The following is a 57,671-nucleotide window of genomic DNA, read 5'->3' as shown; positions in this document are numbered from 1 at the left end:
CTGAGAGCCGCCAGGACTTCGTTGCCATCCATCTCCAGGCCCAGCCAGCCGGAATCGGCGACGCGATGATCGAGGGCAAAGAAAATGTACAGCTGGGTGGACTGCGCCGATTGTTCGGTCAGCCACTGACCTTCCTCGCCGAGCGTCATCCGGGGTTCCCGCGTCGACAGGTGCTCCAGTACCGACGCCGGAACGGCGGCTGCCTGCGGGTTGGCGCTGTACAGACGCTCGACCCGAGGTCGAGGGCCTGCACTGATGTACAGCAGATTCAGTTGATTGCGCTTGAGGTGTTCGCGCATGCGTTCGGTGAGCCAGATACTCCACCGCTCGCCATCGGCATTGCCCAGTTGCAGCCTGATCTGGTCTTCAGCCGCTGGAGGCAGTTGCGCCTGTTCCGCCGTCTGGCGCACCGCCGACAGGCTGAGGCTTTCGAGCAGGGTTTCACGGGTGGTGAAGAAGGTTTGCGCCTGGGCGATGGCGCCGCTCATGTAGCTGTGACGCCGGGACAGGTTGTCGTTCAGGGTCGAACGCACAAAGTTATAGACGCCGATCAGGATGCCTGCGAGCAGCAGCAACGCAAAAAGCCGAAGCAAGCGGAGAACGGCTTCAGGCCGGGAAAAGAGTGGATTTATCTGATGCAGGCAGCTTTTTAGTCTCATGCGCCAACTGTAAAGCTGAGACACACTGCCCAGGCATCAGACGAATCTTAAATACATCGGTGTCAGAACTCTGCTAATCGTCAGTCTTTTCTGAGCAGCGTCCAGAAAGCGCCGATTCGGGCTCAAATCATCGCCAGGCGTCGCTTGCGTGTGGGGCCGGCGAAGGCGCTATCGATGGCGGCCAGGTCCTCGGCCTCCAGTTGCAGGCTGGCAGCGGCGGCGTTGAGTCGCAGGTGTTCCGGATGCACCGCCTTGGGAATCGCGATTACCCCCTCCTGGCGCAATACCCAGGCCAGGGAAACCTGGGCCGTGGTCACCTGGTGGCGCTGGGCAATCTGTTCCAGCAGCGGATGGGCGAGCAGGGCGCCGGCCTGGGCAATCGGGCAGTACGCCATGATCGGCAGGCGCTGCTGCTGGCTCCAGGGCAGGAGGTCGAACTCGATACCGCGCTCTTCGATGTTGTACAGCACCTGGTTGGTGGCACAGGCCGGTGCCGCCAGCTCCTGCAAGTCGTCCAGGTCGAAGTTGGACACGCCCCAGCGCCCGATCTTGCCGTCGGCCCGCAGGCGTTCAAAGGCCTCGACGGTTTCTTCCAAGGGGTACTGGCCGCGCCAGTGCAGCAGGTACAGATCGATATAGTCAGTGCCCAGCCGTTTCAGGCTGCGCTCGCAAGCCTGGGGGATACCCTGGCGGCCGGCATTGTGCGGGTAGACCTTGCTCACCAGAAATACCTGCTCGCGCCGCCCGGCAATCGCTTCGCCGACCACCGTCTCGGCGCCGCCCTCGGCGTACATTTCAGCGCTGTCGATCAGGCTCATGCCCAGATCGATACCGGTACGCAACGCGTTCACTTCCCGGGTCCGTTGATGACGGTCCTCGCCCATGTGCCAGGTGCCTTGTCCTATCACCGGGACGCTGACGCCCGCCAGTTCGAGCCTGCGCATACATAACCTCCTGAAACAGCCTGATCGGCTGTGGGGCCCCAGAAAAACAAAGGTGCCGCGTGGGGTCAAGCCGACCGGCTTGGCGGGGAGGGGTTCAATATATCTAAAAAGAATAAAATACTAATTATTTATTCCTTTAAAACAGTTCGCCAAGGGTGCACTTTAGCCCTCAGCCACCCGGCGAATTTGCCGGGCCTCACACAGGAAGACCGAGCATGACCATTAAAGCGATCAACGTACGCAATCAGTTCAAGGGCGTGATCAAGGAGATCCACGAAGGCCAGGTGGTTTCGGAAATCGACGTGCAGACCGCGTCGGGCATCGTCACCTCGGTGATCACCACCCGTTCGGTGCGCGACCTGGAATTGAAGATCGGCAGCGAAGTCATTGCCTTCGTCAAATCCACCGAAGTGTCGATCGCCAAGCTCTGAGCCCGTTTTGAGCGCAAGGGTTGCGCGCAGGGGTTACGGCGCGCATCGGACTTTTTCAATTCACAGGGGAGTGAAGCATGTCGCACTCGCTGGATATCACCGCGCTGCCTTCGCTGGACCTGGCGCTGCTGGACGGTAGCCCCGCGCAGCGCCAGGGGTTTCTTGAGCAACTGCGCCATGCGGCGCGGGATGTGGGGTTTTTCTACCTGACCGGACACGGCATCGACAGCCAATTGCTGAAACAGGTGCAGCAGCAGGCGCGGCAGTTCTTTGCCTTGCCCGAGGCGCAGAAACTGGCGGTGGGGATGATCAATTCCGCGCATTTTCGCGGCTATAACCGCGCGGCCTCCGAGATCACCCGTGGCCAGCCGGACTTGCGCGAGCAGTTCGATGTCGGGGCCGAGCGCCAGGCGCTGGCACTGGACGCCCACAGCCCGGCCTGGGCACGCCTGCAAGGGCCCAACCAATGGCCCGAAGCCTTGCCCCAACTCAAACCCTTGCTGCTGAAATGGCAACAAGCGATGACCGCCATGTCCCTGCGCCTGCTGCGCGCTTTCGCCCTGGCGCTGTCACTGCCGGAGCAGGCCTTCGATCAGTTGTACGGCGACAAGCCCAATGAACACATCAAGTTGATCCGCTACCCCGGTCGCGTCCCCGGCGAAAGCCAGCAGGGCGTCGGCGCGCACAAGGATTCCGGGTTCCTGAGTTTTCTCTTGCAGGACCAACAGGCCGGGCTGCAGGTGGAGGTCGAGGAAGGCCGCTGGATCGATGCCCTGCCACGGGAGAACTCGCTGGTGGTGAACATCGGCGAGCTGCTGGAGCTGGCGAGCAATGGCTACCTGCGGGCCACCGTGCACCGGGTGCATTCGCCGCCGCCGGACCGCGATCGCCTGTCCATTGCGTTCTTCCTTGGCGCCCGGCTGGACGCAGTGGTGCCGCTGTATCCGCTGCCCGCCGAGCTGCAACGCGAAGCCCGTGGCCCGGCCAGCGACCCGGCCAACCCGCTGCTGCGCGATGTCGGCTGGAATTACCTCAAGGGGCGTCTGCGCTCCCATCCGGATGTGGCGCAGCGCTTCTATGGCGACGCCTTGCTGCCCGCGGCACTGAGTGCCTGACCTCTTTATTCGTTATCCGATCAAGGACTGCCCCATGTTGAAGAAAAGCGCATTGACCCTGGCGTTGTTGAGTGGACTGTCCGCCGCATTTGCCGTGCAGGCCGTGGAACCCCTGCGGGTCGCCGCCGACCCGGTGCCCCACGCGCAGATCCTGGCCTACGTGCAGAAGATCGACCCGCAGTTGCAGCTCAAGATCATCGAGATCCCAAACGGCGTGAATTCCAACGAGTTGCTGGCCCACGGTGATGTCGACGCCAACTATTTCCAGCACCTGCCGTACCTGCAATCCCAGGAGCAGGCCCTGGGCCAGAAGTTCGCAGTGGCCGCCACGGTGCACATCGAGCCCCTGGGGATTTACTCCCACCGCCACAAGAGCTTCGACCAGGTGCCCGTCAAAGGCACAGTGGCGGTGCCCAATAACGTCACCAACCTGAGTCGCGCCCTGTACCTGCTGCAAGACAATGGCCTGATCAAGCTCAAGCCCGGTTTCGACGACCCGGCCCGCGACCAGGCGACCCCCAAGGACATCGCGCAGAACCCCAAGCAACTGAAGATTATCGAGATCGAATCGCCGCAGATCCCCCGGGCCCTGGACGATGTCGACCTGGCGGTGATCAACGGCAACTACGCCCTGGAAGCCGGGCTGGTACCGGCCAAGGATGCCCTGGGCCTGGAGAAGGCCGCGCACAACCCTTACGCCAACATCCTGGTCACCACCCCCAAGCTGGTGGATGACCCGCGGATCAAGCAATTGGCCAAGGACCTGAATTCGCCGCAAGTGGCCAAGTTCATCACTGAAAACTACTCGGGGTCGGTGATCCCGGTAGCGGTCGCGGGCAGCCAGCCATGATTGAAGTCGAGCAGTTGAGCAAAAGCTACGGGGCCGGGCAGGCACCGGCGCTGGACCGGGTGTCGTTGAGCATCCCCGATGGCGCGGTGTACGGCATTCTCGGGCGCAGCGGGGCGGGCAAGTCGACCCTGTTGCGTTGCCTCAATCTGCTCGAACGCCCCAGTTCCGGGCGCATCATCATGGACGGGCAAGACCTGACCACCCTGGGCGACAAGCCATTGCGCCAGCAGCGCCAGCGCATCGGCATGATCTTCCAGGGCTTCAACCTGCTGCATGCGCGCACGGTCAGGGACAACATCGCGGTGCCCCTGGAAATCGCCGGCATGCCCAAGGCCCAGCGCCTGGCGCGGGTCGGCGAGCTGCTGGACCTGGTGGGCCTGGGCGACAAGGCCGAGGCCTTTCCCTCACAACTGTCGGGTGGACAGAAGCAGCGCGTGGGCATTGCCCGGGCACTGGCTGCGCGCCCGGCGTATTTGCTCTCGGATGAAGCCACCAGCGCCCTTGACCCGGAAACCACGGCGTCGATCCTGGAGCTGTTGCGCGATATCAATCGCCAGTTGGGGGTAACCATTGTCCTGATCACCCACGAGCTGGAGGTGGTCAAGTCGATCTGCGACCATGCCGCCTCTCTGGCCCAGGGGCGCCTGGTGGAGGCCGGGCCGATTCGCCAGTTGCTGGCGGACCCGGGTTCAAGCCTTGGGCGCTCACTGTTACCCGGTTACCAGAGGGCGCTGGGTGCCGAAGACGACACCCGCCAGGCGCTGGAACTGACGTTTTTCGATTCCCTGCTGGCGACCCCGATTCTGCAGGAACTGGCCCAGCAGCAAGGGGTGGATGTGAGCTTGCTGGCCAGTGGCGTGGAGTCGATCGGCGGGCAGCGGGTAGGACGCCTGCGTGTCGCGTTTCGCCAACCCCACGATGCGCTGAAGCTGGCGCCGGTGGTGGACTTTCTCAAGCAGCGCGGGGTCAGGGCTGAATCCTCATGAACAAAACCACTGACTGGAATGAAATCGCCCAACTGCTGTTCAACGCCACCGGGGAAACCCTGTACATGGTGTTGCTGGCCGGGCTCTTTACCCTGCTGATCGGCCTGCCGCTGGGGGTGTTGCTGTTTGTCAGCCGTGCCCGCGGCCTGTATCCGCTGCCCAGGCTCAACAACGCCCTAGGGGCGCTGGTCAACCTGGGGCGCTCGCTGCCGTTCGTGGTGATGCTGATCGCCTTGATTCCCCTGACCCGGCTGGTGGTGGGCACCACCCTGGGCAGCACGGCGGCGGTGGTGCCGATCACCATTGGCGCCTTTCCTTTTTTTGCGCGAATCGTCGAGAACGCCCTGGATGAAGTCGACAAGGGGCGCATTGAAGCGATCCTGGCCATGGGCGGTGACATTCGCCATGTGATCTTCAAGGTGCTGCTGCCCGAAGCGCTGCCGGCACTGTTGGCGGGGATCACCCTGACCCTGGTGATGCTGATCGGTTTCTCCTCGATGGCCGGGGTGATTGGCGGTGGTGGCCTGGGCGACCTGGCGATTCGCTACGGCTACCAGCGTTTCAACAACCAGATCATGGTCGCCACCGTGGTGGTCCTGGTGATTCTGGTGCAGGGCGTGCAGAGCCTGGGGGATCGCCTGGTGCGCTCGCTGGCTCACCGGCGCTGAAACCGTCACGCAGCACAGCAAGCCCGGTGCGAAGGGTCGCGCCGGGCTTTTTCGTGGGTGCCTGGATCTGCAGACTGGCTGCTGCAGTCGCTTCAATCAGCCCCCTGCGGGGCAGTGAAAAGCGCCGTAACAATCAACGGGCTTTGCAGGGCGGCTGATTGGAACTATGCTTTTTCGACATTTTAGTGACTGTTTTTCATGTGCGGGCCAAATGAAAATTGATGATATCGATGCCTTTGTCGAAGTGATTCGTTGCCAATCGATCAGCCATGCGGCCGAGTCGCTGCAACTGACTCAACCGGCGATTACCCGGCGTGTACAGAACTTCGAGCAGGCCCTGGGGGTGGAGCTGTTCGACCGCAATACCAAACCCTTGAAACCCACCGTGATCGGCACCCGGGTCTATGAGCAGTGCCGTTCGATCCTGCGGGAAATGGACGCCCTGCGTGAACTGGTAGCCAGCGACACGCCGCCTACCGGGCTGTTTCGCCTGGGCGTGCCGCAAACCATTGGCGATGTGGTGCTGCTCGATGCGCTCAAGCACCTGCGCAGCGAATACCCCGACCTGCGGGCCCAGGTTGCCACCGGCTGGGGCGGCCAGTTGGTGGGCAAGATCGAAAGTGCCGAACTCGATGCGGTGGTGGCCTTGTTCCCGGCGGGCAAGGTGTTCCCGGAAAACATCATTGGGCAATCCATCGGCAAGATCGAACTGGTAGTGGTCTGTGCCCGCGACCTGGTGCCCAAGCGCCCCTGCAAGCTTGCCGACTGCTACCACAACGGCTGGGTGCTCAATCCCGATGGCTGCGGTTTTCGCGCCGGCCTGCAACGTACCCTGTCGGACCAGGGCCTGGCCTTGCGCGTCAACCTCGAAACCTTCGGCACCGAGTTGCAACTGGGCCTGGTGGCCGACGGCCTGGGGCTGGGCCTGGTGCCGCGACCGTTGCTGGAGCGCAGCGTCCACCGCGAACAGTTGGCCGTGGTGCCGCTCAAGGACTTCAAACCGGTGATGGACCTGTGGCTGGTGTACCCGCACTTCCTGGGCAATCTGCAGGGGCCGGTGGAGTCCTTTGGCCGGCTGGTGGCCGCGTCATTGAAGAAGATCGGCGACGCAGCCTGAAGCTCGCCGCAGAGGCCGGGGCAGGGTGCCTGCCAGCGGCGAGTGGGCAGGGCCGGTCGAGGGCGCAGAGGAATAAACCTGAGCCTAAGCTAATTCCTAAATGATATTGGATTGTAGTTTTTAAGATCGTTTAGCTTTATGTCGCAAGGGCCGGGGCCTGCGCACCAGCGCAGACCCCGGCCTTTGCGTCAGGCGTCCGTCTACAGGACTTGGCCTGATGTTCAGTCCATTTTTCCAGCCCCGGCGCCCAGGCTCACATGAGCGGCGCCGCCGGGGCCGCTTGGCGGAGCTGTCGTGTCAATCATTCAAACTTCTGTGGCGCAATCGCGGCTCGCTTCCGGGCTGCCGATCTCCCTCGACGATCCCGCCGGGGCGACCGACGTGGTGCTCGAACTGCGTGATATCACCAAGGCTTACGGGCGTGATCACGCAGGGTCGAAAGCGCCGGCGGTGAGCAACGTCAGCCTCAAGGTGCGGCGCGGTGAAGTGCTGTGCCTGATGGGCACCTCCGGCAGCGGCAAGTCCACCTTGCTGCGCCATATCAACCGCTTGATCGAGCCCAGCAGCGGCGAGGTGCTGATCGACGGCCAGGCCATCAGCGGCCTGAGCCCCCAGGGCCTGCGTGAGCTGCGCTCGCGGCGTATCGGCATGGTGTTCCAGCACTTCGGCCTGCTGCCCCATCGCAGCGTGCTCGATAACGTGGCCTTGCCCCTGGAGTTGCGCGGCGAACCCGAGGCCTTGCGTCACGCCGCAGCGGCCGTGCAGTTGCGGGCCGTGGGCCTGGAAGGCTGGGGCGAGCATTACCCCCATGAGTTGTCGGGCGGCATGCAGCAACGGGTCGGCCTGGCACGGGCGCTGGTCAGCGAGCCGGACATCCTGCTGATGGACGAACCCTTCAGCGCCCTGGACCCGACCATCCGGCGCGACCTGCAAAGCCATTTCCTGTCCCTGGTGCGCGAGCGCGGTATCAGCACCTTGCTGGTCACCCACGACCCGGTCGAAGCGGTGCGCCTGGCGGACCGGATCGCCGTGTTGCGCCATGGCCAACTGGTGCAGGTCGGCACCCCGCAGCAGTTGCTCGAACAACCGGCAGATGCCGAAGTGGCGGACTTTTTTCGTGATTGCGGCCCGTCGCCAGTGGCCGCGCCTCAGGCCGCCGAGCCCCCTCGGCCGGTGGCCAACAGCGCCGGCGCAGTGGCCTATACCCAGGGGCTGCCCGGCTGGCAAGCCTTGCTCCTGGGGCCCGCAGCCCTGGCCGCCCGTGGCCGTGGCGGGCTGTTCTGGTTGACCTTCGGCGCTGAACTGGCGGCCCTTGCGACCCTGGCCCGCGGGGTGCTGCAGGGCGCCTGGCTGCCGGCGCTGGTGGCCGTCGCGGTATTGGCCGCCAGCCGTTTTATTGCCATCAGCCAGAGTGCCAAGCCGCTGCGTCGGGCCCAGGCCGGCTGGGGCCTGGCCCTGCTGGTGCTGCTGATCAGCCAGGCGCTGGTGGTCTGGCGGGTGGTGACGCCGGACGCCAGCGGTGCGCTGTTGCAGTTCCCGGCCAACCGCCAGGCGCTGCTGCTGACCGCCGACAGCATCGATCAATTCATCAGTTGGTCCCAGGTCAACTTCGAAAGCGCCTTTGTCGGGGTGATAGTCGCCGTGCGCACCGTGATCGAGGGCGTGGAAAACGTCCTTGGCTGGCTGCCCTGGCCGGTTGCGGCCCTGGCCCTGGTGTTGCTGGCATGGCGTTCGGCGGGCACCGCCCTGGCCCTGACCAGCACCGTGGCCCTGCTCTATATCGGCCTGTTCGGTTTCTGGGAGCGCACCATCGCCACCCTGGCCTTGGTCGGCTCCTCGGTGCTGATTGCCCTGGCCATCGGCGTGCCCACCGGGATCATCCTGGCCAAGCGCCCCCTGGCCCGGCGCCTGATCACGCCCTTGCTGGATGTGATGCAGACCCTGCCGACCTTTGTGTACCTGATTCCGGCCGTGGCGTTTTTCTCGGTGGGCAAGACCCCGGCCGTGATCGCCACGGTGATTTTCGCCCTGGCGCCGATGATCCGCCTGACCTCCCTGGGCATCCAGGAAGTGCCCAAGGACGCGGTGGAAGCCGCCGTCGCCCACGGCGCCAGCCCCTGGCAGACCCTGCTCAAGGTGCAACTGCCCCTGGCTCGTCGCTCGCTGCTGCTGGGGGTCAACCAGACCATCGTCATGAGCCTGTCGATGGTGGTGGTCGCGGCGCTGATTGGCGCCGGAGGCCTGGGCTACGACGTGATGACCGCGTTGCGCAACATCAAGGGCGGCGAAGGCATGTTGGCCGGTGCGGCGATTGTGCTGTGCGCGCTGATCCCGGACCGAATCATTCAGTCGAGCCTGCGCAAGCAAGGCTCCACCTCTAACCAAAAGTGAGACATACCGTGAAGACACGCCTTTCGCGCACCCTGGGTGCCGCTGCATTACTGGCTACCCTGAGCCTGCCGGCCACCGTGCTGGCCAAGGACAAAATCGTCATCGGCGAACAGAACTGGACCGGCGCCATCGCCATCCAGCACATCCTCGGCGAGGTGATCAAGACCCGCCTCGACGGTGATGTGTCCTACCTGGCCGGCGACGTTGCGGTGCTGCTCAGCGCCGCCGCCAAGGGCGACGGTTCGGTGGATGTGCTGACCGATATCTGGCTGCCCAATCAGTCGGCCGCCTGGGCCAAATACGTGACCGGCGACAAGCATTCGCTGGTGCCCAACAAGCAGCCCTATGCCGGCGAACAGGGCTTCTACATCCCGGGTTACCTGCAAGACAAATACGGGGTCAAGAGCGTCTACGACCTGAAGAAACCGGAAGTGGCCAAGCTCTTCGAACCCCTGGGCGGCGGTGAAGCCCAGCTGCTGGTGGGCCCGGCAGGTTGGGAGTCGACTTACATCGGCCAGGTCAAGGCCAAGGATTACGGGTTTGCCGACAAGTTCGAAGCAGTGTCCACCGAAGCGTCGGTGACCTACGCCAAGCTCTCGGCGGCCTACAAGGCCGGGCGCGGCGTGGTGTTTTATGCCTACACCCCGGACTGGATCTTCTCCGCCTTCGACCTGCGCCGCCTGGAAGAGCCGGCATTCGACGGCTATGCCCAGGACAACAAGAAGGGTGACCCGTTGTACAAGGCCGATGGTTGCTGGAAGTTCATCAGCCCGACGGTGGACCCGGACTGGCTGAACAAAAGCAAAATCACCTGCGCCTTCCCGGATGCCAAGGTCTACGTCCTGGCCTCTGCCACCTTGCAGCAACGCGCGCCACGCATCGCCAGCTTCCTGCATAACGTGGCCCTCGACCCGGCCGTGCTCAATGGCCTGATCCTGCAGATCGAAAAAGAAAAGCAACCGGCTGACGTCGCGGCCAAGGCCTGGGTCGATGCCAACCGGGCAACGGTCGACAAATGGCTGGCCGAGCCGCAGCAGACCGTAGGGGCGATTCAATGACCAGCGCCAGCCTGCGTCTGCTCGATGGCGGCATGGGTCGCGAGCTGCAGCGCATCGGCGCGCCATTTCGCCAGCCGGAATGGTCGGCCCTGGCGCTGATCGAAGCCCCCGAGTTCGTGCTCCGGGCCCACCGCGCCTTTATCGAGGCTGGGGCACGGGTGATCACCAGCAACAGCTACGCCCTGGTGCCTTTTCATATCGGCGAACAACGCTTTAACCAACAGGGCCGGGCCCTGGCCGAGCGTGCCGGGCAGGTGGCGCGCCAGGCCGCTGCCGACAGTGGGGAAGCGGTGATCGTTGCCGGTTCGTTGCCGCCGGCCCTGGGCTCCTATCGCCCGGACCTGTTCGATCACTCGCGTTCGGTGGCCATCCACCGGGTACTGATCGACGGCCTGAGTGCCCACGTCGACCTGTGGCTGGCGGAAACCCAAAGCTCGATCGCGGAAGTCCGTGCCGTGGCCGAAGCCCTGGGCAGCGACAACAAGCCGTTGTGGCTGTCATTCACCTTGCTCGACGTGCCGGGCGCCGATGGCGTGGCGCGCCTGCGTTCCGGCGAAGCGGTGGCCGAGGCGGTGCAGGTGGCGGCGCAACTGGGGGCCAGGGCAGTGCTGTTCAATTGCAGCCAGCCCGAGGTCATGGCTCAGGCGCTGCACGATGGGCGGCAGGTGCTCGAAGCCCTGGGCCTGGACCTGGAGTTGGGGGTGTATGCCAACGCGTTCCCGGTGGTCAGCAGCGATGCCAAAGCCAACAGCACCTTGTTGCAGATCCGCGATGACCTGGGCCCCGAGTCGTACCTGCACTGGGCGCGCACCTGGGTTGAGGCCGGGGCGAGCATTGTCGGCGGTTGCTGCGGCATCGGCCCGGAACACATCGCCGCGCTGCACCGCCACTGGTTCGCGGCAGAGGTGCAGCAGGCGACCTTTGGCGCCGGTTGTTTCTGGGGCGCCGAAGCGGCCTTCCGGCAATTGCCCGGGGTGCTCGACAGCCGTGTCGGCTTTGCCCGGCCTGCCAGTGGCGAGGTGCTGTCGATAGAAGTCGTGCAGGTTGATTTCGACCCCCGGCAGATTGCCTACAGCCGCCTGATCGAGGCGTTCTGGACCCTGCACGACCCGACCTCGGTCGACCGTCAGGGGGCGGATGTCGGGGTCAAATACCGCTCGGCGTTGTTCGTCAATGGCCCCGAACAGGCCGCCAGTGCCGAGGCTGCCCGCGAGCAACTTGAAGCCAGCGGACGCCTGGCCAAACCGGTGGCGACCGTGGTGCTGCCCCTGGGCGAGTTCGAACTGGCCGCCGAAGAACACCAGCGTTACCTGGAAAAACACGGCGCCAGCGCTTGCTCGCTCTGAACCTTGAACCGGTCGCGGCCCGCGTGCCGCGCCCGGCTTTCCCTTGATGATTGTTGTGAGGTCTGCATGAAATTCTCCCGACACCTGCGCGTGCTGCTGGCCGGCGCCATACTCGCCGCGCCCCTGGCGCACGCGGCCGACAAGCCGGTGCTGCATATCGGCGATCAGAACTACTACAACATCCGCGCCTCGGTCGAAGCTTCCGGGGTGCTGGAAGGCGCGCCCTATACCGTGGACTGGAAACACTTCCAGGCCGCCGCGCCCCTGGCCGAAGCCCTGAATACCGGGGCCCTGGACCTGGGCTTTCTCGGGGATTCCGGGTTCCTGTTCCTGGCGGCCAAGCAGGCGCCGGTGAAACTGATCGGCGTTTCCCGGCAAAATCCCGACACCATCGCCTTGCTGGTGGGCAAAGACTCCACTGCCAAGAGCATCACCGACCTCAAGGGCAAGAAAGTCGCCTACTGGCCCGGCGCCTGGAGCCAGCAACTGACCTTGCGCGCCCTGGAGCAGGCCGGGCTGCCGGAAGATTACGTGCAGTGGGTCAAACTGATGCCGATTGACGCCGCGGCGGCCTTGCCCCAGGGCAGCATCGACGCGTTTCCGGTGTGGGAACCCTATATCTCCCAGCAGATCCTGTTTTCCGGCGCGCGTCCGATTGTCAGTGCCAAAGGCCTGATGCCTGGCCTCAGCGCAATTGCCGCCTCCACGCCGTCCATCGACAGCAAGCGTGAAGCCATTGCCGACTTCCTCCAGCGCCTGAAAAAAGCCCGGGCCTGGGTCGATACCCACACGGACGAGTACGCCGACCTCTGGGCGAAAAAAGCCAACCTCGACCAGGGCGTATCGCGCCACTGGTTGCGCCAGGCGCATCTGACCCTGGGGCCGGTGGATGCCCAGGCCGCCGCTGACCTGCAAGGCACGGCGGACTTTCTGTTCAAGGTCAAGACCCTGCAGGCGCCCTTGAACACCGCGCCGATCATCGATCAGTCGTTCCAGAAGGCCTTGGCCGACTGAACCCTCGCGCACGGCGCGGTCAAGCAACGGCAGACAAGGAAAGGTCCCGATGCAACAGCTCAGCCCGGATCCCGGCGCCCGTCAGCGCTGGGCAGCCCTGACCCGGATCAACCTGTTGTCGGTGCTGTCGCAGATCGTGCAGATCGGCACCGTCACGCCGTTGCTGTCGTTGTCCCTGGAGCAGCGCGGCGTCGGCGCGACCGGGATCGGCCTGATCGTCAGCGCGGCCTGGCTGGCGATCCTGCTGCTGTACAAGCAGGTGCCGAGGATCCTGGCCCGGCTCGGGCTGGTCCGGACCAACCTGCTGAGTGCCTTGCTCAGCGTGCTGGCACTGTTGGGCATGGCCTTCAGCGAGCACCTGGTGCTGCTGTTTCTGTTGAATTTCCTGTTGGGTATCGGCCTGATCCTGCGCTGGATCGCTTGCGACACCTGGATTGTCGCGGTGGCCAGCCGCAGCGAACGCGGCCGGGCGATTGGCGTGCACGAAACCCTGATGGGCCTGGGCATCGCCGCCGGGCCTTTGCTGCTGGTGGCGCTGGGGGTTGAGGGGCGGCTGCCGTACCTGGCCTGCGCCGCGATCATTGCCCTCAGCGCTGGCCTGGCCCTGAGCCTGCTGGCCCATGACTGTCGCCCGCAAACGCCCCTGGCCAAACACCATTCGCGGTTGTTTACGCTGATCCCCCTGGCCTTGTGCGGGGCCTTCGTCGCCGGCTTCTGCGAAACCTCGTCGGTGGCTTTTCTGGCCGGCTACAGCGTGTCCGCCGGTTATCTGCTGACCGCCGCCACCTTGTTTATTGCCTTGTTCGGTGCCGGCGGCACTCTGTTGCAACTGCCCCTGGGCTGGCTCGCCGACCGCACTTGCAGCCGCAGCGCACAACGGACCTGCGCACTGCTGGTGCTGGCGGGCACCCTGGCCATCCCCTTGAGCCAGCCGTGGCCGTGGCTGGCGTCGTTGCTGGTGTTTGTCTGGGGCGGGGCCATCGGCGGCCTGAATACCCTGGCGGTGATGGAAGCCGGCGAGCGGGTGGCTGAGCATCAGGTGTCGACTGCCATGACCGCGATCGCGCTGTTCTACACCCTGGGCAGTGTCCTCGGACCGATTGCCACGGGGTTGGCGGTGTCCCATATCAGCGCCAGTGGCTTGATGCTCACGGTGGGGGCGGTGGCGCTGCTGTTTCTCGTCCTCCTGGCCTGGCACCGAGCGCCGCGCCCCTAAACCCTCGGCCTGTCATGGACGGCTGGGATCAATGCCCCACCAACTCTTCGAGCAATTGCTCCTTGTAGCCTTGCAGCACGCTTGAGGAACGGTCCCGCGGGTGCGGCAGGTCGACCTCGATCTGGTGCTTGATCCGGCCCGGGTGGGCGTCCATCACGATCACCCGGTCGCCGAGGTACAGCGCTTCCTCGATGTCGTGGGTGACCATGATCACCGTGCAGCGCTGCTGGACCCAGATGCGTTGCAGCTCGTGTTGCAGGTGGACCCGGGTCAGGGCGTCGAGGGCGCCCAGGGGTTCGTCCAGCAGCAGCACCTTGGGTTTGTTGATCAGCGCCCGGGCGATGGCCGCGCGTTGCGCCATGCCGCCGGACAACTGATGGGGGTAGGCATTTTCAAAGCCCTGGAGATTGACCAGGGCAATGTGCTCGGCCACCAGCCGGTCTTTTTCCGCCTGGGGCAGGGGATGGTTCTTCAGCGCCAGGGCGATGTTCTTGCTCAGGGTCATCCACGGGAACAGGCGATGGTCCTGGAACACGATGCCCCGTTCCAGGCTGGTGCCGGAAATGACCTGGTCGTCGAGCAGGATCTGGCCCTGGTACTCGGCTTCAAGCCCGACAATCAGCCGCAGCAGGGTGGATTTACCGCAACCGCTGGCGCCCAGGATGCTCACGAACTCCCCGGGGCGGACCTTCAGGTTGATCTCTTGCAGCACCGGCAGGGGTTTGCCTTCGATCTTGTAGGCCTTGCTCAGGCCACGTATCTCAAGGGCGCCGCTCGCCAGTTGCGGGCTGCGGGACGGGGCGTGTTGGGCAATTGCGTTCATGGGGTGGCCTTTCAACGAATGGAGCGCCAGCGCAACAGGTGGCGGCTCAACAGGGTAAACAGCAGGTTCATCAGGTAGCCGCAAAGGCCGATGCACAGCACGCTGAGCACAATGACCTCCATCCGCGAGCCGGCTTCGGCGTTCATCATCAGGTTGCCCAGGCCAGCCCCGGAAGACAGGAACAATTCACTGCCCACCGCCGTGACCCAGGCGAATGCCAGGGCGTGCAACACACCGGTGGCGATGCTCGGCACAGCGGCCGGCAGCAGCACATGACAGAACTGCTGCCAACGGCTGAGCACCAGCACCTGGCCGACCTCGCGGTAGCGCTGCTCGACGTGACTGAAGCCCTGGTAGGTGTTGAGCACCATCGGGTAAAAGGCGGCGAGGCTGACGATCAGCACCTTGGAGAACTCGCCATTGCCGAACCACATGGCGATCAGCGGGATCCAGCCCAGCATCGGCACCTGGCGGATCGAGTGAAACAGCGGGCCGATCAGGCGGTTGGCCAGGCTCGACAGCGCCATCAGCACCCCCAGCAGCACGCCGAACACAATGCCCAGGGCCAGGCCGCTGCTGGTGCGCGCCAGGCTTGCCAGCAGGTTGACCAGCAACTCGCCGTTGCCCAGCAGTTCGAGCAGGGCGCTGCCGATGGTCGACAGCGGCACAAAGGCATAGGCGCCGGCGGCGTCCTGGCGCGACAGGTACTCCCAGGCGCCGATCAACAGCAGCGGCAGCAACAGGCCACGGGTTTTTCTCAGCCAGTGCAACATGGGCGGCTCCTAGCGGGTCTGCCAGCGGAACAGGTGCTGTTCCAGGCGGCGAAAGGTGAAGTCCAGGGCAAAGCCGATGACCCCGGTAACCAGGACCCCGACCATGACCACGTCGATGCGCAGCATTTGCCGGCCCATTTCAATCATCTGCCCCAGGCCGCTGTCGGCTGCCAGCAACTCGGTGGCCACCAGCACCACCCAGGCCCGGGTCAGGCTGATACGAAAACCGGTGATGATCGGCGGCGCGGCGGCGGGCAGGGCGATTTCGCGGACCAGGGTCGGCCAGCGCAGGCGGTAGACGTCAGCCACCTCGAAGTAGCTGCGGGGGATGGCCTTGACCCCTTCGCTGGCGGCCAGGGCCACGGGGAAAAAGGCGGTCTTGGCGACGATGATGATCTTGAAGGTTTCGTCGATGCCGAACAGCAGCACGAACATCGGAATCAGGGCGATGCTGGGGATCTGGCGCAGGGTATGGAACAGCGGGCCGCAATACACCTCGACCTGCCTGGACAAGGCCATCAACACGCCAAAGGCCAGGCCGCTCAGGGAACCGATGGCAAACCCCAGGCCCAGCCGCGACAGGCTGTTGCCCAAGTGCTCGTACAGTTCGCCACTCGCCAGCAGCCCGGCAAACGCCTGCACCACCTGGGCCGGCGGAATCAGCAAATTACGCGGGAAAATCCCGGCCGCGGCCACCAACGCCCATACCGCCAACAGCGCGATGGGCGAGATGAGCCAGGTCAGGGCAGTCAACACAGAACGGGTACGAAAGGCCATGGCGAGTCTTAATTCAGCGAAGTACCCCAGTGCCTTCGCAAGACCTGTGCCACTCCGGATCCGTAGCTGCGCCGAAGGCTGCGTTAGGCCTGGAGAGGGCCGTGTTTTTTCTGGGAGATCACGGCGTCAGGGCTGGCCAGCGCCGCCTTCGGCAGCGGCTACAAGGGCCTGTCGTGGACCTGTAGCCGCTACCGCCAGGCTGCGCTGTCCCTGGAAGGCACCGTAGTTTTTGGACGTGTCGGGAAGGGGTGGTGCCTGGCCAGCAGCGACTGCTGCCTGGGCAACACCCCGTCAGCAGTCAGAACTCGTAGCTGACGCTGGTGTAGTAGAACGCGCCCTGTGCGCCTTCGGGGCTGGTGGTGGAATATTTGGGAACGCCGTACAGCTGCACGCCGTCGGACTTGTCCGGGTGGCTGTCGAACAGGTTGATCGCACCCACCGATACTTTCAGTGCCTTGTCGAAGGTGTAGGACAGGTCGAGGTCAGTGACCCACTGCGGGCTGTAGGTCTGGTCCAGGGTCGGGTTGGTCGCGTTCAGGCTCTTCCACTCGCCATAACGCCGCTGGGCCACCGTCAGGCCCCAATTGTCATACAGCCAATTGGCGCTGAGGATCAGCTTGTTTTTCGGCGTACCGTCTTCGATCAGGCCCTGGGTCGTGCGGCCGATGATCTGCGAGCCCTGGATATTGCCGACATCGCGCAAGGCGGTGATTTTGGTGTTGTTCTGGCTGATCCCGCTGCTCAGGTTCAAGCGCCCCCATTGCGCCAGGTCCAGTTGATAGTTGCCGGTCAGCTCGACGCCATCGGTGCGGGTATCGGCCACGTTGGTGTAAAAAGCCGCGCTCTGGATATTGGCGTAGGGCGTGCCGGCAAAGATCGGCGACACCACCGAGGCCGGCAGCTGGTCGGAGAGGGTTATGCGGTTGTCGATGTTGATCCGGTACGCGTCCAGGGTCACCGACGCGTTGGGCAGTGGCCGCCAGACCAGGCCCAGGGAGTAGTTGGTGGACTCCTCGGGCTTGAGCGCCTTGCCCCCGAGCAGCGCGGCTTCCGGGCTGTTGGCGCGCAGGGTGCGTTGCTGCACCTCGACATAGTTGCCGCTGCCTGGCGGTTGTTCGACCACCTGCACGCTGAACGAGGACATGCCGCTCTGCACCAGCGACGGCGCCCGGTAGCCGGTACTGGCGGTGGCGCGGGCGGCGATCTGCGGGGTGAAGTCATAGCGCAGCGACAGCTTGCCGTTGGTGGTGTCGCCAAAGTCCGAATAATGCTCGGTGCGCACCGCGACACCGGCCTGGAACTTCTCGGTGACCTGGCCTTCGACGTCGATGTAGGCCCCCAGCACCTTGCGGTCCAGGGACGCGGCGTCGACCTGGGTGATTCCCGAGTAGTAGCCCGGAATCCGTCGGCCGGTGATCGGGTCGATGCTGTTGAACAGCGGGCCGTTCTGCCAGCCCGCGGCTTCACCGGCGCTCAGCTCGTAGTTCTCTTTGCGCCAGGCCAGGCCGGCGGACAGGGTCAGCGGCTTGAACAGCAGGTCGGTGGGGAAGTCGCGTACCCAGTCCAGGGTGATGTTGGTCTGATCGGCCTCGCGTTCGCCGGTGTAGATCTTCTCCGGGCTGCTGACCCCCCAGCTCGGGTTGATCGCATTGCGGTCGGTGGATTTGACGCTGTTGTCACCGTGGTTCAGCGCCAGGTCGAACTTGCCCAGTTGCTCGGTTTCATAGCGCAGGCCACCGGTGACCGCGTAGTCCTCCAGGGTGTAGCGGGTGATGGGCACGCGGCCGTCGGGGAAGCGCGCCAGGGCGACGCTGCCGTAGTTGTTGCGCAGGCTGGTGGGCGGGTCGAAGAAGTTCTCGGCGTCGCTGTTCTTGTGGGAGTAGGTGGCAAAACCGTAGGCGGTCAGCCCTTCGCCCACGCCGATTTCGCTGTTGGCGGTGACGTTGTACTGGTCCGAGATATTCGCCGCCCCCCAGCGCCAGGTGCGGTTCGGGTTGTTCTGCTCGCGCGGGGTGTTGATGCTGGTGGAGCCGGGGTAAAAGATCCGGTTGTCGGGGTTGGTGTCACTGGCCGGGTCCTGGCTGCCGGCGTCGAAACTCAAGGTCAGGAAGCCGTCGTTGGGCAGGGCGAAGCCTTTCCAGCCGCTGAGCTTGCGCTGGATGCCGTCGCCCTTGTCATAGCCGCCAAAGCGATAGCCGAGGTTGCCGCCGTCGTCCTTTTCCTTGAGCACGATGTTGATCACCCCGGCAATCGCGTCGGAGCCGTACTGGGCGGCTGCACCGTCCCGCAGGATCTCTACCCGCTGGATGGCGCTGATGGGGATCAGGCTGAGGTCGACTGCCGCGGCGCCCCGGCCGTTGACCAGGCTTTGCCGGGTAACGTTGGCACTGGTGTGGCGGCGCTTGCCGTTGACCAGCACCAGCACCTGGTCGGAGGCCAGGCCGCGCAGCGAGGCGCCCTGGGCGATAGACCCGGCGAAGGCACCCTGGGGCGACTGCGGGAAGCTGAAGGACGGCGACAGTGCAGTCAGCGCTCCGGACAGATCGCTGGCCCCGGTCTGCTGCAGTTGTTCGCCGGACAGCACGTCCACCGGCGCTGCGCTTTGCAGGGCAGTGAGGTCGCTGCGGCGGGTGCCCAGCACCACCACCGTGTCCAGGTGGTCGCCGCTGGCGGCGGGTTTGCTTGAGGTTTCGGCAGCGAAAGCAGGCACGGCAAGGCTGCCGATGACCAGCGCCACGGCGCCGGCCAACGGATTGCGATGGAACATGGAAAAATTCCTTTTTGCTGAGAACGGGCGTGTGCAGGAACCGGCCGTCGGTAGCGGCCTTGCGAGCGGCATCCCGCCCGGCTGCTCCTGCAGGGTTATGTGGATGCCGGTGGCCCGGAAATCGCGGTGTGCTGCCGGAGCGGGCAGGCCTTCAAGCCGATGCGCGACGTGAGGGCCCGCTCCAGCGGGGTGTATCGCCGCCGGATCAGAAGCGGCTGGTGACGCTCAGGCCGACGGTGCGTGGGTCGCCGTAGGTGATGACGTATTGGCCCAGGGTGCCGTTCGGCCGGCCATGCACCTGGTAGCGGCGGTCGGTGAGGTTGTTCACAAACCCGGTGACGCTGAGTTTTTCATCCGGGCTGTACCAGGTCAGGCGACTGTTGGCCAAGGTGTAGTGGGGCTGGCTCAGGGTCTTGTCGGCGCTGCTCTGGCGATCGGCGAGGAAGTACTCCTTGTCGCGGAAACTCACGTCGCCACCGGCCACCAGCTTGCCGCCGATTTCCAGGGGGAAGGTGTAGTCCGCGCCCAGGGACACCACGTTGCGCGGCGAGCGCACGAAGCTGTTGCCGCTGTAGTCGCCGGTGACCGCGCCGGTGGTGGGGTTGGTGTTCTTGAAGTCGGTGTATTCGGTGTCGAGGAACGACACCGCCGCCCGCAGGTGCAGGTAATCGGTCGGCTGGCCTTCGAGTTCCAGCTCGGCGCCCTTGACCTTGCCCGAGGCACCGTTGGTCAGGGCCGTGGTCAGCACCCCGTTGTTGACGGTCAGCAGATTGACCTGGATATCCGAGTAGTCGTAGTAGAAAACGTTGGCGTTGGCGGTCAGGCGGTGGTTGAACCACTCCGACTTGAGGCCGATTTCATAGGCGTCCAGTTGTTCCGGATCGACCGTGGTCAACTGCGCCAGGCTGGTGGAAAGGCCCGTGTTGAAGCCGCCCGAGCGGAAGCCATGGGCATAACGGAAGAACACCCGCACATTGTCATTGATCCGGTATTCCGGGGTCAGGTCGTAGGTCCAGGCTTCCCAGGTCTTGTCTTCCTGGCGGTTGCCGTTGGTGCCGCTGCCGCCCAGGGCAATCAGCGGGCCGTTGGCCGTGGCGCGTGTCAGTTGGGTCAGATCGAGGTCGATGTTTTTCTTTTCCTGGGTCCAGCGCAGGCCACCGGTGACGGTGAAGTTGTCGGTGAAGTCGTAGGTCAGGTTGCCGAACAGCGCGTAGCTGTCGGTCTTGTGGTCGTAGTTGAGGTCACGCAAATCAGTGACGCCGCCAGTCTGGTTCGAGCCGGTGCCATTGGGTGTCGGGCCCGGGGTGATGATGCGCTGGGCCGAGCTGTCGAGGTCTTCGTGGAAGTAATGCGCACCGAGCAACCAGCGCAGGGTTTCCTGCTGGGGCGAGGCCAGGCGCAGTTCCTGGGAGTACTGGGTGTACTTGTTGTCGGAAATCGCCGCGCCGTTGACCTCGTAGGGCGTGTAGTCGGCGTCGCTGGTGGAGCGCCCGCGAATGTAGTCATAGGCGCTGATCGAGGTCAGGGTGTAGTCGCCCAGGTGCCAGTTCAGGGTCAGGGACGTGCCGTCATGATCGAGCTTGGCATCTTCGTTGGTATTGAGCGCGATATTGCGCCCGTTCGGCCGCTGATAGCCGACGTTGTAGTAACGCCCGACCGGCAGCGAACCGTTGCTGCCATCGCCCTTGAACTCACGGCTGTGGATCTTCAGCAAGGCGTCGAGGTCTGGGTTGAGCTGGGCCAGGAACTGCAGGCGCACGGCTTTCTTGTTGACGTCGCCATAGGTGTGATCGTCGGTGAGGTTTTTCTGGAAACCGTCACGTTCCTCGGAGTACAGCGAGATCCGCGCCGCCAGTTTTTCGTCCACCAGGGCACCGCCCAGGGCGCCGCTGAGGATGCGTTCGTTCTTGCTGCCAAAGCCGATGGTGCCGAAGCCGTCAGTGTCGAAAGTCGGTTTCTTGGAAATCACGTTTACCGCGCCTGCGGTGGTGTTCTTGCCATACAGCGTGCCCTGGGGCCCGCGCAGGATCTCGATACGCTCCAGGTCGAACAACGGGCCGCCACCGGCAATCGGCGCGTTCAAATACACGTCGTCGGCATAGATCCCCACCGGGAATACGGTGGCGGCGCCGGTATCGCCGGTACCCAGACCACGGATGTACCAGCGCGGACGGCCGTCGCCGTCGGGATTCTTGGCCGAGGCGTTGGGAATAAAGGTGGTGATGTCGCCCATGGCGCGCACGCCGTCGGCGGTGATGCTGGTGCCCTGGACCGCCGAGACCGCCACCGGAACCTCTTGCAGGGTTTCTTCCCGGTGCTGGGCGGTGACGGTCACGGTCTTCAGCGCAGGTTCGCTGCTGTTCTTGCCGTCGGCCTCGGTGCTCTCGGCCGCCAACGCCAACTCGCTGACAGCGCCGCCTGCGAGCCATAACGCAAGCCCGATGCTCTTGGTAAGCGGATGAAGTTTATGCATGTGAATCTCCCCCGGAAAAGTTGTGCTACAGGGGCTAGAGCAGAGATCGTGCCAAGAGATTTTTCAGGCTGGTTAGATTTAATAAGCTATTGATAATAAAGGGAATAAATATTTGGTTCGGGCACTTTAAAGCCGTTTTTCAATAACCGGATTAGTGGGGTCCAGCCTGACTGAAATAGCGTGCCGATTAATCAGCAGAAGTTGCGTGGAGGCTGCTGCTGGAGCAGCAGCAACAGCGGTCGAGAATGCTGCTCCAGCAACAGGCTGAAGAAGAAAGGGGAGCCTAGCGATCTTCCCGGGTATGCCACAAGCGAAGGAGGTAAATCGTGGAGTCGACGAGTTCGTAGCGCATTTCATAGTGGCCGACCTGGATTCGTCGAACATCACGTGGTTCAAACTCCTCCAGCCGTTCACCCATTCGTGGGTTGGCCAGCAGTGAGGTCGGCGCCGCGGAAAGTTGTTGCACCGTGCGTGCCGCAGCGGGCTGATTAACCGTCGCTAGAAACTCATACAACCGTGCAATGTCAGTCAGCGCCTTGTGTGTCCATTTCAGCTCCATCAGCGCGGTACCGGCAACGGAGTATCGGTGCTCAGGCTGTCTGCCCAGGCCTGGACTGCTTGATGATCAATCACGCGCCCGGCATCAACATCGCTCAAGGCCTCGCGGGTCAGGCGGCTGCGTTCTTCTTCCTGGTCTATCCAGGCAGTCAGGGCCTGCTTGACGATCCAGTTTCTCGAGCGTTCCAGGCGTTCAGCCATCATGTCGACTTTTTCCGCCAGTTGAATGGGGACGTGTGCGGTGACAGAGCGGGTTTTTACGGTGGTTGCCATGACGGAATGTCTCCTGATCGGTTGGCGGCAAAAACGGAACATACTGTGCTGGCCTGCAACCATCGCAGCGCTTCGTCTAAACGACTATGAATTATTATGATTGATCATTAATCGTAATGAATCGGAATTCATCGGTAAGCGCCTGATCATGGACTTCGAGTCCGTAAATCTCAAGCCTCGGAGGGTTATCGGCAGACAACCGGAGCGCCTTGCGCGCACTCCGGCATGAGGGGAGGGGGTCAGACGGCGACGCGGGAGGTGGAGCCTATGACTTTTTCCAGGACGCTGAAGTCGATCCAGTCGCGGACGTCGAAGCGGCGCGGGATGAAATCCCAGCGGTGGAGGAAGTCGGTGAAGTCTTGCAGCGCTTCGATCGAACGTGCATCCAGGGTGGTGCGTAGGCGCCGGTGTGCATCTTCGCCGTAGGCTGCGGCCACCCAGTATTCGCTGGTGTTCAGTTCGCGAGCGAGAAAACGCCGGGTTTCCTCGGGGTTGGCCCAGGCCCATTGCTCGGTGCGCAGCACGGTGTCGACGATTTTCACGCTGGCGTCGAAATGTTCCTGCAACAGGTTGATGTCCACGGTCAGGGTCCGTGGCGTGCCGTTGTTGCTGCGGATCAGCGGGTCCGGGTGGGAGCCGGTGTCGACCACCACGTGCAAGCCGAACTCGTTGGCCAGGTGCACGGCATGGGCGCCCTTGAGGAAGATCGCGTCGATATCGCCGCGCAGCAGGCCGATCAGTTCGTTGTTGCGACGGCTGAAGCGGCTGACCCCGAGGCTGACTTCCGAGCCATACACATGCTGCTTCTGTTCATCGCTGTAGGTGCCGCCGTAGGGGTAATCCACCAGCTCGACGTCGGACACATTCAGGCCTTCGAGCTTGAGCGCATTCTCCAGGCCGCGCAGGGCCTGGGCGCGGGTGAAGTCGATCTGCACGTTGGCCCATTTCGGCAGGCCGAAGCGGCGGTTCTTCAGGTCGCGGATGCTTTTGACCCCGCTTTCGGCGGTGGTCAGGATCAGCTGCACCTCGTCGCTCCAGGACAGCCCCAGGACCCGGGTCTGCACGCCGCTGGCGTAGGCCCAGATCGCCGGGATGTTGCCGCCGTGGCGCACCGAGTTCTGCAAGTGGTGGTCGTAGTGCGCTTCGCGAACTTCCCGTTCGCTGGATTCGCGCAACGACTGGATATTGGTGCCGAACGGCAGGAACGCTTCCGCCAGGCGGCCGGACTGCACCGCGATGCCAAGCCCGGTGGGGACCGGGCTGTGGGTGTACCAGAGGGTATCGAGTGGTTTGCTCATAAGGGTCTTCAGTTCGAATCCATGAAACCCGGCGGGTTAGCCCGCCAGTGCGGTAGGGGTGGCCAGCAGCGCTTCCAGCGGCCGACGGTCGATCCAGTCGCGAACATCGAAGCTGTGCGGGATAAAGCGCCAGCGATGCAGGAACTGGGTGAAGTCCTGCAACGCGTCGATGGCCTGTTCATCGAGGGCGGTGCGCAGGCGCAAATGGGCGTCTTCGCCGTAGGCGGCATTCACCCAGTACTCGCTGCTGTTGGTTTCCCGGGCCAGGTAGCGCCGGGTCTCTTCGCCGTGGGTGTGGGCCCACTGCTCGGCGCGCAGCACCGAATCGAGAATCCCGCTGGCCACGTCGAAATGCTCGTCGAGCAGGGCCAGGTCCACCGCCAGGGTGCGCGGCGTGCCGTTGTTGCTGCGGATCAGCGGGTCCGGGTGGGAGCCGGTATCGATCACCGTGTGCAGGCCGAAATCATGGGCGTGCTGGGCGGCGCTGGCGCCCTTGAGGAAGATCGCATCAACCTCGCCGCGCAGCAGCCCCACCAGTTCCAGGTTGCGCCCGTTGCCCGGCTGGGCACCGACCGGGGTGCCGCTGACGGTGCGCACCGGGGCGTCGCTGAAGGTGCCGCCGTAGCGGAAGTTCACCAACTGCAGGTCGCCGACTTGCAAGCCTTCGAGCTTGAGCGCGTTCTCCAGGCCGCGCAGGGCCTGGGCCCGGGTGAAGTCGATCTGCGCGCCGGCCCAGTCCGGCAGGCCGAAACGCCGCCCCTTGAGGTCCTTGACGGTTTTGATGCCGCTGTCATGGCGGGTCAGGATCAATTGCACTTCATCGGCCCAGGACAGGCCGATCACCCGGGTCTCGCGACCTTGGGCCCGGGCCCAGATCGCCGGGATGTTGCCGCCATGGCGCACCGAATGGCGCAGGCTGTGATCGAAATGTGATTCACGTACCGCCTGGTCGCTGGACTCGCGCAGCGACTGGACCTGGGTCCCGAGGGCGCCGAGGGTGTCTTGCAGCCAGCCTTTCTGCACGGCGATGCCCAGTCCGGTGGGGACCGGGCAGCGGGTGTACCAGAGCGTATCGAGGGGTTGGGTCATTGCGGGCTCTCCGGTGGCGCTCAGGCGCTGGCTTTAAGGTGGGGGGCGGGCACGGGTTGCGCGACCGGGCGCTGGTGCACCAGGGGCAGGACTTCCTGGCCGATGCGCAGGGCTTCTTCCAGGTGCGGGTTGCCGGCCAGGATAAAGGTCGAGAACCCGGCATCGCGGTACTCCACCAGGCGTTCGGCGATGTTCTGGTGGCTGCCCACCAGGCCCACAGTCGGCCCCGGCTTGGCCTTGGCGAAACCGGCCCAGAGGTTGGGGCCGATGATCAGGTCGTCGAAGCGGTCGATGTTCTGGTGGTAGGCGGTCTGGCGCGCGGCGCCCACCGAGTCGGAACCGCTGGTGAACCCTTTGGCTACTACGCTGCTCTTGCCTTCGAGCTTGTCGAACTGGCGGCGCAGGTCGGCCCAGGCCTGTTCTTCGGTTTCCCGGGCGAACAGGTCGACTCGCAGGCCGAAGCGCACGCTGCGTCCCTGCTTGTCCGCCAGCTCGCGCACGCGCTCGATGTGCGGCTTGAGCTTGTCCACCGGCTCGGCCCAGTTCAGGTACACATCGGCGTGCCTGGCGGCCACGTCCAGCGCAGCGTCGGAGAACCCGGAGAAGTACACCCCCGGTTTGCGTTCATGTTGCAGGCCCGGGGGCAGGGCGCCGTTTTCCAGCTGGAAGATATCGCCGTCATAGGAGAAGCGTTCGTTCTCCCACAGGCCCTGGATGATGTCGAGGAACTCGCCGGTGCGCTTGTAGCGCAGGTCATGTTCGAGGAAGTCGCCATTGGCGCGCTGGCTCGCCGGGTTGCCGCCGGTGATGATGTTCCACTCCAGGCGCCCGCGGCTGAGGTTTTGCAGGATCGCCGCTTGCTGCGCGGCGTAGGCCGGCAGGGTCCAGGTGGCCTGGAACGCGATCAGGAACTTGATGCGCCGGGTCTCACGGGCCAGGGCTGCGGCCACCACCCAGGGCTCGGGGCCAGTGGGCAGCAGGGCGCCTTCGAAGCCGGCCAGTTCAGCGGCCTTGGCCACCTGGGCGATGTAGTCGATGTAGGTGAAGTCGTCGGGCTCGCCATTGGGCAAACGGCCCGGGGCAATGTTGCCGGGGCGATGCTGCGCGCTGCCCCGGTTGTGTTTGTCGGTGCTCAGCTGTGGACCGTCGGTGCCCAGCGGCAGGCGCCAGAAAAATTCAGTGCTCATGGATGCTCCTGATTCAGTAACGCGTTGCGCCGCGCGGGTGCGAGGTCGCCGTGCCAGGGTGAGTGCAACGGCCATGCCATGGGCTGCCCTAAGCGGTTTCGGCCAGCAGGGCCGCAGGTTTTAGCGCAGTACTCGCAGCGCTCGCCGGCCGGGGTGCGTCTGTAGCAACACCCCGTCAGCAATCGCTGCTGGGCGTGCAACAGCCTGATTAATCCCCGACACGGGCCCGAACAGCGCAGCCTGCGGCAGCGACTACAGCTGTAGCCGCTGCCGAGCCCGCGAGGCTGAGCTGGCCCGGACAGGCGCCTTGCATCTAGCTGATGAATCACCGACACAGGCCTGGACAGCGCAGCTTCTGGCAGCGGCTACAGGGCTTTTAGGCGGTGGTGGCGCTGATTTCGTCGATGCTGGCCCCGGTTTCGGCGCTGCGCAGGTAGGTCTGGTACAGCGCCGCATAGGCGCCGCCCTGGTCGATCAACTGGTGGTGGGGGCCTTGTTCCACCAGGCGCCCATGGCGGATCACGGCGATGCGGTCGGCGTCGCGGATGGTCGCCAGGCGATGGGCAATGATGATGGCGGTGCGGCCCTGGCACAGGCGGCGAAAGGCCCGCTGGATGCGGCGTTCGGTGTGGATGTCGACCGCCGAGGTGGCCTCGTCCAGCACCAGCACCGCCGGGTCCGCGAGGTAGGCGCGCACCAGGCACACCAGTTGCCGCTGGCCATGGCTCAGGTGGCTGCCCAGCGGCCCGACTTCGGTCTGGTACTGATGGGGCAGGCGCTCCAGCACCTCGTCGGCGCCCAGTTCCCGGGCCGCGGCAATCAGCGCGGCATCGTCGGCATGGGGCGCGGCCAGGCGCAGGTTGTCGAGGATGCTGCCGCTGAACAGCACGTTGTCCTGCAACACCACCCCAACGCTGCGCCGCAGCTCGTGCTGGGCCAGGTCGCGAATGTCGATGCCATCGAGCTTCACCGCCCCCGACTGGACCTCGTAAAAGCGCGTCAGCAACTGCACCAGGGTGCTCTTGCCATGGCCCGAGGGGCCGACAATCGCCAGCACTTCGCCGGCCGCAATCTCCAGGTCCAGGTCATTGATCACCGGGGTCTTGGCCGCGGGGTCATAAGCGAAGCGCACACGCTCGAAACGCACCGCGCCCCGGGCCCGGCCCAGGCTGCGCGGCTCCGGGATGTCGTTGATCTGCGGCTTGGTGTCCAGCAGCAGGAAGATGCGCTGGGCCGAGGCCGAACCGGTGGCGTAGCGTTCGAACAGGTCCGACAGTTCCTGCAATGGCCCCAGAAACAGGAACACGTAGAACAGGCTTTCCGCCACCTGACCCACCGTCACGTCCGCCTGCGCCAGGCCGTAGCCGCCCACCAGCAACAGCACAGCCATGCCCGCCGAGCTGAGCAGCGCGGTAAACGGCGCGAACCAACTGGAGCGCAGGCTGCCGCGAATCAGCGCCTGATTGAAGTCGTCCAGCAGACCGCGGTAGCGCCGCAGGTTCGGTGTTTCCTGGGCGCACTGTTGCAACATGCGCGCGCCGCTGACGCTTTCCACCAAGTGCGCGGTAAAGCGGCTGCGGTTTTCCGCGACCTTGGCCCAGTTGCGCTGGGAAATGCGCTTGAAACTCCAGGTTGCCAGCACCAGCAAGGGCACGGTGGCCGCCAGGCTGAGAAAGAACCGGGGCTCGATGCGCCACAGCATGACCGAGGCCAGGCCGCAGCGCAGCAGGGCCCCCAGCAGCTCCGGCGGGCCCTGGATCAGCAGCGGTTCGAGGCTGTCGACATCGCGGTCGGCGCGGGAAATGATGCGCCCGGCCTTGGTTCGGTCGAAATAGCTGACACTCAGTGACTGCACATGGGCAAACACCCTGACCCGCAGGTCGTTGAGCACGCGAATCGCCGCGCTGCCGGCCACAAACTGCGACAGCCCGGCCAGCAGGAAGCGCCCGAGCCAACTGGCCGCCAGTCCCAGGCCGAGCCACAGCACCAGACGTTCATCCAGCAACCAGTGCTGTTCGTGCAGCACCAGCCCACGGTCCAGCAGTTCGCGCACGAACCACGGCCGCAGAAACACCGTGAGCACCAGCAGCACTTCGATGCCGATCACACTGAAGATCTGCCCCCGGATCGGCCCCAGCAATGGCAGCAGCCGGCTGAACATGCTGCGGTCCAGGGCTTTCCTGGCCAGCAGTTCTTCGATTTCGATATCGCTCAGGGCCTTGCCGGCGATTGGATTAGCCATGGTCGATCCCCAACAGGTCGCGGTAGTCCGGATTGCTGTGCAGCAGTTCGGCGTGGGTGCCGCTGGCGGCGATTTTTCCGTGTTGCAGCATCAGCACCCGGTCGGCCAGGAGAATGGTCGACAGCTTGCTGGAGATCACCAGCAGGGTGGTGGCGCGCCCCTGGTCGCGGCGCAACTGACGGATATTGTTCAGCACCTGGCGCTCGCTGATGGCATCCAGGGCACTGGTGGCGTCGTCAAGGCAGAGAATGTCCGGGGTGCCGAGCAGGGCCCGGGCCAGGCTCAGGCGCTGACGCTGTCCGCCGGACAGGGTCACCCCGCGATCGCCCAGGGGCGTGGCCAGGCCCTGGGGCAGGCGTTCCAGCACATCTTCGGCCGCAGCCAGGCGCAGGCCATGGCGCAACTGCTCGTCGCTGGCCTGGGGCGCGCAGAGGCGCAGGTTGGCAGCCAGGGTGTCGGAAAACAGAAAGCTTTCCTGGGGCACCACGTGCACCCGCCGGCGCAGCTCACTCAGGTCGAGCTGGCGGATGTCGTGCCAGCCGGCACTGTCGGAACCCAGCAGCAGGCGCCCGGCGCTGATGTCGCTGAGGCGCGGCAACAGGCTGGCGAGCAGGCTCTTGCCAGTGCCGGTGGCGCCGACCAGGGCCACGATCTCTCCCGGCTGCAAGGTCAGGCTGCACTGGTCGAGGATGTTCAGCCCGCCACCCGGGGCGCTGACGCTGACCTGTTCCAGCTTCAGGCCCAGGGCGCTGTCGGGCAGGCGGGCGCTGCCGCTGCGGATGGCCGGTGGCTCGTCCAGCAGTTGCCAGATGCGTTCGGCGCTTGCGCGGGCGTCGGCGAAGGTCTGCATCACCCGGCCGATGCCTTCGATGCGAAACACCAGGGTGGTGGCGATCAGCAGCGAGGTCACCAGCTCGCCGATCCCCAGTTGCCCGGCGGCCACCAGGTGCGCGCCGTACACCAGGATCTAGACATGGCCCAGGGCGACCACTGCCTGGGGCAGGGGAATGCGCGAACTGGAGTAGGCCAGGGCCTGGCGCGCATGCCCGGCAAACAGCGCCACCTGGCCGGCGAAGCGCTGTACGCGGCTGTGCTCGAGGCCGAACGACTTGATCACCCGCACCCCGCCGATGCCTTCGCTGAGGTCCTGGTTGACCCGGTCGTAAGCGGCGCCCACCGCTCGGTCCAGGCTGACCAGGCGCTCGGTCTGCAACACAAAAATGCCCAGGCCGAACACCGTCAGCAACAGCGGCACCAGCCCCAGCAACGGGTTGTACCAACTCAGCAGGCCGACCGTGGCCAGCACCACCAGTGGGGTTTCCACCACCTGGCGCCAGAAGCTGATCAGGGCATCGCGCACCTTGTCGGCGTCGCGGGTAGTGCGGGTGATCATCTCGCCCATGCCGTGCTGCCAGTGATAACCCAGGTGCAGGCCCTGGACCTGAGCCAGGATCCGCTCGCGCAGGCGGGTCAGCAGTTCCTGGCTGAGCACCAGGGACAACACGCTGGCGGCGTATTGCAGCACGCCACGGCCCAGGGCCACCGCCAGCATCAGCCACAGCCAGTACCAGCCGAGGCTGGCGTCCAGGCTGCCATCGGCCTGGCGCAGCACCGCACGTCCGGCGCTGACGTCATTCACGGCATGGCCGATCAGCCATTGCTGCCAGACCAGCCCCAGGTTGACGGCGATGTACAGCGCGGCCACCAGGGCAAAGCGCCAGGGCATTTCCCGGTAGATCGCCAGGCTGCGCAAAAGAGGGTGTTTTTCGATCATGAAAGGCTCGTTGCAAGGAGGAGGGGCTAAATCGGTGGCCAGGCGTGACGCGGGCCGGATCCCGCGCCACACAGCGTCGGCAGGTCAGCTGCGGGTGGCGCCCTGTTTTTCCTTGGCATTGAGGATCGCGGTGTATTCGCCAGGGTCGACGCCGTTGAGGTAGTAGTTGCCCACGTGGTGCAGGCGCCAGCGGATCGGGTCGTGGGTGGTGTGGACCCGGGCGTTGCGCCAGAAGCGGTCGAGGTTCCATTTGCTCAGTGAGGAACTGGCCCCCAGCAGCGAGAAGATGTCGCTGGAGATCTTCAGCGAGGCGCTGTCGGAATGGGCGCGGGCGGTGGCCACCGAGAGAATCAGCTCGTCTTGCAGCTCTTTGTTTTCCGGGTCCAGCTCATGCTGGTCGAAAACCCGCGCCGCATCGCGCAGCAAGGATTCGGCACCACGCAGCGCCACGGCGTATTCACCGATCTGCTTGATGATGTGCGGCTCTTCATTGGCGAAATCCACACCGCTCTCGACCCAGGGCCGGGCGTGGTGCTTCAGGTACTCCACCGCTGCACCCAGGGCGCCGGCGGCGATCCCGGTGTCGATGGCCGCGTGCAGGATCTGCGGGAAGGTCAGCCCGGTGCGTTTCATCGGCCCCTTGCGCTGTGAAACGAAGCGCTCGTCCAGCTCGATGTTGTCGAAAATCACAGTGCCGCTGACCGAGTTTTTCTGGCCGAAGGCGTCCCAGTCGTCGACCAGGGTCAGGCCCGGGGTATTGCGGTTGAGCAGCACCCCGGCGGCGCCGTCTTCGCTGGCGGCGGTGAGGGAGATCCACTCGGCCAGGTACGAGCCGGTGGAGTAGAACTTGCTGCCATTGAGGATCAGCTTGCCGTCCGCGCGGCGCTCGACCCGGGTCTTGAGCGCAAACTTGTTCTTGCCGCCGATTTCCGCGAGAGCGTTGCCGAAGCGCTTGCCGGCCAACACATCGCTGATCAGGCGGTCTCGGACCTCATCCGGGTAGCCATTGAAGATCCCGCGCAGCATCACGTTATGGATCTGCAGCAACTGGCCGACACCGCCGTCGGCCACGGAAATCAGGCGCACGGTTTCAACAATGGTCTGCACCGAGGCGCCCAGACCGCCAAAGGCCTTGGGCACGCCGATGGCGGTCAGGCCACTTTCCGATAACAACTGTGCCTGGCGCCGTGGCAACTGGCCGTTGGCCTGGCTGTCGGCGGCAATCTCGGCAATTTCCCTGGCTATCTCCCGGGCTACGGCAATGGCCTCGGCCTCGCTGTGCAGGAGGCGCACGGGGGCCTGTTCTTGCAACGGTTGCGTGGCGGGGTTGGGTTCGACGGTGCTCATTGCATTACCTCTGTTAAGGGATCTGATGCCGCCCTGCAGGCGCTTGATGCCTGCGCCTACCCAGGGCGGCTGGGTGAAACAGCCTTGAGCAAGTTCTGCGCCAGGGCGTTTTTCAAACCCCGAAAAACCCCTGCAAGCCACAGCCGGCGGGGCCTTGACCCTGGGTGCAGGGCGTCTGTCAGGCCTCGATTGCTGCTGGAGCAGCAGTGCCCGGCAGGCTGCTGCTCCGGCAGCAGCAGTCGGCGTGCAAAGCTGCTGGCAGGCCAGCAATCGGCCGCAGGGAATTGTCAGGGGGACGGCGCCAGACCTTGTAAACCGGGGCTTTGCGCTCTTGGCACGGGCGCTGCAATAGCCAGGCAAGCCATCCACCTTGGCCAGCAGTCACCGCGACTGCCTTGACCCGCCACAGGAGCTCGCCATGACGCTTGCCGCCACACTCGCCGAACCCGTTGCCCAGGCCGCCCTGGAACAGATCTGGTTCACCCGTTGCCCGGTGCCGACCGCCTCCGGGATCGCCTACAAACTGGGCTGGCTCAGCGAAGAATTCGCCGCCGACGGCCTGCCGGTCTCAACCCTGCAGGAGGCCCGCCAGCTGGGCCATCACCACTACGATCATCAGTTGCCCGGGCTGTTTCGCGAAGGCGGCAATGTCCCGGCCCTGGCCGCGCGTGCCGCCGGTTCACCGAGCCGGCTGATCGGCCTGACCTGGATCGAGGAGTGGCAGACCATCCTCGTGCGCCCCGACTCCGGGATCCGCAGCGCCCAGGACTTGAAGGGCAAGCGCCTGGCCCTGCCGGCGTGGGGCGACAGTCGTCCGGGCAGCATCGCCCGGGCCATGAGCCTGCACGGTTACAAAGGTGCCTTGAGCCTGGCCGGCCTGAGTTTCGACGACGTCGATCTGGTGGAAGTGGCATTGCAGAACCAGGAGCAGGCCGCCAACCCCCAGGAAGGTTTGCAGCGCCTGTGGTCAGGCCTGGACTACCTGGTGCGCGGTGAAGTCGACGCGGTGTACGTCAAGGGTGCGTCGGCCGCCGACGCCGCGCGGCGCCTGGGGCTGGTGGTGGGCATCGACCTGGACCTGATCGCCGACCCGCGTTACCGCATCAACAACGGCACGCCACGGCCGATCACCGTGCACCAGAGCCTGCTGGACAACCATTTCGAGCTGGTGGTGCGCTTTCTCGCGCAGACCCTGAATGCCGCCGACTGGGCCGCCAACAACCGTGAGGCGCTGAACGCGATTCTCGAAGAAGAAACCCGCGCCGGCAGTGCCGGAGTGGCCGAAGCCTATCGCGGCGCCTTCCACACCACCCTGGCCCCGGACCTGTCGCCCCAGCGCCTGGAGTTTCTCGGGGTGCAAAAAGACTTCCTGTACCTGCACGGCTTCCTCGAACGCGATTTCGCCATCGCTGACTGGGTCGACCCGCGCCCGCTGCAAGCGGCCCATGAACTGCTGGCCAAACGCCGCGCCTGACCCTGAACCCAGCCTTTACCTCAATTCCTGTCGGAGAACTGCCATGACCGTACTTATCCATGAACAACCCATCAGCCAAGAACTGCAGAGCTTTATCGATCAGGTGCTGATCGACGCCGAAGAAGCCTTCACCGTGTTCCGCGAAACCAACACCATCACCGCCAACGGCACCGTCGGCTTTATCGAGCGGGTGCCGGGCCAGGAGTTGCTGGTCTCGGTCAACTACGGCGGGCCGTGGAACTACCGCAAGCCGCTGCAGGCCACGGTCACCGACTTTGCCGGCAAGGTGATTTTCGGCAAGGGCAAGGGCGGCCTCGGGCGCTACACCAAGCTGTTCCAGACCCACCCGGACGTGACCACCGTGTCCCACGTGCACTCGCCGTACCTCGGTGCCTGGGCCCAGACCCACCGCACCTTGCCGTTCAACTACGTGCCGGTGCAGCGCTACCAGCTGGCCCGGGAACTGCCGGTGTACATCGATCGTCGTCAGCCGGAGGTGGACTTCATCCTCGACAAGATCGCCGAGAACCCCTTCAACCTGGCGATTCTCGAAGCCAACGGCGGCTCCACCGTGTGGGGCAAGCAGGGCCTGCGCGCCACCGCCGAATTCATCCTGTTGCTGGAGGAGGGCGCGCAACTGCAACTGCTGGCCGATGCCCTTGGCGGCTCGCGCCCTTACGGTCCCGGGGTGCTGACCCAGCAATGGAAAATGAGCGGCCTGTTCGAGCGCGCCACCGAACTGGGCCTGGTGCCGGCCATCGATCGCCGCAACTGATCGCGGTCGTCCACTCACTTTCAAGGAAGCATGACCATGGCGGTAAAGATTCTCTGGTACCTCACCACCCCCGATGGCCCCTATCCATGGGAGCCCGAAGGCCGCTGGAAGACCGACTTCGAACACCTCAAGCAACTGGCGGTGGCCAGTGACCGGCTGGGCTACTACGGCTCGTTGCTCGGCTCCAGCCCCAACGAAAGCCTGGCGGTGTCGGCGGCCCTGATCGACGCCACCCAGCGCCTGCGCTTTCTCGTGGCGCAACACCCGGGCGAGCTGTCGCCGGCGGTGTTGGCCAAGTGGGCCCTGACCTTTGACCAGTTTTCCAACGGCCGCCTGCTGTTCAACGTGGTCAATGGCAATGACGCGGGCCTGGCGACCCTGGGCGTGCATTACCCCCACGACGAGCGCTACGACTTCAGCCTCGAATACTGGCGCGCTTTCCAGAGCATCTACGCCGGTGAAACCGCAGGCTACGACGGCCGTTACGTCAAACTTGCCGCGCGCTCGCCAGGCGCCGCCAGCCATCCCCTGGGCGGCTGGCATCCGCCGCGGCAGAAGCCGGGCATCCCGCTGTGGGGTGCCGGCACCTCCGGCCCCGGGGTGGCGCATTCGGTGCAGTTGCTCGACGTCTATCTGAGCTTCGCCAACACCCCGCCCAAGCTCGGCGACAAGTTCCGCAAAGTGGCCGCTGAAGCGGCCAAGATCGGCCGTGAGCTGACCTTCGGCACCCGCCTGCAAATCATCGTCCGCGAGACCGAGGAAGAAGCCTGGGCCCACGCCGAGAAACTGCTGCAACGCACCTCGCTGCAAACCGCGCGCAACGCCATCGAGCGCCAACTGCCGCCCGGTGCAACCCTGGACAGCTTCCACAGCGATGACCCGCAGACCCAACGCAATGTCGAAACCATACGCGCCGGGCGCCTGCCCAAGGCCCGGGACCTGGAGATCTACCCCAATGTCTGGCTCGGCCCGAGCCTGTTCGGCTTCAATATCCTCGGCCCCGCCGCCGGCACTTACCTGGTGGGCAGTGCGCAGCAGGTGGCTGAACGTATTCGCGAATACGAGGCCCAGGGCACGTCGGCCTTTATTCTTTCGGGCTTCCCGTTGATCGATGAAGCGCACCGGGTGGCGGACCTGCTGTTCCCGCTGCTGGACCTGGACCATGGCTTCGAGGTGCCGCGACTGGGCGTCACCCCGGTGGCCAAGGCCCAGCCCAGCGCCGTCGAAGCGGTATAGGGGAGAGGGCCATGAGTGAGGCATTTTCGCGGCGGATCTTTCTCGGCAACAGCCTGGCCGTCGGTGGCGGGCTGCTGCTGGGCAGCAGTCTGCTCAGCGGTTGTGACGGCGGCGCAGCACCCGCCGACAGCGCGGTGCTGCTCAGCAGCACGCCGGTCCAGGGTGGGCGCTTGCGCATCGGCATTATCGATGGCGACCAGTCCGGTAACCTCGACGCGCACAAGCCGGTGGGCGGCGGAATCATTCGCGGCTGGGCGCTGTACAGCAAGTTCTGGGAATGGAACCGCGACGTCAGCACGCGCCTGGCCCTGGCCGAGTTCGCCGAACCCAATGCCGATGCCAGCGCCTGGACCATTCGCATCAAGCCTGGGCTGGAGTTCCACCACGGCAAGAGCATTGGCGCCGATGACATGCTGTTTTCGATTCTGCGCCTGACCGACCCGAAACTTGCCTCACCCTTTGCCGGGCTGGTGGGGGCCATCGACCGCACGGCCCTGCGCAAGCTGGATGCGCGCACGATCGAGATCCGCTTCAAGCAGGGCCAGAGTTTCTTCCCCCTGGATGAAACCCTGATCAGCTTCGGCGGCATCGTGCCCACCGACTATGACCCGGTGACCAACCCGGTGGGCGCCGGGCCGTACAAACTCAAGAGTTTTATCCCGGGCCAGCGCTCGCTCTACAGCCGCTTCGAGAACTACTACAAACCCGGCCAGCCCTATGCCGATGAACTGGAGATCATCGAATTCAAGGACCAGGTGTCCCGCGCCGCCGCCCTGCGCGCCGGGCAGATCGACGTGGCCAGCGGGGTCCAGGCCGAGCACAGCGCGCTGCTCAAGGCCGATACCCGGCTCAAGCTCTACGTGTCACCCAGTACTTCATTCACCGGCTTCAACCTGAACCTGGCCAAGGCGCCGTTCCAGGATGAGCGGGTACGCCAGGCATTCCGCCTGCTGGCCGACCGACAGGAACTGGTGGACCGCGGCCTCAACGGCTTCGGGCGGATCGCCAACGACCTGTATTCGCCCCACGACCCGACCTACAACCATGCCATCGCCCAGCGCCCCCATGACCTGGACCAGGCGCGCTCCTTGCTGCGCCAGGCCGGGCAGGACGGGTTGCGGGTCGAGCTGACCACCACCCCGGGGCCAGGGGTCAATGCCGCGCTGGTGTTCGCCCAGCAGGCGAAAAAGGCCGGGGTCGAGATCAAGGTGACCCAGGTCGACGGCTCTGTGTTCAACGGCCCGCAGCGGGAAAACTGGCAGTTGTCGCCCGGCGCTACGCCGGCCCGGGGCTTTCTCGCTTCGGCGCTGCACAACGATGCCCCCCAGGCGATCTACAACCGCAGCAACTTCCACGACCCGCGCTTTACCGCGCTCTACCAGCAGGCCCTGGCCCAGCCTGACCTTGCGCTGCGCAAGCAGTTGGTGCATGAGGCGCAAGGTATCCAGCACCAGCGCGGCGGCCTGCTGATCTGGGGCTTCAATGATGTGCTGGATGCGGCCTCGACCCGAGTCGGCGGCTTGCAGCCGGAACAGACCACCTTCGCCTCCTGGCGTTTCGACGAGTTGTGGTTGAACCATGCCTGAGCCGACTGTTGCCAACGCTTCCTGCAAGACCCCACGCACCCCGGCCTGGCTGGCCTGGTTTATCGGGCGCCTGGGCTATGGCCTGCTTACCGCCTGGGTCATCAGCCTGGTGGTGTTTATCGCCACCCAGGCGCTGCCCTCGGACCCGGCGCGGGTGATCCTCGGCCCCGATGCGCCCCTGGAAAGCATCCTTACCCTGCAACGCCAACTGGGCCTGGACCGGCCCATCCTCGAGCAGTACCTGCGCTGGCTGGGCTCGGCCCTGAGTGGCGAGCTGGGGGTGTCCCTGGACTCCAATGCGCCGGTGGCCGACATCCTGTTCGGGCGTTTCGGCTACACCCTGGCCCTGCTCGCCGGGGTCATCGCCCTGGTGGTGCCGCTGGCGTTGCTGTTGGGGGTGTCCCTGGCCTTGCGCCGGGACAGCCGCGTCGATCGCTGGAGCCTGTCGCTGCTGATCTTTCTCAAGGCCACCCCGGGCTTTCTCCTGGCCATCGGCCTGGTGCTGCTGTTTTCCATGCCGCACATGGACCTGCTGCCGGCGGTGTCGATCCTCGACCCGGACAAATCCCTGCTGCGCCAATTGCAGTTCCTGGTGTTGCCGGTGCTGGCCCTCGGCCTGTCCGCGCTGCCGTACCTGACGCGCATGGTGCGCGCCTCGATGATCGAAGCCCTGGAGTCGGACTACGTGGTTGCCGCGCGGCTGCGGGGCATTCCCGAGTGGCGCATCGTCTGGCGCCATACCTTGCCCAATGCCCTGATCCCGGCCATCCAGGGCGTGGCCCTGACCCTGCGCACGCTGATCGGCGGCGCGTTGCTGGCCGAGGTGATCTTCAGCTACCCGGGGATCGGCACCTCCCTCAACTCGGCGATCCAGATGCGCGACCTGCCGATGATCCAGGCCATCGTGCTGCTGATCACCCTCGGTGTGGTGCTGATCAACCTGCTGGCCGACCTGTTGACCGTATTGCTGACCCCGAAACTGCGCACTGCGCGCCGGGTGACCATGATTCGCCGCAACCGCCGGGGCATTCAGCCCTGGTGGCGGCGTTCGCCCTCCAAAGCGCCTTGAGAGGTGACGCATGACTGACGTATCAAGGGCCCGCTGGCAGCGCTGGCTGGCCGAACCGCAAACCCGCAAGGGCGCGCTGATCACCCTGTTGCTGGTGGCTCTGGCCTTGTTCGGCCCCTGGCTGGCGCCCCATGCGCCGACCGACATGCTTGGCCAGGTGTACGGCGCGCCGTCGGTCGCGGCGCCTCTGGGCTATGACTTTCTGGGGCATGACGTGCTGTCGCGGCTGCTCAGCGGTGGCCTGTCGGTGTTGTGGATGTCGCTGGCCGCGGCGGCCATCGCCTTGCTGGTGGGCAGCGCCCTGGGCCTGCTGGCCGGCTTTTCACGGCGACGCCTGGACCAGTTGATCACCTGGCTGGCGGATGTGTCCCTGGCGTTTCCGGACCTGATCCTGGTGCTGTTGATTGTCTCGATGCTGGGCCGCGCGCCCTGGCTGATCGTGCTCACCGTGGCCATCGCCTTCACCCCCGGGGTGATCCGCCTGGCCCGGGGCAGCGCGGTGGCGGTGGCCGGCCAGGAGTTTGTCGAGGCGGCGCAGATGATGGGGTATTCGCGGCGGCGGATTCTGCTGCGCGAGATTCTGCCCAACATCCTCACGCCGCTGCTGGTGCATTTAGGCAACATGCTGACCTGGGGCGTGGGCATGCTCTCGGGCTTGAGCTTCCTCGGCTACGGCGTGGCTCCGCCCACCGCCGACTGGGGTTTGATGATCAATGAAAACCAGGCCGGGCTGCTGGTCCAGCCCTGGGCAGTGCTGGCCCCGGCGGTGCTGATCGGGATCTTCGCCTATGGCACCAATATCCTCGCCGAAGGCATCGGTCGCAGCAGCTCACGGATCGGAGACAAACAACCATGAACGCCATCGCCGGGATCGAGACGCCGCGCAGCCCTGTCAGCACCCGAGTGTTGCAAGTCACTCAATTACGGGTCGAACTGCGGGACCAGGTGGACGTGCTGTCGGGGGTGTCCTTCAGCCTCGACGCCGGGGAGATTGTCGGGCTGGTAGGGGAGTCGGGGTCGGGCAAGACTACCCTGGCGACCGCCTTGCTGGCCCATGCCCGGCGCGGCGCACGGATTGTCAGCGGGCGGGTTGAAGTGGCCGGGCAGGGGCTGCTGGAACTGCAGGGCGAGGCCCTGCGCCAGGCCCGGGGCAGCCTGATCGGCTACGTCGCCCAGGACCCGGCCACTGCGCTCAATCCGGCGCTGCGCATCGGCGGACTGCTGCGCGAAACCCTGGCCGTGCATCAGGTGCGCCTGGACCGCGCGGCCCAGCAACAGCGGATCGTCGAGACCCTGCGCGATGTCGGCTTGCCGGATGACCCGGAGTTTCTGCGGCGCTTTCCCCATCAACTGTCCGGCGGCCAGCAGCAGCGGGTGATGCTGGCCCTGGCGTTTGTCCTGCGGCCACGGCTGATTGTGCTGGACGAACCGACCACGGCCCTGGACGTCACCACCCAGGCCCATATCCTCGCCACCCTGCGTCGGCTGTGCAAAAGCCTGGGGGTGGCGGCGGTGTACGTGTCCCACGACCTGGCGGTGATCAAGGACCTGGTGGACCGGGTGATGGTGATGTACGCCGGCCGCCTGGTGGAGATCGCCAGCCGCGAGGCGCTGTTTACCCGGCCCGCGCACCCTTACACCCGGGGGTTGCTGGCGGCGATCCCGGATGTTGCCCAGCGCCGCGAGCTGCTGGCGATTCCCGGGCACGCCCCGGCACCTGGCCAACGACCCGCCGGTTGCGCCTTCGCTCCCCGCTGCTCGCGGCGGCGTGCCGAGTGCAGCGAAGCCGAGCCGCCCCTGCGCGAGCTGGTGGCGCAGCAGCAGGTGGCCTGTGTCGAACCCTATGTGCAGGGCCTGCAACTGACACCCCAGCTGCCGCTGCTAGCGACTGAAGACAGTGCGCCGCGCCCGGCGCTGCTGGAAATCAACGGCCTGAACCTGGCCTACGACCGCCAGGTGCTGTTCGACGTCTCGCTGCGCCTGCTGCCCGGGGAATGCCTGGCGCTGGTGGGCGAGTCCGGTTCGGGCAAGACCAGCCTGGCGCGGGCGGTGGCCGGGCTTGGGGAAAACGCCGAGGGCGAGCTGCGGTACGCCGGGCAGCCGCTGAAACTGGCGGCGCGCCAGCGGGCTGCCGGGTTGCGGCACCAGATCCAGTACATCTTCCAGAACCCGTACCGCGCGCTGAACCCGCGGCAAAGCGTGTACCAGACCCTGAGCGCGCCCTTGCAGCACTTCTTCGGCATCAAGGGCCCAGCGGCCCGGGAGCGGGTCGAGGCGGTGCTCAAGCGTGTGTCGTTGCCGGCTTCGGTGGCCGACCTGTATCCCCACAGCCTGTCCGGTGGCGAGCGGCAACGGGTGGCCATCGCCCGAGCCCTGATCTGCGAGCCGAAATTACTGATCTGCGATGAAATCACCTCGGCCCTGGACGTCTCGGTGCAGGCCTCGATCCTGGCCCTGTTGCGCCAATTGCAGGCCCAGGGCCTGACCCTGCTGTTTGTCACCCATGACCTGGGGGTGGTGCGGGCGATCGCCGACCGGGTGCTGGTGCTCAAACTCGGGCGGGTGGTGGAGCAGGGGCGGGTGGACGAGGTGCTCGACCGGCCCCAGGCGGCCTACACCCAGACCCTGCTGGAGAATTCGCCGACCCTGGCCTGAGCCGTGCCCCGGGCGCCGCCAGGGTCGGCGCCTTGGCCAAACCAGTCACACAACTTGATGGCTTTGACCATTGCCGCAGCAGGCCTGCAGCGCCAGTATTTCCTCGCTTTTATGGTGTTCCCATCCTAATAAGAACAGCGAGGGATTCTGGCGATGCGCGATTACTTGTCTGCCACAACACAGTTCAACTACCAGCACACCGTCGACGCTGCCCTGGCGGGCAACCTGTCGGCACTCAATGCCTGTATCGAATGTTGTGACCGGCATGCCTTGCCGGGCCGCATCGCTCTGTTCTGGGAAGGCCGCGACGGCAGCAGCGCGACCTACACCTTCAGCGAACTGCAAGACAAGGCCGCGCGTTTCGCCAACTTTCTCGTGGCCCAGGGGGTGGGTAAGGGCGACAAGGTCGCCGGCCTGTTGCCACGCAACGTCGAGCTGCTGATTACCGTGCTCGCCACCTGGCGTATCGGCGCGGTCTATCAACCGCTGTTTACCGCCTTCGGCCCCAAGGCCATCGAGCATCGCCTGAGCAGCTCCGGCGCCGCCCTGGTGGTGACCGATGCGGTCAATCGGCCCAAGCTTGGGGAAGTGGCGGGCTGCCCGACCATCGCCACCGTTGGCGGGGCCAAGGGCCAGGGCATCGTGCGCGGCGATTTCAGTTTCTGGGCCGAACTGGCCAATTACCCGGCCCGGCATGAGCCCGTCATGATGACCGGCGAGGACCCGTTCCTGCTGATGTTCACCTCGGGCACCACCGGTCCGTCGAAAGCCCTGGAAGTACCGCTCAAGGCCATCGTCGCGTTCCAGAACTACACCCGTGACGCGGTGGACCTGCGCCCTGAGGACGCTTTCTGGAACGTCGCCGACCCGGGCTGGGCCTATGGCATCTATTTCGGCGTCACCGGGCCTCTGGGCCTGGGCCACCCGATCACCTTCTACGATGGCCCGTTCACCCTCGAAAGCACTTGCCGGGTGATCAACAAGTACGGCATCAGCAACCTCACCGGTTCACCCACGGCTTACCGCCTGCTGATTGCCGGCGGCGACGACTTTGCCCGTTCGATCAAGGGCCAGCTGCGCATTGTCAGCAGCGCCGGCGAGCCGCTGAACCCGGAAGTGATCCGCTGGTTTGCGGACAACCTGGGGGTGGTGATCCACGACCATTACGGCCAGACCGAGCTGGGTATGGTGCTGTGCAACCACCACGGCCTGGACCACCCGGTGCATGTCGGCGCTGCCGGCTTCGCTTCGCCGGGGCACCGGATCGTGGTGCTGGACGACGATTACCAGGAGCTGGGCGTCGGCCAGCCGGGGATTCTCGCCGTCGACCGCACGCAGTCGCCGATGTGCTGGTTCGCCGGCTACCAGGGCGCGCCGACCAAGGCTTTTGTCGGCAATTATTACTTGAGCGGCGACACCGTCGAGCTCAACCCGGACGGCAGCATCAGCTTTGTCGGGCGCAGTGATGACGTGATCACCACTTCCGGTTATCGGGTCGGCCCGTTCGACGTCGAAAGCGCGCTGATCGAGCACCCGGCGGTGGTCGAAGCCGCAGTGGTGGGCAAGCCGGACCCGGAGCGTACCGAACTGGTCAAGGCCTTTGTCGTGCTCAGCAATCAGTACCGGGCAGCGCCGGAGCTGGCCGAAGAACTGCGCCAGCATGTGCGCAAGCGCCTGGCCGCGCACTCGTACCCCCGTGAAATCGAATTTGTCAGCGAGTTGCCGAAAACCCCAAGCGGCAAATTGCAGCGCTTTATCTTGCGCAACCAGGAGATCGCCAAGGCTCAAGAGGCCGCGGCGCACAACGCTCAAGCTTGAACCCAAGGAAATAATGATGCAGATCGAAAACAAGGTTTTTCTCGTCAGTGGCGGTGCTTCCGGCCTTGGCGCCGCCAGCGCCGAGATGCTGGTGGCCGCGGGTGCCAAGGTGATGCTGGTGGACCTCAATGCCGAGGCGGTGACGGCCCAGGCGCAGAAGCTCGGCTGCCACAGCGTGGTGGCCGACATCAGCCAGGAAGCCGCTGCCGAAGCGGCGGTGCAGGCGACCGTCAAAGCCTTTGGCGCGCTGCACGGCCTGATCAACTGCGCCGGCATCGTGCGCGGCGAGAAGATCCTCGGCAAACACGGGCCCCACGCCCTGGCCAGCTTCAGCCAAGTGATCAACGTCAACCTGATCGGCAGCTTCAACCTGCTGCGCCTGGCCGCTGCCGCCATCGCAGAAAGCGAAGCCAATGCCGATGGCGAGCGTGGAGTGATCATCAACACCGCCTCGGCCGCCGCCTTCGACGGCCAGATCGGCCAGGCGGCCTACGCGGCGTCCAAGGGCGCGATCGCCAGCCTGACCCTGCCTGCCGCCCGTGAGTTGGCGCGCTTTGGCATCCGGGTGATGACCATCGCCCCGGGTATTTTTGAAACCCCGATGATGGCCGGCATGAGCGATGAAGTGCGCGCCGGCCTGGCGGCGGGCGTGCCATTCCCGCCACGCCTGGGCAAACCCGCGGAATACGCGGCGCTGGCCCGGCATATCATTGAAAACAGCATGCTCAACGGCGAGGTGATCCGTCTCGACGGTGCCTTGCGCATGGCCGCCAAATAAGCAGGAGATTGCCCCATGAATACCTCCCAGGATCCCATTGTTATCGTCAGCGCCGTCCGCACCCCCATGGGCGGCTTTCAAGGTGAACTCAAGGGCCTGACAGCTCCGCAACTGGGCGCCGCGGCCATCCGTGCAGCCGTGGAACGCGCCGGCGTGGCCAGCGACACGGTCGACGAAGTGCTGTTCGGCTGCGTGCTGCCGGCCGGCCTCGGCCAGGCTCCGGCGCGCCAGGCTGCCCTGGGCGCGGGGCTGGATAAAGCCACGCGCTGCACCACCCTGAACAAAATGTGCGGTTCGGGCATGGAGGCCGCGATCCTGGCCCACGACATGCTCGTGGCCGGCAGCGCCGAGGTGGTGGTGGCCGGGGGCATGGAAAGCATGTCCAACGCGCCGTACCTGCTGGACCGCGCCCGCAGCGGCTACCGCATGGGCCACGGCCGGGTCATCGACCATATGTTCCTCGATGGCCTGGAGGACGCCTACGACAAGGGCCGGCTGATGGGCACCTTTGCCGAGGACTGCGCCCAGGAGCACGGCTTCAGCCGTGAAGCCCAGGACGCCTTCGCCATTGCCTCCACCACCCGCGCGCAACAGGCGATCCAGGATGGCAGCTTCAAGGCCGAGATCGTGCCGCTGAACGTCACCGTCGGCAAAGAGCAGGTGCTGATCAGCAACGACGAACAGCCGCCCAAGGCCAAGCTGGACAAGATCGCCTCGCTGAAACCGGCGTTCCGCGACGGGGGCACGGTTACCGCCGCCAACTCCAGTTCTATCTCCGACGGCGCGGCGGCCCTGCTGCTGATGCGTCGCTCCCAGGCGCAGAAACTCGGGCTCAAGCCGTTGGCGGTGATTCACGGCCACGCGGCATTTGCCGACACCCCGGGGCTGTTCCCGGTAGCCCCGGTGGGTGCGATCAAGAAACTGATGCAGAAAACCGGCTGGTCCCTGGATCAGGTCGACCTGTTTGAAATCAACGAAGCCTTTGCCGTGGTCAGCCTGGTCACCATGAGCAAGCTGGAAATCCCCCACGACAAGGTCAACGTGCACGGCGGCGCCTGCGCCCTGGGCCACCCGATCGGTGCCTCGGGTGCGCGGATCCTGGTGACCCTGCTGTCGGCCCTGCGCCAGAAAAACCTGAAGCACGGGGTGGCGGCCATCTGCATCGGCGGCGGTGAGGCCACGGCCATGGCCGTTGAATGCCTGTATTGAGGAAGTGCCATGTTGCCCAATGACGAACAACTGCAGATCAGCGAAGCGGCCCGGCAATTTGCCCAGGAACGGCTGAAACCGTTCGCCGCCGAGTGGGATCGCGAACACCGTTTCCCCAAGGAGGCCATCGGCGAGATGGCCGAGCTGGGCTTTTTCGGCATGCTGGTGCCCGAGCAGTGGGGCGGTTGCGACACCGGCTACCTGGCCTATGCCATGGCCCTGGAAGAAATCGCTGCCGGCGACGGTGCCTGCTCGACCATCATGAGCGTGCACAACTCGGTGGGTTGCGTGCCGATCCTCAAGTTTGGCAACGATGAGCAGAAGGAGCGTTTTCTCAAGCCCCTGGCCAGCGGGGCCATGCTCGGCGCCTTCGCCCTTACCGAACCCCAGGCCGGCTCCGATGCCAGCAGCCTGAAAACCCGGGCCCGGCTGGAGGGCGATCACTACGTGCTCAACGGCTGCAAGCAGTTCATCACGTCCGGGCAGAACGCCGGGGTGGTGATTGTGTTCGCGGTCACCGATCCGACGGCGGGCAAGCGCGGGATCAGTGCCTTTATCGTGCCCACCAACTCGCCGGGCTATAAGGTGGCGCGGGTCGAGGACAAACTCGGCCAGCATGCCTCCGACACCTGCCAGATTCTGTTTGAAGACGTGCAGGTGCCAGTGGCCAACCGCCTGGGCGAGGAGGGCGAGGGTTATCGCATCGCCCTGGCCAACCTCGAAGGCGGGCGCGTGGGCATTGCCTCGCAATCGGTGGGCATGGCCCGCGCCGCCTTCGAGGCGGCCCGGGATTACGCCCGGGAACGGGACAGCTTCGGCAACCCGATCATCGAGCACCAGGCGGTGGCTTTCCGCCTGGCGGACATGGCCACCCAGATCGCCGTCGCGCGGCAGATGGTGCATTACGCCGCCGCCCTGCGCGACAGCGGCAAGCCGGCCCTGGTCGAGGCTTCGATGGCCAAGCTGTTCGCGTCTGAAATGGCCGAGAAAGTCTGCTCCTCGGCATTGCAAACCCTGGGCGGTTACGGTTACCTGAGCGACTTTCCGCTGGAGCGCATCTACCGCGACGTGCGGGTTTGCCAGATCTACGAAGGCACCAGTGATATTCAGCGCATGGTCATTTCGCGCAATCTTTGAGAAGGAGCTGCTTCATGAGTTACGAAACGATTCTGCTGGACGTCCAGGGCCGCGTCGGCCTGATCACTCTCAACCGTCCGCAGGCGCTGAACGCGCTCAACGCGCAGATCGTCAGCGAACTGAACCAGGCCCTGGACAGCCTGGAGGCCAACCCGGAAATCGGCTGCATCGTGCTCACCGGCTCGAAAAAAGCCTTTGCCGCCGGCGCCGACATCAAGGAAATGGCCGAGCTGAGCTACCCGCAGATCTACCTCGACGACCTGTTCAGCGACAGCGACCGCGTGGCCAACCGGCGCAAGCCGATCATCGCCGCGGTCAACGGGTTCGCCCTGGGCGGTGGCTGTGAACTGGCGCTGATGTGCGACTTCATCCTGGCCGGCGACAACGCTAAGTTCGGCCAGCCGGAAATCAACCTCGGCGTGCTGCCGGGCATGGGCGGCACCCAGCGCCTGACCCGCGCCGTGGGCAAGGCCAAGGCCATGGAAATGTGCCTGACCGGACGCTTTATCGACGCCGTGGAAGCCGAACGTTGCGGCATCGTCGCGCGCATCGTGCCTGCTGATGAACTGCTGGATGAAGCCCTGAAAGTCGCCACCCTGATCGCCGGCAAGTCAGTGCCGATCAGCATGATGATCAAGGAAAGCGTCAACCGCGCCTTTGAAGTCAGCCTCTCCGAAGGAGTACGCTTCGAGCGCCGGGTATTCCACGCGGCGTTCGCCACCCAGGACCAGAAGGAAGGCATGGCGGCGTTTATTGCCAAGCGCACGCCTGAGTTCAAGGACCAGTAACCTCGCGTCACCGCTCAAGCCGGGGACAGGCCAGCCCCGGACTTGAGCGTTTGTGGCTAGGCGGTGGGCAGTGCTGAAGACCTTCAGGTGCGAATACGAGGAGAGTCATTGATGAGCGCTACCGCCCCCCAATCGTTCTCTTTGGCCGTGCGCTCCTATTCCGGTCAGGTGGAGCTTCACGAACACGACTTTCATCAAATCGTCCTGCCCCAGTCCGGTTCGATGGACATTGAGGTCGATGGACGAGGTGGCAAAGTCGATGGGAGCCAGGGGGTGGTAATCGCCGCGGGCGCCCGCCATACCTTCCTGGCCAACCGCTGCAATAGCTTCCTGGTACTGGACGTGCTGACCCAGGGGGCTCAAGGGCCGAAAAGCGCTGCGCCATTACTTGAGCCACTGAGCGACAAACGCTTTTTTGCAGTCAGGCCCGATATCCGGCATCTGCTGGATTACGCGAGCAGCAACGGGGCAGGGTTAATCAGTTCGCCTGGGATGGTCGAGCCATGGAGCCGATTGCTGCTGTGCTCCTTGTTGCAGCCCGATGTTGCTCCGAACCATCCCGGGCAATTCATCCTCGCCAGGGCGCAGGCCTATATTGAGCGGCATCTGAGCACCCCCATGACGGTGCGTGATATCGCCCGAAATGCAGGCACCAGCGAACGGCGCCTCTATGTCCTGTTCGGCCAGCACCTGAAAACAACCCCGTTTGCCCATATCGCGATGCTGCGCCTGAACCTGGCCATCGACCTGCTGCGCCAGACCTCGTTATCGATCATTGAGATTGCCCATCGTGCGGGTTATGCCGACCAGAGTGCGCTGACCCACGCCCTGAAAAAAGCCCGCAACCTGACCCCCGCCTCGGTGCGTAAACAAGCGCGCGAGCACTGAAAACGGCAGCCCCGAACAAATTTTCGGCAGCCTCTATCAATACGAAGCCCTGCAACCTTTCTATTGTCCCCTGATGAGGATCATCCGCAGACGGGGCTTGCATGAACACTTCCAATCCTTCCATCACCATCGTCAAGGGTGCCGCAGGCGCCACGTTGATTGGGGTGATTGCAGTGTTTCTATGGGCGTGCCTGGCGCTGCTGACCACCTTGACCGCAGGTATCCCGCCGTTTCAGTTGCTGGCATCGAGCTTCGCTGTCGCCTTCCTGGCCAGCCTGTGTACGCTCGGCCTGCGCGGCACGGGCGGGTTCAGCAGTTGGCGCCAGCCCTGGTATGTGTGGGCAACCGGGTTCGCCGGGATTTTCGTCTACCACGCCTTGTATTTCTTTGCCCTGAAGGTCGCGCCCGCTGCTGAAGCGAGCCTTATCGCCTACCTGTGGCCGCTTCTGATCGTGCTGCTGTCGAGCTTTTCAAGCGGCGAGTCCCTGAGTAAGCGCCAACTGCTGGGCGCCTTGCTCGGTCTCGGGGGAACAGCCTTCATCATGCAACAGCGCGCCCACAGTGAAAGCGTGGCGGTGCCGGTCATCGGCTATGCCGCTGCCTTTGCCTGCGCCTGGGTCTGGTCGATTTATTCGGTCGTCAACCGACGTTTCAGCGATGTCCCGAGCAGCATCATCGGTGGTGTCTGCGGCTTGGTAGCGGTCGCCGGGTTGCTCTGCCACCTGGCTTTCGAAACCACGGTCAAGCGCTGAAGCGGCCCAATGGGCGGCGATTATCGCCCTGGGGCTGGGCCCGGTGGGCCTGGCTTTTTTTGCCTGGGATCACGCCACCAAGCACGGCAACCTGGCGATGCTGGGGGCCTTGTCTTACCTGGCGCCATTGTTCTCCACGCTGCTGCTGATTGCCGTGGGACAAAGCGACGCCAAACCGATCCTGATAATCCCCGCGGTGTTGATCATCACGGGGGCTGTCATTGCCACTTCACGCTCACGCAAGACCTCAGCGTGATATCGACCCGTCAAGCAGACAGGTAACCGCCGTCGCGCCAATGACGCTGACCGTGTCAGGCCGTGGCACCTGGCCCGTGGACGCTTGACTGAAGGCGCTTTGAGCGCTGGATGGAGGCCAGTCACCATGAAAAATCGCAGCCATGGCTGCGATTTTTTTGCATCAAGGAGTACTGATTACAACTGGTAGTGCTTCAACTCCCGGGCAATCAGCATGCGTTGAATCTCGCTCGAGCCTTCGTAGATCTGGGTAATCCGTGCATCGCGGTAGTAGCGCTCCACCGGATAGTCCTCCAGGTACCCGTAGCCGCCATGGATCTGCATCGCCGAGGAGCAGACTTTCTCGGCGATTTCCGAGGCGAACAACTTGGCCTGGGACGCTTCCGACAGGCACGGCTTGCCGGCGCTGCGCAGACGCGCGGCGTGCAGGATCAGCAGGCGCGCCGCGTTGAGGCGGGTCTGCATGTCGGCCAGCATATTGGCGATGCTCTGATGCTCGATGATCGGCTTGTCGAACTGCACCCGGTCGCGGGAGTAGGCCAGGGCGGCTTCAAAGGCGGCGCGGGCGATGCCCAGGGCCTGGGCGGCAATGCCGATGCGGCCGCCTTCAAGGTTGGACAGGGCAATGGCCAGGCCCTTGCCCCGTTCGCCCAGCAGGTTGGCTTCGGGGATGGTGCAGTTGTTGAGGGTTACCGCGCAGGTGTCGGAGGCGCGAATGCCCATTTTGTGTTCGGTGCGGTCGACGATAAACCCTGGGGTGTCGGTGGGCACCAGGAACGCCGACAGGCCTTTCTTGCCCAGTTCGGGGTCGGTCACCGCAAAGACGATGGCCAGCTTGGCGCGCTTGCCATTGCTGACGAACTGCTTGGCACCGTTGATCACCCACTGGCCGTCGCGCAGTTCGGCGCGGGTGCGCAGGTTGTGCGCTTCGGAGCCGGCCTGGGGCTCGGTCAGGCAAAAGCAGCCAATGCTCTGGCCGCTGGCCAGTTGCGCGAGCCAGGTCTGTTTTTGCGCTTCGCTGCCGTAATTGAGGATCGGCCCGCAGCCCACCGAGTTGTGGATGCTCATCAGTGCACCGGTGGCGCCGTCGCCAGCGGAGATTTCTTCGACCGCCAGGGCATAAGCCACGTAGTCGACGTAAGTGCCACCCCATTCCTCGGGCACCACCATGCCCAACAGGCCCAGTTCGCCCATCTTCGCCACCAGGGCGTCGTCGATCCAGCCGGCTTTTTCCCAGGCCTGGGCGTGGGGGGCGATTTCACCGCGGGCAAAATCCCGGGCCATGTCGCGGATCATCACTTGTTCTTCGGTCAGTTCAATGTCGTGCATGGCTCAGCTCCCGCTGGTGTCGAAGCCGCTGAAGAAACTCGCCACGTGCCCGGCGTCGAGCGCCTGCAGGGTCGGTGGGTTCCAGCGCGGCGTCTTGTCTTTGTCGATCAGCAAGGCGCGCACGCCTTCGATCAGGTCGCCGCGCTCGAACCACTGACGGTCCAGGTGCAGCTCCAGGGCGAAGCAATGTTCCAGGCTCAGGTGGCGTCCGCGGCGCAGCATCTCCAGGGTCACGGCCATGGCCAGGGGCGAGCGGCTCTCCAGCAGGTCGGCGGTGGCGTGGGCCCATTCGCGGCTGTCGCCGAGGCTGACCTCGCGCAGTTGCTCGACGATGCTCGGCACGTCGGGCAGGGCGAAGTAATGGTCGATGGCCGGGCGCAGGGCGGCCAGCGGCGCATCCGGCAGTTGTTGCACACCGAGCTTGGCCAGCACCCCTTGCAGGTCCTTGAGCGGCATATCGCTCCATTGCAGGTGGTCGAGGCGCTGGTCAAGCAGGCCCAGTCGGTCGCTGTCCAGGTGCCAGTCGGCAAGCCCGCAGTACAGGGCATCGGCGGCGCGAATCTGCACGCCGCTCACGCCCAGGTACAAGCCCAGTTCCCCGGGAATGCGCGACAGGAAGTAACTGCCGCCGACGTCGGGGAAGTAACCGATGGCCACTTCCGGCATCGCCAGACGGCTGCGTTCGGTGACCACCCGCAGATCGGCGCCTTGCACCAGACCCATGCCGCCGCCCAGGACAAAGCCGTCCATCAGCGCCAGCACCGGCTTGCGGTAGTGGTGGATCGTCAGGTCCAGGGCGTATTCCTCGACGAAGAAGTCCTGGTGCAGGGTCTGGCCATTCTTGAAGCTGTCGTACAGCGAGCGGATATCGCCGCCGGCACAAAAGGCTTTTTCCCCTGCGCCGCGCAAGACCACCGCGTGCACTTGCGGGTCCTGGGCCCAGGCATCGAGTTGCTGCTGCAAGGTGCGCACCATCTGCAGGGTGATGGCGTTGAGACCGGCGGGGCGGTTGAGGGTCAGGTGGCCGATGTGGTTGCGGACCTCGACCAGCACTTCATTGCACGTGCTGTCGATGTCCCGTGTCGCCTGGGATGAAACCTGAGCAGTCATCACTAACTCCCTGCTTTTATTGTTCTTTATAGGACGCTCGCGCGCGAGCGATGGCGGATCGTAACAGTGCAAATTTGCCAAGTACAACCGGGATAACTGCAGGTTGCCTGTGCATTTTTACCTTATGGGTAAGCCCGCAACCCGCGACCGGGCTTGCGCTTCGCAGGGTACAAAAAGCGACGCATTATTGATTTACAAGCCCAATCCTGAGCCATGACGACAGAATCGGCTGTCAGACGGCTGTGTTCAGCATGGTTCGGCTGTCTGGGCGGGGCCTTACGACACCTGGCCGACCCCGGCTATTGGCATTCTGGCGGTCCGTTACAGCGCACCCAGGTGGTGACTGAGGACGGACGACACGTTCGACGACCGGTGACTGCCGGTCGAAAACAACAATAAGACACCCCTGCGATGGACCTCGCAATAACTCTCTGCCCCTGTCGAAAAGTGTGGTTCGGTGCCTGCGCCGGCCGCGATAAATCCAAATACTCCGGGACTCTGAAGATGAACAATAAATGGCTGGCTTTGCCTGCACTGGCGTTGGCGTTGTGCGCGACCGGTGCCAGCGCCAAGGAATGGAAAGAACTGCGATTCGGCGTCAACCCCAGCTATCCGCCGTTTGAATCGACCACCGCCGATGGCGGCGTGCAGGGCTTCGGCGTCGACCTGGGCAATGCCATCTGCGCCGAGCTCAAGCTCAAGTGCGTGTGGGTCAGCAATGACTTCGACGGCCTGATCCCGGCCCTCAAGGCTGGCAAATTCGACGCCATCGAGTCGTCGATGACGGTCACCGATGCACGGCGCAAACAGATCGACTTCACCGACCGCCTGTATGCCGGGCCGACCGCCATCGTCACCCGCAAGGACTCGGGCCTGCTGCCGACCGGCGAGTCGCTCAAGGGCAAGACCCTGGGCTACATGCAGGGCACCATCCAGGAAACCTACGCCAAGGCCAAGCTCGGTCCGGCCGGGGTCAAGTTGCGTGCCTATCAGAATCAGGACCAGGTTTACGCCGATCTGGTGTACGGCCGTCTGGACGCCTCGATTCAGGACAAACTACAAGCGCAGATGAGCTTCCTGACATCGCCCCAGGGCGCTGACTTCCAGAACAGCGAGGGCATCAGCGACCCGTTGGTGCCGTCGGAAATCGCCATTGGCCTGCGCAAGGACCAGGACGAACTCAAGGGCATGCTCAACGCCGCGATCAAGGCCCTGCACGAGAAGGGCATCTACGCCCAGATCCAGCAGAAGCACTTCGGTGATCTGGACCTCTACAACAACTGATCCGCGAACCCTGCCCGGCGCCGTGCGATGCGGCGCCGCGTAGGGCTGTGGCGCATCAAAGGTGACTGGCGTGAATACCTTCCTCAATCTTTTCGGTCTCGATCTCGGGGCCCTGCAGGGCTATGGCCCGCTGTTGCTGCACGGCACCTGGGTCACTCTGAAACTGTCGGCACTGGCGCTGCTGGTGAGCATGCTCCTGGGCCTGCTGGGCGCGGCGGCCAAGCTTTCGCCGCTGCGCCTGCTGAACGTGCCGGCGACCCTCTACACCACGCTGATTCGCGGCGTGCCGGACCTGGTGCTGATGCTGCTGATCTTCTACAGCCTGCAGGGCTGGCTCAGCAGCCTCACCGAGTTCATGGGCTGGCCGTTCATGGAGATCGATCCGTTCGTGGCCGGCATCATCACCCTGGGCTTTATCTATGGTGCGTACTTCACCGAGACCTTTCGCGGGGCGATTCTCAGCGTGCCCCGGGGCCAGCAGGAAGCCGCCGCGGCTTTTGGTCTCAATCGCTGGCAACGCTTCCGGCACGTGGTCTTCCCGCAAATGATGCGCTTTGCCTTGCCGAGCCTGGGCAACAACTGGCTGGTGCTGCTCAAGGCCACCGCCCTGGTGTCGATCATCGGTCTGTCGGACCTGGTCAAAGTGGCTCAGGAAGCCGGCAAGAGCACCTTCAATATGCTGGATTTCCTGTTGCTGGCCGGCGCCCTGTACTTGCTGATCACCAGTGCTTCCAACTACCTGCTGCGGGTGCTTGAGCGGCGTTACAACCAGGGCGTACGAGGGATGTCGCGATGATCGAACTGATTCAGGAATACTGGAAAGCCTTTCTGTTCAGTGATGGCGAAGGCCTGACCGGGCTGGCCATGACCCTGTGGCTGCTGGTGGCGAGCATCGCCATGGGCTTTGTCCTGTCGCTGCCGCTGGCGATCATGCGTACTTCGCGCTGGGCGCTGCTGCGCTGGCCGGTGCAGCTGTTCACCTATGTGTTTCGCGGGACGCCGTTGTATATCCAGCTGCTGATCTGCTACAGCGGCATCTACGGCATCGCCGCCGTGCGGGCCCAGCCGCTGCTCGAAGGGTTTTTTCGCGATGCGATGAACTGCACCTTGCTCGCATTCACCCTCAATACCTGCGCCTACACCGTGGAGATTTTCGCCGGGGCGATTCGCAGCATTCCCTACGGTGAGATCGAGGCCGCCCATGCCTATGGCCTGAGCGGCTGGCGCCTGTACCTGCGGCTGATCCTGCCTTCGGCGCTGCGCCGGGCCCTGCCGTTCTACAGCAACGAAGTGATCCTGATGCTGCACGCGACCTCCGTGGCGTTCACCGCGACCATCCCCGACATCCTGAAAATCGCCCGTGACGCCAATGCCGCGACCTTTATGACCTTCCAGGCATTCGGCATTGCCGGCTTGCTCTACCTGGCCCTGTCATTCGGCCTGGTGGGGGCCTTTCGCCTGGCCGAGCGCCGCTGGCTGAACTTTCTCGGGCCCGCGCACTGACCCTGTGCGGTGCGTGTCGACCTGCCCTTATTTTTGTGTGAAGTGCCAGCCGGCGGGCGGGCGCTTCAGGAGTAGCCCATGTACAAACTGACCGTTGAAAATCTCTACAAGCGATTTGGTGACAACGAGGTGCTCAAGGGCGTCTCGTTGAAGGCGCGCGCAGGCGACGTGGTGAGCATGATCGGTGCCAGCGGCTCCGGTAAAAGCACCATGCTGCGTTGCATCAACTTTCTGGAGCGGGCCGACGAGGGCAGCATCGAGCTGGATGGCGAGCGTATCGCCACCCGCGCGGCCCCCGGCGGCATGCGGGTGGCCAGCCCGGCCCAGTTGCAGCGCTTGCGCACGCGGCTGGCCATGGTGTTCCAGCACTTCAACCTGTGGAGCCACCTGACCGTACTGGAAAACATCACCCTCGCGCCGTGCCGGGTGTTGGGCGTCAGCCGCAAGGACGCCGAACAGAGCGCCCGGGCCTACCTGGACAAGGTCGGCCTGCCGCAGCGGGTCGCCGAGCAGTATCCGGCGTTTCTCTCCGGTGGCCAGCAACAGCGCGTGGCGATTGCCCGGGCGCTGGCGGTGGAACCGGAGATCCTGTTGTTCGACGAGCCGACCTCGGCGCTCGACCCGGAACTGGTGGGAGAGGTGCTCAAGGTGATCCAGGCCCTGGCCGAGGAGGGGCGTACCATGTTGATGGTCACCCACGAAATGGGCTTTGCCCGGCAGGTGTCGAGCCAGGTGTTGTTTTTGCATCAAGGACGGGTCGAGGAACAGGGCGATGCACAGATCCTCGACCAGCCACAAAGTGAACGTTTGCAGCAATTTTTATCCGGCCGTTTGAAGTGAGGGAAAACACCCATGGCGGACATCCGCGACCTGTCGATCGTGCTTGATCGGATCGATCAGGCGATCATCGAGGTGCTGCGCCACGAAGGGCGCATCACCTACCAGAAACTCTCCGAACGCGTGCACCTGACTCCCAGGCCATGCCTGGAACGGGTGCGCAAGCTCGAACAACTCGGAGTGATCCGCGGCTACGGCGCGATTCTCGACGAGAAAAAGCTGACCCCGGGGTTGTCGTTGCTGGTACTGGTGGCGTTGTCCAACCAGAGCGGGCGCGCCGCGCAGAAGGCCTTCGAAGCCAAAGTCCGCGCCTGCCCCCAGGTGCTCGAATGCCGGTTGATCAGCGGCGCCTTCGACTACAGCCTGCGCATGCGCTGCCGCGACATGGAGCATTACCGGGTGCTCACTGAAGTCTGGTTCGACGACCCCGATCTGCACATCGACAAACTGGTCAGCCACCCCGAACTGGCGATGGTCAAGACCACCATGGAGTGACCCCGTGGTCGCTGCCGCAAGGCAGCGCCCGCGCCCACGCAGTCACGCAACATTCCAGCGCCTGTCTCGCCTGTATGGCCCTTCGCAACACCGCAACTCCAGCTGATCCCAGCACCGCCCGCTTATTAGTCGCTGCCCCCAGGCCCGGACCTCATTCGGATGCGGGCCCTCTGCAACATCGCACTCTGACCTGATATTCCACGGCGCCTGCGACGGCCAGCGCAGCCTGGCGGCAGCGGCTACGGGCCGCGTTTTTCGGCGCCGCCGAATCGGCTGCACGCCGGCGCGCTTTCAGCCATTTCCGGCATCGCCCCCGGCCTTATCAGCCGGGTTTTTCCGGCTCCGAGCCCGACAATGAGCGCCTCTCAACCCTCATTGATGCTGTGCCCATGCAAACCACCAATACCGTTTTGATGATTCGCCCGACACGTTTCTCCTTCAATCAGGACACCGCCGCCAACAACCGCTTCCAGCGCCCCGCGGCAGTCGCCGAAGATGTGCAGCGCCAGGCCCTGCAAGAGTTCGACGGCTATGTCGCGGCGTTGCGCGCCGAGGGGGTGGAGGTCATGGTGCATGACGACGCCGAGGCGCCGCACACGCCGGACTCGATCTTCCCCAACAACTGCTGGAGCAGCCACCCCGACGGCACCCTGGTGCTGTACCCGATGCAGGGCCATAACCGGCGCCTGGAGCGCGATAAAGGTGTGCTCGAGCGCTTGCGCGATGCCTATCAGGTCGAACAACTGCTCGACCTGTCGAGCCTGGAGCAGCAGGAAATCTTCCTCGAAGGCACCGGCAGCATGGTCCTGGACCGCGAACGGCGGATTTGCTACGCCGGCTATTCCACCCGTACCCATGCCCGGGCCCTGGATCAGTTGATCCAGCACCTGGGCTATGAGTTGTGCGCCTTCAGCGCCGTCGACCGCCAGGGCGTGGCGATCTACCACACCAATGTAATGATGAGCGTCGGCACCCGCCTGGCCGTGGCGTGCCTGGAATCGGTGCGCGATTTGGGCGAGCGCCGGGCCTTGCACAGCCGTCTCGAAGACAGCGGGAAACAGGTCATGGCCTTGAGCTGGGATCAGCTGGAGTCCTTCGCCGGCAACATGCTGGAGGTGCACACCCGCACCGGCGAGCCGCTGCTGGTGATGTCGCGCACCGCCTGGCAGTCCCTGGATGGCGAGCAGCGGCGACTGGTAGAGCGCCATGCCCGACCGCTGCCGGTGAACATCGACACCATCGAACGCATTGGCGGCGGCAGCGCGCGCTGCATGCTGGCCGAAGTCTATCTACCCAAACGTGCCACCCCTCTGGAGCAATCGCGATGATCGTGCGTCCCGCTACATTGGCCGACCTGCCGGCCTTGTTGACCCTGGCCCACAGCGCCGGAACCGGCCTGACCACCTTGCCGGCAGATGCCGGGCGCTTGCGCCAGCGCCTGGAGTGGGCTGAAAAGACCTTTGCCGGGCAAGCCGAACGCGCCGATGCCGACTACCTGTTCGTGCTCGAAGGTGAAAACGGCGAGGCCTTGGGGATCTGTGCCCTGGCCGGGGCCGTGGGCCTGCGTGAGCCCTGGTACAACTACCGCCTGGGATTGTTTGTGGCGGCGTCCAAGGACCTGGGGATCAACCAGCAACTGCCGACCCTGTTCCTGGGCAACGACATGACCGGGCATTCGGAGCTGTGCTCGCTGTTTCTTCACGCCAACCACCGCAGCGGCCTTAATGGGCGCCTGTTGTCCAAGGCGCGGTTTTTGTTCCTGGCGGAGTTCCGCGAGCATTTCGGCGACAAGGTGATCGCCGAGATGCGCGGGTTCTCGGATGAAGAGGGCGTCTCACCGTTCTGGGAGGGCCTGGGCCGGCATTTTTTCAAGATGGATTTTGCCGACGCCGACTACCTGACCGGCCTGGGCAACAAGACGTTTATTGCCGAGTTGATGCCCAAGTTCCCGCTGCCCACCTGCCTGTTGCCCCAGGAGGCGCGCTCGGTGATCGGCCGCGTCCACCCCAACACCGAGCCGGCCCTGGGCATGCTCAAGTCCGAGGGTTTCGGCTTCAAGGACTACATCGATATTTTCGACGGCGGGCCGCTGATCGAGTGCGCCACCGGCGAGATTCGTGCGGTGCGTGACAGCCAGGTGCTGCAACTGAGCATCGGTACGCCGGGCGAGCAGGCCGAACCCTACCTGATCCACAATCGCCAGTTCGCCGACTGCCGGATTACCGCAGCCCCGGCCCGGGTGGCGGCCGGCACCCTGATTGTCGCCGCCAGCACTGCCGCCAGCCTGGGCTTGAACGCCGGCAGCTCGGTACGAGCGGTGAGCCTGGCGGTGCCGCAGCAGCAGCTGTCGGCAGCCTGAGCAACACCGCTGCAGCGCGGGCGGGCGAGCGCCGCTACAATGGCGCTCGACTTTTGTGTCCGAGGCACCATGGATATCGAGCTGGCCCGCACCTTTTTGCAAATCGTCCGCAGCGGCAGCCTGGTGGCCGCCGCCGAGCATCTGCACCTGACCCAGACCGCCATCAGCGCCCGGGTGCAGAACCTCGAAAGCCAGCTCAACTGCAAGCTGTTCGTGCGCAATCGTGCCGGGGCCCGGCTGACGCCCGACGGCGAAGCCTTCATTGTCTACGCCAACCAGTTGCTGCAGACCTGGGAAGCCGCCCGGCGCGACCTGCCGTTGCTGGAGGGGTATCGCAATGTGCTGCACATCGGCGGCGAAATCAGCCTGTGCAACCCGCTGATGCTGAACTGGGTGCGACGCCTGCGCCTGGCGATTCCCAGCCACGCGATCCGCAGCCAGGTGGGAGACGGCGCGAGCCTGCAGCGGCAACTGGAGATGGGCGTGCTGGATGCTGCGCTGGTGTATCAGCCGGTGTACTGGCCGGGCTTGCAGGTCGAGCAGTTGCTGGAGGAAAAACTGATCCAGGTGCGTCTAGCCGGCCAGCCCGAGCCTTATGTGTATATCGACTGGGGCGATGATTTCCGGCGTCAGCACGACGCGGCGCTGCCGGATCAGGCCAAGGCCGCGGTGGGCTTCAACCTCGGGCCGCTGGCGTTGCAATTCATCCTTGAGGGCGGTGGCAGCGGCTACTTCCGGACCCGGGTGGTGCAGAGCTACCTCGACAGCGGCGTGCTGGAACGGGTGGAAAAAGCCCCGGAATTCAGCTTCCCGACCTACCTGCTGTATGCCCGCGAGCGCGACTCCGTCGAGTTGCAACAGGCCTTCGACGTGCTGCGCGAGGTCATCGCCGGCGACAACGACTGGTCCCAGCGGTGGTCGCCTTTGTAATCACACGATGGCCGTAACCGACACGGCCGCTGCGGCGGTGGTGATGGCCAGCGCAGCCTGCGGCAGCGGCTACAGGTTGCCCGGCATACCACGATGGCGTCTGGTCAGAGTCTGGGGGCCAGCACTTCGCCGATGCTGCGCCGGCGGGCGTGGGCTTCGCTGGCGTGAATCAGTTGTTCGAGGTCTTGCGGGGTGACGTCGAAAAACTCCTGCATCTCCGCCAGGGCC

General features: G+C 64.7%; 48 protein-coding genes and 4 pseudogenes (1 of these 52 running past the window's edge). 34 read left to right on the top strand and 18 right to left on the bottom strand.

The annotated features are described in order from the left end of the window. Positions 1-659, bottom strand: the 5' end (the start) of a protein-coding gene (locus tag MF4836_RS30055; protein ID WP_078473418.1) for a response regulator. 2,179 nt of this gene lie to the left of the window's left edge; the window shows 659 of its 2,838 coding nt (coding positions 1-659); the start codon lies at positions 657-659; its stop codon lies off the left edge, out of view. 122 nt (positions 660-781) lie between these two features. Continuing rightward, entirely contained in the window at positions 782-1,603 is an 822-nt protein-coding gene (locus MF4836_RS30050) for an aldo/keto reductase (protein ID WP_078473417.1), read from the bottom strand. A 215-nt stretch (positions 1,604-1,818) separates the two neighbouring features. Here MF4836_RS30050 and MF4836_RS30045 point away from each other — a divergent pair, with 215 nt between their 5' ends. The 12 genes and pseudogenes from MF4836_RS30045 to MF4836_RS29995 all read left to right on the top strand — a co-directional run bounded on the left by MF4836_RS30045 (position 1,819) and on the right by MF4836_RS29995 (position 13,795). Beyond that, positions 1,819-2,034, top strand: a complete 216-nt coding sequence (locus tag MF4836_RS30045) for a TOBE domain-containing protein (protein WP_020297934.1) — start codon at positions 1,819-1,821, stop codon at positions 2,032-2,034. A 77-nt stretch (positions 2,035-2,111) separates the two neighbouring features. Then, on the top strand, positions 2,112-3,149 hold the full coding sequence (locus tag MF4836_RS30040; RefSeq protein WP_078473416.1) for an isopenicillin N synthase family dioxygenase: 1,038 nt from the start codon (positions 2,112-2,114) through the stop codon (positions 3,147-3,149). Between the two features lie 34 nt (positions 3,150-3,183). After that, complete coding sequence (locus MF4836_RS30035; protein WP_078473415.1) at positions 3,184-3,999, top strand: MetQ/NlpA family ABC transporter substrate-binding protein; 816 nt, start codon at positions 3,184-3,186, stop codon at positions 3,997-3,999. Then, positions 3,996-4,985 carry a methionine ABC transporter ATP-binding protein gene (locus MF4836_RS30030; RefSeq protein ID WP_078473414.1) on the top strand — a complete coding sequence of 330 codons (990 nt, stop codon included), beginning with the start codon at positions 3,996-3,998 and terminating at the stop codon, positions 4,983-4,985. The genes MF4836_RS30035 and MF4836_RS30030 overlap by 4 nt, the downstream gene beginning before the upstream one ends. After that, positions 4,982-5,653 carry a methionine ABC transporter permease gene (locus MF4836_RS30025; RefSeq protein ID WP_020297930.1) on the top strand — a complete coding sequence of 224 codons (672 nt, stop codon included), beginning with the start codon at positions 4,982-4,984 and terminating at the stop codon, positions 5,651-5,653. The genes MF4836_RS30030 and MF4836_RS30025 overlap by 4 nt, the downstream gene beginning before the upstream one ends. Positions 5,654-5,864: 211 nt before the next feature. Continuing rightward, positions 5,865-6,770 carry a LysR family transcriptional regulator gene (locus tag MF4836_RS30020; protein WP_078473413.1) on the top strand — a complete coding sequence of 302 codons (906 nt, stop codon included), beginning with the start codon at positions 5,865-5,867 and terminating at the stop codon, positions 6,768-6,770. A gap of 342 nt (positions 6,771-7,112) precedes the next feature. After that, positions 7,113-9,161, top strand: coding sequence for an ATP-binding cassette domain-containing protein (locus MF4836_RS30015; RefSeq protein ID WP_178102999.1), 2,049 nt, complete (start codon positions 7,113-7,115; stop codon positions 9,159-9,161). Beyond that, positions 9,158-10,219 carry an ABC transporter substrate-binding protein gene (locus MF4836_RS30010; protein ID WP_421546822.1) on the top strand — a complete coding sequence of 354 codons (1,062 nt, stop codon included), beginning with the start codon at positions 9,158-9,160 and terminating at the stop codon, positions 10,217-10,219. Before MF4836_RS30015 ends, MF4836_RS30010 begins: the two co-directional genes overlap by 4 nt. After that, positions 10,216-11,109 (top strand): annotated as a pseudogene (locus MF4836_RS30005) (homocysteine S-methyltransferase family protein); the annotation flags it as partial. The gene MF4836_RS30010 and the pseudogene MF4836_RS30005, both read left to right, overlap by 4 nt. A 15-nt stretch (positions 11,110-11,124) precedes the next feature. Next, positions 11,125-11,565, top strand: coding sequence for a peptide-methionine (S)-S-oxide reductase MsrA (msrA, locus tag MF4836_RS35905; RefSeq protein ID WP_238596235.1), 441 nt, complete (start codon positions 11,125-11,127; stop codon positions 11,563-11,565). 66 nt (positions 11,566-11,631) lie between these two features. After that, entirely contained in the window at positions 11,632-12,579 is a 948-nt protein-coding gene (locus MF4836_RS30000) for an ABC transporter substrate-binding protein (RefSeq protein WP_078473409.1), read from the top strand. A gap of 49 nt (positions 12,580-12,628) precedes the next feature. Next, entirely contained in the window at positions 12,629-13,795 is a 1,167-nt protein-coding gene (locus MF4836_RS29995) for an MFS transporter (RefSeq protein WP_078473408.1), read from the top strand. A 28-nt stretch (positions 13,796-13,823) separates the two neighbouring features. Here MF4836_RS29995 and MF4836_RS29990 read toward each other — a convergent pair whose 3' ends face one another. The 13 genes and pseudogenes from MF4836_RS29990 to MF4836_RS29930 form a co-directional block, all read right to left on the bottom strand. Next, entirely contained in the window at positions 13,824-14,618 is a 795-nt protein-coding gene (locus MF4836_RS29990; protein ID WP_078473407.1) for an ABC transporter ATP-binding protein, read from the bottom strand. A gap of 11 nt (positions 14,619-14,629) precedes the next feature. Next, the gene (locus MF4836_RS29985; RefSeq protein ID WP_078473406.1) at positions 14,630-15,391 is read right to left on the bottom strand and encodes an ABC transporter permease; all 762 of its coding nucleotides are present in this window, start codon (positions 15,389-15,391) and stop codon (positions 14,630-14,632) included. Positions 15,392-15,400: 9 nt separating this feature from the next. Beyond that, positions 15,401-16,168: an ABC transporter permease gene (locus MF4836_RS29980; protein WP_078473405.1), complete on the bottom strand. Its 768-nt coding sequence runs from the start codon at positions 16,166-16,168 to the stop codon at positions 15,401-15,403. A 298-nt stretch (positions 16,169-16,466) separates the two neighbouring features. Continuing rightward, complete coding sequence (locus tag MF4836_RS29975) at positions 16,467-18,935, bottom strand: TonB-dependent receptor plug domain-containing protein (protein WP_078473404.1); 2,469 nt, start codon at positions 18,933-18,935, stop codon at positions 16,467-16,469. Positions 18,936-19,140: 205 nt separating this feature from the next. Continuing rightward, the gene (locus tag MF4836_RS29970; protein WP_078473403.1) at positions 19,141-21,408 is read right to left on the bottom strand and encodes a TonB-dependent receptor; all 2,268 of its coding nucleotides are present in this window, start codon (positions 21,406-21,408) and stop codon (positions 19,141-19,143) included. Positions 21,409-21,691: 283 nt separating this feature from the next. After that, positions 21,692-21,967 (bottom strand): type II toxin-antitoxin system RelE/ParE family toxin, encoded by a 276-nt coding sequence (locus tag MF4836_RS29965; RefSeq protein WP_078473402.1) that lies wholly within the window; start codon positions 21,965-21,967, stop codon positions 21,692-21,694. Continuing rightward, positions 21,967-22,239: a CopG family ribbon-helix-helix protein gene (locus MF4836_RS29960; RefSeq protein WP_078473401.1), complete on the bottom strand. Its 273-nt coding sequence runs from the start codon at positions 22,237-22,239 to the stop codon at positions 21,967-21,969. Before MF4836_RS29960 ends, MF4836_RS29965 begins: the two co-directional genes overlap by 1 nt. 239 nt (positions 22,240-22,478) lie before the next feature. After that, positions 22,479-23,537 (bottom strand): ABC transporter substrate-binding protein, encoded by a 1,059-nt coding sequence (locus tag MF4836_RS29955; RefSeq protein ID WP_078473400.1) that lies wholly within the window; start codon positions 23,535-23,537, stop codon positions 22,479-22,481. Positions 23,538-23,573: 36 nt separating this feature from the next. Further along, positions 23,574-24,626, bottom strand: coding sequence for an ABC transporter substrate-binding protein (locus MF4836_RS29950; RefSeq protein WP_078473399.1), 1,053 nt, complete (start codon positions 24,624-24,626; stop codon positions 23,574-23,576). Positions 24,627-24,646: 20 nt separating this feature from the next. Continuing rightward, positions 24,647-25,813, bottom strand: coding sequence for an LLM class flavin-dependent oxidoreductase (locus MF4836_RS29945; RefSeq protein WP_078473398.1), 1,167 nt, complete (start codon positions 25,811-25,813; stop codon positions 24,647-24,649). A 376-nt stretch (positions 25,814-26,189) separates the two neighbouring features. Further along, positions 26,190-28,055: an ABC transporter ATP-binding protein gene (locus MF4836_RS29940; RefSeq protein WP_078473397.1), complete on the bottom strand. Its 1,866-nt coding sequence runs from the start codon at positions 28,053-28,055 to the stop codon at positions 26,190-26,192. Then, positions 28,048-29,829 (bottom strand): annotated as a pseudogene (locus MF4836_RS29935) (ABC transporter ATP-binding protein). Before MF4836_RS29935 ends, MF4836_RS29940 begins: the two are co-directional and overlap by 8 nt. 84 nt (positions 29,830-29,913) lie before the next feature. Further along, positions 29,914-31,176 (bottom strand): acyl-CoA dehydrogenase family protein, encoded by a 1,263-nt coding sequence (locus MF4836_RS29930; RefSeq protein WP_078473396.1) that lies wholly within the window; start codon positions 31,174-31,176, stop codon positions 29,914-29,916. Positions 31,177-31,594: 418 nt separating this feature from the next. On the opposite strand from MF4836_RS29930, the gene MF4836_RS29925 reads away from it, so the two are divergent. From MF4836_RS29925 to yddG, 14 genes and pseudogenes are all read left to right on the top strand, one after another. Next, positions 31,595-32,650, top strand: coding sequence for an ABC transporter substrate-binding protein (locus tag MF4836_RS29925; RefSeq protein ID WP_078473395.1), 1,056 nt, complete (start codon positions 31,595-31,597; stop codon positions 32,648-32,650). Positions 32,651-32,693: 43 nt separating this feature from the next. Next, on the top strand, positions 32,694-33,425 hold the full coding sequence (locus MF4836_RS29920) for a class II aldolase/adducin family protein (RefSeq protein ID WP_078473394.1): 732 nt from the start codon (positions 32,694-32,696) through the stop codon (positions 33,423-33,425). 36 nt (positions 33,426-33,461) lie between these two features. After that, positions 33,462-34,661: an LLM class flavin-dependent oxidoreductase gene (locus MF4836_RS29915; protein WP_078473393.1), complete on the top strand. Its 1,200-nt coding sequence runs from the start codon at positions 33,462-33,464 to the stop codon at positions 34,659-34,661. A gap of 11 nt (positions 34,662-34,672) precedes the next feature. Beyond that, positions 34,673-36,247 (top strand): ABC transporter substrate-binding protein, encoded by a 1,575-nt coding sequence (locus MF4836_RS29910; RefSeq protein WP_078473392.1) that lies wholly within the window; start codon positions 34,673-34,675, stop codon positions 36,245-36,247. Then, entirely contained in the window at positions 36,240-37,316 is a 1,077-nt protein-coding gene (locus tag MF4836_RS29905) for an ABC transporter permease (RefSeq protein ID WP_078473391.1), read from the top strand. Before MF4836_RS29910 ends, MF4836_RS29905 begins: the two co-directional genes overlap by 8 nt. A gap of 10 nt (positions 37,317-37,326) precedes the next feature. Continuing rightward, complete coding sequence (locus MF4836_RS29900; protein WP_078473390.1) at positions 37,327-38,172, top strand: ABC transporter permease; 846 nt, start codon at positions 37,327-37,329, stop codon at positions 38,170-38,172. Beyond that, a complete protein-coding gene (locus MF4836_RS29895) occupies positions 38,169-39,971 on the top strand; it encodes a dipeptide ABC transporter ATP-binding protein (protein WP_078473389.1) in 1,803 nt (600 codons plus the stop codon). The genes MF4836_RS29900 and MF4836_RS29895 overlap by 4 nt, the downstream gene beginning before the upstream one ends. A 153-nt stretch (positions 39,972-40,124) precedes the next feature. After that, on the top strand, positions 40,125-41,789 hold the full coding sequence (locus MF4836_RS29890; RefSeq protein WP_078473388.1) for an AMP-binding protein: 1,665 nt from the start codon (positions 40,125-40,127) through the stop codon (positions 41,787-41,789). A 16-nt stretch (positions 41,790-41,805) separates the two neighbouring features. Continuing rightward, complete coding sequence (locus MF4836_RS29885) at positions 41,806-42,567, top strand: SDR family NAD(P)-dependent oxidoreductase (RefSeq protein ID WP_078473387.1); 762 nt, start codon at positions 41,806-41,808, stop codon at positions 42,565-42,567. Between the two features lie 15 nt (positions 42,568-42,582). Beyond that, complete coding sequence (locus tag MF4836_RS29880) at positions 42,583-43,776, top strand: acetyl-CoA C-acyltransferase (protein ID WP_078473386.1); 1,194 nt, start codon at positions 42,583-42,585, stop codon at positions 43,774-43,776. A gap of 9 nt (positions 43,777-43,785) precedes the next feature. After that, complete coding sequence (locus MF4836_RS29875; RefSeq protein ID WP_078473385.1) at positions 43,786-44,913, top strand: acyl-CoA dehydrogenase; 1,128 nt, start codon at positions 43,786-43,788, stop codon at positions 44,911-44,913. Positions 44,914-44,927: 14 nt separating this feature from the next. Continuing rightward, positions 44,928-45,701, top strand: a complete 774-nt coding sequence (locus tag MF4836_RS29870) for an enoyl-CoA hydratase (protein ID WP_078473384.1) — start codon at positions 44,928-44,930, stop codon at positions 45,699-45,701. Positions 45,702-45,812: 111 nt separating this feature from the next. Next, entirely contained in the window at positions 45,813-46,589 is a 777-nt protein-coding gene (locus MF4836_RS29865) for a helix-turn-helix domain-containing protein (RefSeq protein WP_078473383.1), read from the top strand. Positions 46,590-46,690: 101 nt separating this feature from the next. Continuing rightward, a pseudogene (yddG, locus tag MF4836_RS29860) lies at positions 46,691-47,597 on the top strand (aromatic amino acid exporter YddG). 176 nt (positions 47,598-47,773) lie between these two features. Here yddG and MF4836_RS29855 read toward each other — a convergent pair. Beyond that, positions 47,774-48,925: an acyl-CoA dehydrogenase family protein gene (locus tag MF4836_RS29855; RefSeq protein WP_020297898.1), complete on the bottom strand. Its 1,152-nt coding sequence runs from the start codon at positions 48,923-48,925 to the stop codon at positions 47,774-47,776. 3 nt (positions 48,926-48,928) lie between these two features. Beyond that, the gene (locus MF4836_RS29850; RefSeq protein WP_078473382.1) at positions 48,929-50,035 is read right to left on the bottom strand and encodes an enoyl-CoA hydratase/isomerase family protein; all 1,107 of its coding nucleotides are present in this window, start codon (positions 50,033-50,035) and stop codon (positions 48,929-48,931) included. A gap of 504 nt (positions 50,036-50,539) precedes the next feature. Here MF4836_RS29850 and MF4836_RS29845 point away from each other — a divergent pair. The 8 genes from MF4836_RS29845 (at position 50,540) to MF4836_RS29810 (ending at position 57,443) form a co-directional block, all read left to right on the top strand. Further along, positions 50,540-51,319, top strand: coding sequence for a transporter substrate-binding domain-containing protein (locus MF4836_RS29845; protein WP_078473381.1), 780 nt, complete (start codon positions 50,540-50,542; stop codon positions 51,317-51,319). 70 nt (positions 51,320-51,389) lie between these two features. After that, entirely contained in the window at positions 51,390-52,115 is a 726-nt protein-coding gene (locus tag MF4836_RS29840) for an ABC transporter permease (RefSeq protein ID WP_078473380.1), read from the top strand. After that, complete coding sequence (locus MF4836_RS29835) at positions 52,112-52,822, top strand: ABC transporter permease (RefSeq protein WP_078473379.1); 711 nt, start codon at positions 52,112-52,114, stop codon at positions 52,820-52,822. Before MF4836_RS29840 ends, MF4836_RS29835 begins: the two co-directional genes overlap by 4 nt. A gap of 78 nt (positions 52,823-52,900) precedes the next feature. After that, positions 52,901-53,662: an ABC transporter ATP-binding protein gene (locus MF4836_RS29830; protein WP_078473378.1), complete on the top strand. Its 762-nt coding sequence runs from the start codon at positions 52,901-52,903 to the stop codon at positions 53,660-53,662. Positions 53,663-53,674: 12 nt separating this feature from the next. Further along, entirely contained in the window at positions 53,675-54,154 is a 480-nt protein-coding gene (locus MF4836_RS29825) for an Lrp/AsnC family transcriptional regulator (RefSeq protein WP_007974731.1), read from the top strand. Positions 54,155-54,543: 389 nt separating this feature from the next. Continuing rightward, a complete protein-coding gene (gene ctlX, locus MF4836_RS29820; protein WP_078473377.1) occupies positions 54,544-55,482 on the top strand; it encodes a citrulline utilization hydrolase CtlX in 939 nt (312 codons plus the stop codon). Next, complete coding sequence (gene astA, locus MF4836_RS29815) at positions 55,479-56,513, top strand: arginine N-succinyltransferase (RefSeq protein WP_078473376.1); 1,035 nt, start codon at positions 55,479-55,481, stop codon at positions 56,511-56,513. The genes ctlX and astA overlap by 4 nt, the downstream gene beginning before the upstream one ends. Before the next feature lie 69 nt (positions 56,514-56,582). Then, positions 56,583-57,443, top strand: coding sequence for a LysR family transcriptional regulator (locus tag MF4836_RS29810; protein WP_078473375.1), 861 nt, complete (start codon positions 56,583-56,585; stop codon positions 57,441-57,443). 104 nt (positions 57,444-57,547) lie between these two features. Here MF4836_RS29810 and MF4836_RS34800 read toward each other — a convergent pair. Next, a pseudogene (locus tag MF4836_RS34800) lies at positions 57,548-57,671 on the bottom strand (HPP family protein); the annotation flags it as partial.

Source organism: Pseudomonas sp. MF4836 (assembly GCF_002018875.1).
Taxonomy (GTDB): Bacteria; Pseudomonadota; Gammaproteobacteria; order Pseudomonadales; family Pseudomonadaceae; genus Aquipseudomonas.
The sequence above is the reverse complement of the archived record's forward strand: the minus strand, read 5'-3'. Positions and strand labels throughout refer to the sequence as shown.

Bases quoted from the DNA above. Each gene is read 5' to 3' on its own strand.
- MF4836_RS30000 (WP_078473409.1), top strand. From the start codon at position 11,632: ATGAAATTCTCCCGACACCTGCGCGTGCTGCTGGCCGGCGCCATACTC.
- MF4836_RS29975 (WP_078473404.1), bottom strand. From the start codon at position 18,935: ATGTTCCATCGCAATCCGTTGGCCGGCGCCGTGGCGCTGGTCATCGGC.
- MF4836_RS29930 (WP_078473396.1), bottom strand. From the start codon at position 31,176: ATGAGCACCGTCGAACCCAACCCCGCCACGCAACCGTTGCAAGAACAG.
- MF4836_RS30030 (WP_078473414.1), top strand. From the start codon at position 3,996: ATGATTGAAGTCGAGCAGTTGAGCAAAAGCTACGGGGCCGGGCAGGCA.
- MF4836_RS29890 (WP_078473388.1), top strand. From the start codon at position 40,125: ATGCGCGATTACTTGTCTGCCACAACACAGTTCAACTACCAGCACACC.
- MF4836_RS29965 (WP_078473402.1), bottom strand. From the start codon at position 21,967: ATGGAGCTGAAATGGACACACAAGGCGCTGACTGACATTGCACGGTTG.
- MF4836_RS29995 (WP_078473408.1), top strand. From the start codon at position 12,629: ATGCAACAGCTCAGCCCGGATCCCGGCGCCCGTCAGCGCTGGGCAGCC.
- MF4836_RS29880 (WP_078473386.1), top strand. From the start codon at position 42,583: ATGAATACCTCCCAGGATCCCATTGTTATCGTCAGCGCCGTCCGCACC.
- MF4836_RS29985 (WP_078473406.1), bottom strand. From the start codon at position 15,391: ATGTTGCACTGGCTGAGAAAAACCCGTGGCCTGTTGCTGCCGCTGCTG.
- MF4836_RS30020 (WP_078473413.1), top strand. From the start codon at position 5,865: ATGAAAATTGATGATATCGATGCCTTTGTCGAAGTGATTCGTTGCCAA.
- MF4836_RS29900 (WP_078473390.1), top strand. From the start codon at position 37,327: ATGACTGACGTATCAAGGGCCCGCTGGCAGCGCTGGCTGGCCGAACCG.
- MF4836_RS29945 (WP_078473398.1), bottom strand. From the start codon at position 25,813: ATGAGCACTGAATTTTTCTGGCGCCTGCCGCTGGGCACCGACGGTCCA.
- MF4836_RS30050 (WP_078473417.1), bottom strand. From the start codon at position 1,603: ATGCGCAGGCTCGAACTGGCGGGCGTCAGCGTCCCGGTGATAGGACAA.
- MF4836_RS29940 (WP_078473397.1), bottom strand. From the start codon at position 28,055: ATGGCTAATCCAATCGCCGGCAAGGCCCTGAGCGATATCGAAATCGAA.
- MF4836_RS30025 (WP_020297930.1), top strand. From the start codon at position 4,982: ATGAACAAAACCACTGACTGGAATGAAATCGCCCAACTGCTGTTCAAC.
- MF4836_RS29955 (WP_078473400.1), bottom strand. From the start codon at position 23,537: ATGAGCAAACCACTCGATACCCTCTGGTACACCCACAGCCCGGTCCCC.
- MF4836_RS30035 (WP_078473415.1), top strand. From the start codon at position 3,184: ATGTTGAAGAAAAGCGCATTGACCCTGGCGTTGTTGAGTGGACTGTCC.
- MF4836_RS29865 (WP_078473383.1), top strand. From the start codon at position 45,813: ATGAGCGCTACCGCCCCCCAATCGTTCTCTTTGGCCGTGCGCTCCTAT.
- MF4836_RS29910 (WP_078473392.1), top strand. From the start codon at position 34,673: ATGAGTGAGGCATTTTCGCGGCGGATCTTTCTCGGCAACAGCCTGGCC.
- astA (WP_078473376.1), top strand. From the start codon at position 55,479: ATGATCGTGCGTCCCGCTACATTGGCCGACCTGCCGGCCTTGTTGACC.
- MF4836_RS29905 (WP_078473391.1), top strand. From the start codon at position 36,240: ATGCCTGAGCCGACTGTTGCCAACGCTTCCTGCAAGACCCCACGCACC.
- ctlX (WP_078473377.1), top strand. From the start codon at position 54,544: ATGCAAACCACCAATACCGTTTTGATGATTCGCCCGACACGTTTCTCC.
- MF4836_RS30040 (WP_078473416.1), top strand. From the start codon at position 2,112: ATGTCGCACTCGCTGGATATCACCGCGCTGCCTTCGCTGGACCTGGCG.
- MF4836_RS30045 (WP_020297934.1), top strand. From the start codon at position 1,819: ATGACCATTAAAGCGATCAACGTACGCAATCAGTTCAAGGGCGTGATC.
- MF4836_RS29885 (WP_078473387.1), top strand. From the start codon at position 41,806: ATGCAGATCGAAAACAAGGTTTTTCTCGTCAGTGGCGGTGCTTCCGGC.
- MF4836_RS29990 (WP_078473407.1), bottom strand. From the start codon at position 14,618: ATGAACGCAATTGCCCAACACGCCCCGTCCCGCAGCCCGCAACTGGCG.
- MF4836_RS29870 (WP_078473384.1), top strand. From the start codon at position 44,928: ATGAGTTACGAAACGATTCTGCTGGACGTCCAGGGCCGCGTCGGCCTG.
- MF4836_RS29875 (WP_078473385.1), top strand. From the start codon at position 43,786: ATGTTGCCCAATGACGAACAACTGCAGATCAGCGAAGCGGCCCGGCAA.
- MF4836_RS29850 (WP_078473382.1), bottom strand. From the start codon at position 50,035: ATGACTGCTCAGGTTTCATCCCAGGCGACACGGGACATCGACAGCACG.
- MF4836_RS29920 (WP_078473394.1), top strand. From the start codon at position 32,694: ATGACCGTACTTATCCATGAACAACCCATCAGCCAAGAACTGCAGAGC.
- MF4836_RS29835 (WP_078473379.1), top strand. From the start codon at position 52,112: ATGATCGAACTGATTCAGGAATACTGGAAAGCCTTTCTGTTCAGTGAT.
- MF4836_RS29845 (WP_078473381.1), top strand. From the start codon at position 50,540: ATGAACAATAAATGGCTGGCTTTGCCTGCACTGGCGTTGGCGTTGTGC.
- MF4836_RS29855 (WP_020297898.1), bottom strand. From the start codon at position 48,925: ATGCACGACATTGAACTGACCGAAGAACAAGTGATGATCCGCGACATG.
- MF4836_RS29830 (WP_078473378.1), top strand. From the start codon at position 52,901: ATGTACAAACTGACCGTTGAAAATCTCTACAAGCGATTTGGTGACAAC.
- MF4836_RS29960 (WP_078473401.1), bottom strand. From the start codon at position 22,239: ATGGCAACCACCGTAAAAACCCGCTCTGTCACCGCACACGTCCCCATT.
- MF4836_RS29915 (WP_078473393.1), top strand. From the start codon at position 33,462: ATGGCGGTAAAGATTCTCTGGTACCTCACCACCCCCGATGGCCCCTAT.
- MF4836_RS29810 (WP_078473375.1), top strand. From the start codon at position 56,583: ATGGATATCGAGCTGGCCCGCACCTTTTTGCAAATCGTCCGCAGCGGC.
- MF4836_RS29970 (WP_078473403.1), bottom strand. From the start codon at position 21,408: ATGCATAAACTTCATCCGCTTACCAAGAGCATCGGGCTTGCGTTATGG.
- MF4836_RS29950 (WP_078473399.1), bottom strand. From the start codon at position 24,626: ATGACCCAACCCCTCGATACGCTCTGGTACACCCGCTGCCCGGTCCCC.
- MF4836_RS29980 (WP_078473405.1), bottom strand. From the start codon at position 16,168: ATGGCCTTTCGTACCCGTTCTGTGTTGACTGCCCTGACCTGGCTCATC.
- MF4836_RS29895 (WP_078473389.1), top strand. From the start codon at position 38,169: ATGAACGCCATCGCCGGGATCGAGACGCCGCGCAGCCCTGTCAGCACC.
- MF4836_RS29925 (WP_078473395.1), top strand. From the start codon at position 31,595: ATGACGCTTGCCGCCACACTCGCCGAACCCGTTGCCCAGGCCGCCCTG.
- MF4836_RS29825 (WP_007974731.1), top strand. From the start codon at position 53,675: ATGGCGGACATCCGCGACCTGTCGATCGTGCTTGATCGGATCGATCAG.